At 35.9% G+C, this 57,671-nt stretch carries 50 protein-coding genes (2 of these 50 running past the window's edge); 27 read left to right on the top strand and 23 right to left on the bottom strand.

What is annotated here, in order from left to right:
* Positions 1–268: the beginning of a GTP cyclohydrolase I FolE gene (gene folE, locus ABJH90_RS01680; protein ID WP_348141835.1), read on the bottom strand. It extends 332 nt beyond the left edge of the window; only the first 268 of its 600 coding nucleotides appear in the window; its start codon is at positions 266–268; its stop codon lies off the left edge, out of view.
* A gap of 196 nt (positions 269–464) precedes the next feature.
* Between folE and ABJH90_RS01675 the strand changes: the two genes are divergently transcribed.
* From ABJH90_RS01675 to ABJH90_RS01665, 3 genes are all read left to right on the top strand, one after another.
* The gene (locus ABJH90_RS01675; protein ID WP_348141834.1) at positions 465–1,127 is read left to right on the top strand and encodes an ABC transporter ATP-binding protein; all 663 of its coding nucleotides are present in this window, start codon (positions 465–467) and stop codon (positions 1,125–1,127) included.
* Positions 1,128–1,199: 72 nt separating this feature from the next.
* Positions 1,200–1,964 carry a TIGR02757 family protein gene (locus ABJH90_RS01670; RefSeq protein ID WP_348142783.1) on the top strand — a complete coding sequence of 255 codons (765 nt, stop codon included), beginning with the start codon at positions 1,200–1,202 and terminating at the stop codon, positions 1,962–1,964.
* Positions 1,965–2,124: 160 nt separating this feature from the next.
* On the top strand, positions 2,125–2,520 hold the full coding sequence (locus ABJH90_RS01665; RefSeq protein WP_348141833.1) for a hypothetical protein: 396 nt from the start codon (positions 2,125–2,127) through the stop codon (positions 2,518–2,520).
* Between the two features lie 87 nt (positions 2,521–2,607).
* Here ABJH90_RS01665 and ABJH90_RS01660 read toward each other — a convergent pair whose 3' ends face one another.
* The gene (locus tag ABJH90_RS01660; protein ID WP_348141832.1) at positions 2,608–3,738 is read right to left on the bottom strand and encodes a Gfo/Idh/MocA family oxidoreductase; all 1,131 of its coding nucleotides are present in this window, start codon (positions 3,736–3,738) and stop codon (positions 2,608–2,610) included.
* Between the two features lie 150 nt (positions 3,739–3,888).
* Here ABJH90_RS01660 and ABJH90_RS01655 point away from each other — a divergent pair, with 150 nt between their 5' ends.
* The 8 genes from ABJH90_RS01655 to ABJH90_RS01620 all read left to right on the top strand — a co-directional run bounded on the left by ABJH90_RS01655 (position 3,889) and on the right by ABJH90_RS01620 (position 14,366).
* Entirely contained in the window at positions 3,889–5,376 is a 1,488-nt protein-coding gene (locus ABJH90_RS01655; protein ID WP_348141831.1) for a carboxypeptidase, read from the top strand.
* A 219-nt stretch (positions 5,377–5,595) separates the two neighbouring features.
* Complete coding sequence (locus ABJH90_RS01650; RefSeq protein ID WP_348141830.1) at positions 5,596–6,456, top strand: hypothetical protein; 861 nt, start codon at positions 5,596–5,598, stop codon at positions 6,454–6,456.
* 163 nt (positions 6,457–6,619) lie between these two features.
* Entirely contained in the window at positions 6,620–7,312 is a 693-nt protein-coding gene (locus ABJH90_RS01645; protein ID WP_348141829.1) for an SGNH/GDSL hydrolase family protein, read from the top strand.
* A 313-nt stretch (positions 7,313–7,625) separates the two neighbouring features.
* Positions 7,626–8,924 (top strand): acyloxyacyl hydrolase, encoded by a 1,299-nt coding sequence (locus tag ABJH90_RS01640; protein WP_348141828.1) that lies wholly within the window; start codon positions 7,626–7,628, stop codon positions 8,922–8,924.
* A 68-nt stretch (positions 8,925–8,992) separates the two neighbouring features.
* Positions 8,993–10,000, top strand: coding sequence for a glycosyltransferase (locus ABJH90_RS01635; RefSeq protein WP_348141827.1), 1,008 nt, complete (start codon positions 8,993–8,995; stop codon positions 9,998–10,000).
* Between the two features lie 163 nt (positions 10,001–10,163).
* Positions 10,164–12,086 (top strand): BatA domain-containing protein, encoded by a 1,923-nt coding sequence (locus ABJH90_RS01630; RefSeq protein ID WP_348141826.1) that lies wholly within the window; start codon positions 10,164–10,166, stop codon positions 12,084–12,086.
* On the top strand, positions 12,083–13,336 hold the full coding sequence (locus tag ABJH90_RS01625; protein WP_348141825.1) for a dihydroorotase: 1,254 nt from the start codon (positions 12,083–12,085) through the stop codon (positions 13,334–13,336). The genes ABJH90_RS01630 and ABJH90_RS01625 overlap by 4 nt, the downstream gene beginning before the upstream one ends.
* Before the next feature lie 370 nt (positions 13,337–13,706).
* Positions 13,707–14,366, top strand: a complete 660-nt coding sequence (locus ABJH90_RS01620; RefSeq protein ID WP_348141824.1) for an alpha/beta fold hydrolase — start codon at positions 13,707–13,709, stop codon at positions 14,364–14,366.
* On the opposite strand, the gene ABJH90_RS01615 is transcribed toward ABJH90_RS01620, so the two are convergent.
* Both ABJH90_RS01615 and ABJH90_RS01610 read right to left on the bottom strand, forming a co-directional pair.
* Positions 14,363–14,857 carry a hydrolase gene (locus tag ABJH90_RS01615; RefSeq protein WP_348141823.1) on the bottom strand — a complete coding sequence of 165 codons (495 nt, stop codon included), beginning with the start codon at positions 14,855–14,857 and terminating at the stop codon, positions 14,363–14,365. The genes ABJH90_RS01620 and ABJH90_RS01615 overlap by 4 nt on opposite strands.
* A gap of 49 nt (positions 14,858–14,906) precedes the next feature.
* On the bottom strand, positions 14,907–15,671 hold the full coding sequence (locus tag ABJH90_RS01610; protein ID WP_348141822.1) for an MBL fold metallo-hydrolase: 765 nt from the start codon (positions 15,669–15,671) through the stop codon (positions 14,907–14,909).
* A gap of 85 nt (positions 15,672–15,756) precedes the next feature.
* On the opposite strand from ABJH90_RS01610, the gene ABJH90_RS01605 reads away from it, so the two are divergent.
* Positions 15,757–17,214, top strand: coding sequence for a TonB-dependent receptor (locus ABJH90_RS01605; RefSeq protein WP_348141821.1), 1,458 nt, complete (start codon positions 15,757–15,759; stop codon positions 17,212–17,214).
* 64 nt (positions 17,215–17,278) lie between these two features.
* Here the strand turns inward: ABJH90_RS01605 and bcp are convergent, their stop codons facing one another.
* Entirely contained in the window at positions 17,279–17,728 is a 450-nt protein-coding gene (bcp, locus tag ABJH90_RS01600; protein ID WP_348141820.1) for a thioredoxin-dependent thiol peroxidase, read from the bottom strand.
* 55 nt (positions 17,729–17,783) lie between these two features.
* Between bcp and nth the strand changes: the two genes are divergently transcribed.
* Positions 17,784–18,446 (top strand): endonuclease III, encoded by a 663-nt coding sequence (nth, locus tag ABJH90_RS01595; protein WP_348141819.1) that lies wholly within the window; start codon positions 17,784–17,786, stop codon positions 18,444–18,446.
* 232 nt (positions 18,447–18,678) lie between these two features.
* Here the strand turns inward: nth and ABJH90_RS01590 are convergent, their stop codons facing one another.
* Positions 18,679–19,260: a sigma-70 family RNA polymerase sigma factor gene (locus ABJH90_RS01590; RefSeq protein WP_348141818.1), complete on the bottom strand. Its 582-nt coding sequence runs from the start codon at positions 19,258–19,260 to the stop codon at positions 18,679–18,681.
* 575 nt (positions 19,261–19,835) lie between these two features.
* The gene (locus ABJH90_RS01585; RefSeq protein WP_348141817.1) at positions 19,836–20,417 is read right to left on the bottom strand and encodes a sigma-70 family RNA polymerase sigma factor; all 582 of its coding nucleotides are present in this window, start codon (positions 20,415–20,417) and stop codon (positions 19,836–19,838) included.
* A 245-nt stretch (positions 20,418–20,662) separates the two neighbouring features.
* On the opposite strand from ABJH90_RS01585, the gene uvrA reads away from it, so the two are divergent.
* Together uvrA and ABJH90_RS01575 are read left to right on the top strand one after the other, a co-directional pair.
* Complete coding sequence (gene uvrA / locus ABJH90_RS01580) at positions 20,663–23,443, top strand: excinuclease ABC subunit UvrA (protein WP_348141816.1); 2,781 nt, start codon at positions 20,663–20,665, stop codon at positions 23,441–23,443.
* A 183-nt stretch (positions 23,444–23,626) separates the two neighbouring features.
* Positions 23,627–24,847: a hypothetical protein gene (locus ABJH90_RS01575; protein WP_348141815.1), complete on the top strand. Its 1,221-nt coding sequence runs from the start codon at positions 23,627–23,629 to the stop codon at positions 24,845–24,847.
* A 127-nt stretch (positions 24,848–24,974) separates the two neighbouring features.
* Here the strand turns inward: ABJH90_RS01575 and ABJH90_RS01570 are convergent, their stop codons facing one another.
* From ABJH90_RS01570 to ABJH90_RS01555, 4 genes are read right to left on the bottom strand one after another with little or no spacing between them, the layout of a single operon-like run.
* Positions 24,975–26,438: a polysaccharide biosynthesis C-terminal domain-containing protein gene (locus tag ABJH90_RS01570; RefSeq protein WP_348141814.1), complete on the bottom strand. Its 1,464-nt coding sequence runs from the start codon at positions 26,436–26,438 to the stop codon at positions 24,975–24,977.
* Positions 26,438–27,715 (bottom strand): glycosyltransferase family 4 protein, encoded by a 1,278-nt coding sequence (locus ABJH90_RS01565; protein ID WP_348141813.1) that lies wholly within the window; start codon positions 27,713–27,715, stop codon positions 26,438–26,440. The genes ABJH90_RS01570 and ABJH90_RS01565 overlap by 1 nt, the downstream gene beginning before the upstream one ends.
* Complete coding sequence (locus tag ABJH90_RS01560) at positions 27,715–30,150, bottom strand: YfhO family protein (RefSeq protein WP_348141812.1); 2,436 nt, start codon at positions 30,148–30,150, stop codon at positions 27,715–27,717. Before ABJH90_RS01560 ends, ABJH90_RS01565 begins: the two co-directional genes overlap by 1 nt.
* A gap of 21 nt (positions 30,151–30,171) precedes the next feature.
* Positions 30,172–30,438, bottom strand: coding sequence for a DUF4834 family protein (locus ABJH90_RS01555; protein WP_348141811.1), 267 nt, complete (start codon positions 30,436–30,438; stop codon positions 30,172–30,174).
* 86 nt (positions 30,439–30,524) lie between these two features.
* Here ABJH90_RS01555 and ABJH90_RS01550 point away from each other — a divergent pair, with 86 nt between their 5' ends.
* Positions 30,525–31,625, top strand: coding sequence for a transporter (locus ABJH90_RS01550; RefSeq protein WP_348141810.1), 1,101 nt, complete (start codon positions 30,525–30,527; stop codon positions 31,623–31,625).
* A gap of 105 nt (positions 31,626–31,730) precedes the next feature.
* The gene (locus ABJH90_RS01545; RefSeq protein ID WP_348142781.1) at positions 31,731–32,849 is read left to right on the top strand and encodes a GTP cyclohydrolase; all 1,119 of its coding nucleotides are present in this window, start codon (positions 31,731–31,733) and stop codon (positions 32,847–32,849) included.
* A 51-nt stretch (positions 32,850–32,900) separates the two neighbouring features.
* On the opposite strand, the gene ABJH90_RS01540 is transcribed toward ABJH90_RS01545, so the two are convergent.
* The 3 genes from ABJH90_RS01540 to ABJH90_RS01530 form a co-directional block, all read right to left on the bottom strand.
* Complete coding sequence (locus tag ABJH90_RS01540; RefSeq protein WP_348141809.1) at positions 32,901–34,160, bottom strand: aminotransferase class I/II-fold pyridoxal phosphate-dependent enzyme; 1,260 nt, start codon at positions 34,158–34,160, stop codon at positions 32,901–32,903.
* A gap of 124 nt (positions 34,161–34,284) precedes the next feature.
* Positions 34,285–35,325, bottom strand: a complete 1,041-nt coding sequence (locus tag ABJH90_RS01535; protein WP_348141808.1) for a cysteine synthase family protein — start codon at positions 35,323–35,325, stop codon at positions 34,285–34,287.
* Between the two features lie 70 nt (positions 35,326–35,395).
* Positions 35,396–37,489, bottom strand: a complete 2,094-nt coding sequence (locus tag ABJH90_RS01530; RefSeq protein ID WP_348141807.1) for a S9 family peptidase — start codon at positions 37,487–37,489, stop codon at positions 35,396–35,398.
* A 111-nt stretch (positions 37,490–37,600) separates the two neighbouring features.
* On the opposite strand from ABJH90_RS01530, the gene ABJH90_RS01525 reads away from it, so the two are divergent.
* Both ABJH90_RS01525 and ABJH90_RS01520 read left to right on the top strand, forming a co-directional pair.
* Positions 37,601–37,927: a YbaB/EbfC family nucleoid-associated protein gene (locus tag ABJH90_RS01525; RefSeq protein WP_348141806.1), complete on the top strand. Its 327-nt coding sequence runs from the start codon at positions 37,601–37,603 to the stop codon at positions 37,925–37,927.
* 109 nt (positions 37,928–38,036) lie between these two features.
* The gene (locus ABJH90_RS01520; protein WP_348141805.1) at positions 38,037–38,360 is read left to right on the top strand and encodes a YegP family protein; all 324 of its coding nucleotides are present in this window, start codon (positions 38,037–38,039) and stop codon (positions 38,358–38,360) included.
* Here the strand turns inward: ABJH90_RS01520 and ABJH90_RS01515 are convergent.
* Both ABJH90_RS01515 and ABJH90_RS01510 read right to left on the bottom strand, forming a co-directional pair.
* On the bottom strand, positions 38,355–39,377 hold the full coding sequence (locus ABJH90_RS01515; RefSeq protein WP_348141804.1) for a GntG family PLP-dependent aldolase: 1,023 nt from the start codon (positions 39,375–39,377) through the stop codon (positions 38,355–38,357). The two genes, ABJH90_RS01520 and ABJH90_RS01515, sit on opposite strands and share 6 nt — an antisense overlap.
* A gap of 19 nt (positions 39,378–39,396) precedes the next feature.
* On the bottom strand, positions 39,397–41,799 hold the full coding sequence (locus ABJH90_RS01510; protein WP_348141803.1) for a zinc-dependent metalloprotease: 2,403 nt from the start codon (positions 41,797–41,799) through the stop codon (positions 39,397–39,399).
* Between the two features lie 85 nt (positions 41,800–41,884).
* Between ABJH90_RS01510 and prfB the strand changes: the two genes are divergently transcribed.
* The 4 genes from prfB (at position 41,885) to ABJH90_RS01490 (ending at position 46,978) form a co-directional block, all read left to right on the top strand.
* A protein-coding gene (prfB, locus tag ABJH90_RS01505) for a peptide chain release factor 2 (RefSeq protein ID WP_348141802.1) occupies positions 41,885–42,980 on the top strand; the annotation gives its coding sequence in 2 pieces (ribosomal slippage) (positions 41,885–41,947 and positions 41,949–42,980; 1,095 coding nt in all).
* Between the two features lie 49 nt (positions 42,981–43,029).
* A complete protein-coding gene (gene arsC, locus ABJH90_RS01500) occupies positions 43,030–43,377 on the top strand; it encodes an arsenate reductase (glutaredoxin) (protein ID WP_348141801.1) in 348 nt (115 codons plus the stop codon).
* 141 nt (positions 43,378–43,518) lie between these two features.
* On the top strand, positions 43,519–44,007 hold the full coding sequence (locus tag ABJH90_RS01495) for a hypothetical protein (RefSeq protein ID WP_348141800.1): 489 nt from the start codon (positions 43,519–43,521) through the stop codon (positions 44,005–44,007).
* 436 nt (positions 44,008–44,443) lie between these two features.
* Positions 44,444–46,978: an outer membrane beta-barrel protein gene (locus tag ABJH90_RS01490; protein WP_348141799.1), complete on the top strand. Its 2,535-nt coding sequence runs from the start codon at positions 44,444–44,446 to the stop codon at positions 46,976–46,978.
* 45 nt (positions 46,979–47,023) lie between these two features.
* Here ABJH90_RS01490 and ABJH90_RS01485 read toward each other — a convergent pair whose 3' ends face one another.
* Entirely contained in the window at positions 47,024–47,197 is a 174-nt protein-coding gene (locus ABJH90_RS01485; RefSeq protein ID WP_348141798.1) for a hypothetical protein, read from the bottom strand.
* Positions 47,198–47,349: 152 nt separating this feature from the next.
* Here ABJH90_RS01485 and fumC point away from each other — a divergent pair, with 152 nt between their 5' ends.
* On the top strand, positions 47,350–48,747 hold the full coding sequence (gene fumC, locus ABJH90_RS01480) for a class II fumarate hydratase (RefSeq protein ID WP_348141797.1): 1,398 nt from the start codon (positions 47,350–47,352) through the stop codon (positions 48,745–48,747).
* Between the two features lie 172 nt (positions 48,748–48,919).
* Here fumC and ABJH90_RS01475 read toward each other — a convergent pair whose 3' ends face one another.
* Positions 48,920–49,807 carry a hypothetical protein gene (locus tag ABJH90_RS01475; RefSeq protein WP_348141796.1) on the bottom strand — a complete coding sequence of 296 codons (888 nt, stop codon included), beginning with the start codon at positions 49,805–49,807 and terminating at the stop codon, positions 48,920–48,922.
* Positions 49,808–49,975: 168 nt separating this feature from the next.
* On the opposite strand from ABJH90_RS01475, the gene ABJH90_RS01470 reads away from it, so the two are divergent.
* Complete coding sequence (locus tag ABJH90_RS01470) at positions 49,976–50,437, top strand: GNAT family N-acetyltransferase (RefSeq protein ID WP_348141795.1); 462 nt, start codon at positions 49,976–49,978, stop codon at positions 50,435–50,437.
* Positions 50,438–50,495: 58 nt separating this feature from the next.
* Entirely contained in the window at positions 50,496–51,305 is an 810-nt protein-coding gene (locus ABJH90_RS01465) for an MBL fold metallo-hydrolase (RefSeq protein ID WP_348141794.1), read from the top strand.
* Positions 51,306–51,333: 28 nt separating this feature from the next.
* Here the strand turns inward: ABJH90_RS01465 and ettA are convergent, their stop codons facing one another.
* From ettA to ABJH90_RS01450, 3 genes are all read right to left on the bottom strand, one after another.
* Positions 51,334–53,025: an energy-dependent translational throttle protein EttA gene (gene ettA, locus ABJH90_RS01460; protein WP_348141793.1), complete on the bottom strand. Its 1,692-nt coding sequence runs from the start codon at positions 53,023–53,025 to the stop codon at positions 51,334–51,336.
* Positions 53,026–53,114: 89 nt separating this feature from the next.
* The gene (locus tag ABJH90_RS01455) at positions 53,115–53,297 is read right to left on the bottom strand and encodes a CAL67264 family membrane protein (protein WP_297702568.1); all 183 of its coding nucleotides are present in this window, start codon (positions 53,295–53,297) and stop codon (positions 53,115–53,117) included.
* Between the two features lie 71 nt (positions 53,298–53,368).
* Positions 53,369–54,352 (bottom strand): Gfo/Idh/MocA family oxidoreductase, encoded by a 984-nt coding sequence (locus ABJH90_RS01450; protein ID WP_348141792.1) that lies wholly within the window; start codon positions 54,350–54,352, stop codon positions 53,369–53,371.
* Positions 54,353–54,431: 79 nt separating this feature from the next.
* On the opposite strand from ABJH90_RS01450, the gene ABJH90_RS01445 reads away from it, so the two are divergent.
* Positions 54,432–56,060 carry a carboxyl transferase domain-containing protein gene (locus tag ABJH90_RS01445; RefSeq protein WP_348141791.1) on the top strand — a complete coding sequence of 543 codons (1,629 nt, stop codon included), beginning with the start codon at positions 54,432–54,434 and terminating at the stop codon, positions 56,058–56,060.
* Here ABJH90_RS01445 and ABJH90_RS01440 read toward each other — a convergent pair.
* Together ABJH90_RS01440 and ABJH90_RS01435 are read right to left on the bottom strand one after the other, a co-directional pair.
* Positions 56,057–57,403 carry a M24 family metallopeptidase gene (locus ABJH90_RS01440; RefSeq protein ID WP_348142778.1) on the bottom strand — a complete coding sequence of 449 codons (1,347 nt, stop codon included), beginning with the start codon at positions 57,401–57,403 and terminating at the stop codon, positions 56,057–56,059. The two genes, ABJH90_RS01445 and ABJH90_RS01440, sit on opposite strands and share 4 nt — an antisense overlap.
* 139 nt (positions 57,404–57,542) lie before the next feature.
* Positions 57,543–57,671 carry the 3' portion of an AMP-binding protein gene (locus ABJH90_RS01435; RefSeq protein WP_348141790.1) on the bottom strand. Its footprint extends 939 nt past the window's final position, so 129 of the gene's 1,068 nt are visible here — the last part of the coding sequence; the start codon falls outside the window, past its right edge; the stop codon is at positions 57,543–57,545.

Genomic DNA, 57,671 nt, shown 5'->3' with positions numbered 1-57,671 from the left:
GTTCACAGAGAGAATACAATTCAATATCCTTAACAATTACCATTTCGTTATAAGACTCATTAAACATTGCACTCTTTAGGATAGCGGCGGCATCCTGTTTATATCCCTGCGTTAAAAACAGCATTGCTTTAGCCGCTCGTTCAGGGGTTTTAATTAAACCTTCACGGCCAACTTCCTCCCCTATTTCGTTGATTATCCCAGAAAAACGTTCCGTAATTTCATTAGTAATCTCTATATTATATTCTTCCAGGTTGTGGTACGATGTCATAATAAAAAAAATAAACGACTTGATTTAAAAGTAATTCGAATTTAAAGGTTTCTACCTTAAAAATCCCAAGTTAATGTATTATTAATAAAATGAAAAAATCTATAGTTTCTACTGCGCTGTTGCCATCAGATTACCGGTCCATAACATTTTGAAGTGTTAAGGGTATTGTTTACTTTCATGCCCTAATTAATTATTGATGATTAAGGCCATAAATATTCAAAAATATTTTGGAAAACTTCAGGTTTTGAAAGGGGTAGATTTGAGCATAAAGGCAGGGGAAGTAGTTTCTATTGTAGGACCCTCAGGTGCAGGTAAGACAACATTATTACAAATTCTGGGTACACTGGATGCCCAGTCAAACAAAAATGAAAGTGAGCTAGCAATCAATGGCATTGATATTACTTCATTAAAAGATAAAACACTGGCTGCGTTTAGAAATAATCATATTGGATTTATTTTTCAATTTCACCAATTATTACCGGAATTTACGGCCATGGAAAACGTCTGCATTCCTGCATTTATAAAAAGAACAGGAAAAGCAGAAGCGGAATCTAGAGCAACGGAACTGCTGAATTTCCTTGGGCTTTCCAATCGCATGCACCACCGACCTAACGAATTATCCGGCGGTGAACAACAACGTGTTGCAGTTGCGAGGGCTTTGATAAACAATCCAAGCATAATACTTGCCGATGAGCCAAGTGGCAATCTCGATACCGAAAGTGCAGATAAACTGCATCAACTCTTTTTTCAATTACGTGATGAATTTGGGCAAACTTTTGTTATTGTCACTCATAATGAGGAATTAGCTGATATGGCAGACAGAAAGTTAACTATGATAGATGGACGAATCATAGACTAATATGGTAAGAGAAATTTGGGAATTCTTAAAAAACCCCGATTATCTGAATACCCTCATCAAAATGATACTTCCGTGACTTCTAATGAGCTAAGAGATTTTTTGGATGCAAAAGTAATCCAATACAATAATCCTCAATTTCTGGATTCAGATCCAATTAAGGTTCCGCATTTGTTCACTAAAAAAGAAGATGTTGAGATCAGTGGGTTTCTCACATCGACAATTGCATGGGGCAACCGAAAAAGTATTATTAAGAATGCGCTTTATTTAATGGATTTATTGGATAATGACCCTCATAATTTTGTTTTATACCATAAAGAGTCAGAATTAATTAAGCTTGAACCATTTGTTCACCGTACTTTCAATAACGTTGATTTGATATACTTTATTAAAGCTTTGAGAAATATATATGGACAACATGGAGGTTTAGAAACTATTTTTAGCCAAAATACTACTGACAAATCAACACAGCCCGCAATTTCTAAATTCAAACTAACTTTTTTTGAGTTAACACATCCAAAAAGAACAACAAAGCATATTTCTGATCCGGCTAAAGGTTCCGCAGCTAAACGTCTAAATATGTTTCTTAGGTGGATGGTTCGCGATAATGCCACCAAGGTAGATTTCGGGATCTGGAAATCCATCTCTCCTGCCCTTTTATCCTGCCCCCTGGATGTTCATACCGGAAATGTCGCCAGAAAACTTGGGTTATTACATCGGAAACTAAACGATTCAAAAGCTGTGAATGAACTTGATTCCTACCTTCGAAAAATGGACCCAATAGATCCAGTAAAATACGATTTTGCACTATTTGGATTAGGCGTATTTGAAAAGTTCTAGAATGTTTAATAATTAACTTGATTAACCCTATTTGTTATATTCTAATTTATAGGAGTATTTTCTCAAAATAGATTATGATTATTTCCTAAATTTATAGTATAAAGAAAACAAATACACCTTATTTCTGCCAAAACAACCTTGCCGCATTATTAGGGATCGTATGAGTAGTCTATATGCAATTGAGAAAGAAAAAAATTATCTGGCAATGACTATTTCCGGAGAATATTCTTATGCAGATTTTATAAAGTATCCTAAGATCATTAGAAATGAATGCCTAAAGGAAAAAAAATATAAAATTTTAGTAAATGTAATTCAGGTTGCTAAAACTGAGATACCTCTTGTTGAACTATTTTTTCTGGGCGAACACATTGCTAATGTTTTAAGAGATCATATTAAACTTGCATTGGTCTGGGATGGAGAAAAACACAATAGATTCTTACAAAAAGTGGCCACCAACAGACATGCATTGATACGCACTTTTGAATCTGATGATAATGCGAGAATATGGTTAATGCATGACAGAGAAGATGAACCATTTTTAGAGTTTAAATCCTAAGTCTTCACATTAGTTTTTATTCCAAATTAGTTCGGGTTAAATCCTCTGAATAACTGATTAAGGTTTATGAAATATAAATTAAATTTTCTACAGACCCATAGCACCCAATTTCAATTCAATTTTCGAATTTCCATTGGCTATAGATTCATAAATAGCTTCAACAATAATCATATCTCGTTTGCCCATTTCACCAGGAGCAACATTGGGGGTATCATTTAAAATATGTCTTGCAAAATCATCCATCTGCAGTTTTTGTTGGCGTTCATGCGGGAAACTCAAGTCGCCGCCGGAAGTTTTACCTGCCAGTGGACCATAGGAACTAGCAGGATTTAATTCAAACCAACCCTTATCACAAGAGGCATACATTCTATTTACATTCGTATTATGTGATGTCATGATATTACCAAAAGCTCCACTTGAAAATTCGAATTGTGCAGTGATAGTCTCATCGGTATCCTTAAAATAGTCCGGCCTCGAACTAAACTCCTGTGCGGTTACAGATATTGGGTTCTCTCCGGTTCCGTAAATTGTACTTTGAATCGCATAAACTCCCATGTTCATTAAGGCTCCTCCACCAGAAAGCGCCTTGTTTAATCGCCATTGATCAGGATTACCGCCAGATCTGTAGGCAGCTTCCGCTGATATATACTGCACATTTCCAAAAACCTTCTCATCAACCAATCGTTTTATTTCCTGGGTATAAGGTTCTGAGTGAAGACGGTAACCCACACTTAATTTAACATTTGCTTCATTACATGCTTCAATTATTGCATCGCATTCCTTAACACTTACAGCCATGGGTTTTTCGCATATAACATGTTTACCGGCTTTGGCAGCTCTTATTGAGAAATCTGCATGCATAGAATTGGGAAGTACAACGTAAACAATATCTATAGCATCATTAGATGAAATACTATCAAAATTCTCATAATTATAAACATTTGTGCGGGGAATATTATATTTATCCTGCCATATCTTTTCTTTTTCAGGGGTTCCGGTAACTATCCCTGCCAAATAGCAGAGTTCACAATCTACTAAAGAAGGTGCTAACTGATAAGTACTATAGCTTCCCAATCCTACCAATGCCACACCTAATTTCTTTTTGTCCTGTTTCTGCTCACCCATTGCACAAGCCCAGGGCATTCCGCTTATGAGGGCAGCGCCACCAATTCCTTTAGATAGTGTTTTATTAAAAGATCTTCTGGAAATACTCTTCATATTCACTGAATTAATTGTTACAAAACATTTTTTTCTAAGCTAAATTTAAATATAGTGAACAAATTTCTATTCTTTTTAATCTTAATATTTAGAACATTCAGATTTATCAGTCAAATTCCATATTTTAGGGCTTTATAAAACCATCCAAAAATGAAAAGACTTTTCATGTCCTCGCTTTTGATACTAAGCCTAAATATCTCATTATCTCAAAGTCGGAAATTACCAATTGATACATTAGTCACTTCACAGCACAATGTTACAGTTAACGGTACGGCATTTACATATACAGCAAAAACCGGTACACAACCGGTCTGGGACGAATTAGGAGAGCCAATTGCGTCGTTGCATTACACCTATTATACCCGAAACAATATAAAGGATCGGGCGAGTCGTCCTTTACTTATATCTTTTAACGGCGGGCCAGGGTCTGGCTCAGTTTGGATGCATTTAGCTTATACGGGGCCTCGGATTTTAAAGATTGACGACGAAGGCTACCCTGTTCAACCTTATGGTGTAAAGCAAAACCCTTTTTCTATATTAGATGTAACAGATATAGTCTATGTAAACCCTGCTAATACAGGATATTCCCGGACCATTCCCGAAAGTGGAAAAGAAGTAGACCGCAGTAAGTTTTTTGGTATTAATGCAGATATAAAATATCTGGCAGAATGGCTTAATACTTTTGTCACCCGCAATAACAGATGGAGCTCTCCTAAATATATAATTGGTGAAAGTTATGGCGGCACCAGGGTGATGGGTTTGGCACTTGCTCTACAAAACCAGCAGTGGATGTATTTAAATGGTGTTATCATGGTTTCGCCGGCGGATTATAAAGTAATTCGTGTTGGCGGCCCCGTTAGCAGTGCTTTAAATTTACCTTATTATACGGCAGCAGCCTGGTATCAAAAAGCTTTAAATAGTGACCTTCAGCAAAAAGATTTATTGGATATCTTACCAGAATCAGAGGCTTATACAATTAATACAGTAATCCCTGCAATCGCAAAAGGAGGATTTATTAGTGCCGCAGAGAAAAATACGGTTGCAGAAAAAATGGCATACTACTCAGGGCTCTCTAAAAAGGAAATATTAGATCATAATCTTGTAGTTCCAACTTCATATTTCTGGAAAGGATTATTAAGAGACCGCAGCGGTTATACCATTGGAAGGTTGGATAGCAGGTACTTAGGGCTGGATAAGCAAATTTCAGGTACTGAACCAGATTATAACTCCGAATTGACTTCCTGGTTACATAGCTTCACACCAGCTATAAATTATTACCTGCAAGAAGAACTTCAATTTAAGACAGACATTAAATATAATATGTTTGGTCCCGTACGTCCATGGGATAATAAAGATGATGATACAAGAGATAATTTAAGACAGGCCATGGCACAGAACCCTTATCTGCATGTATTGGTTCAATCTGGATATTATGATGGTGCCACCACTTATTTCAATGCCAAATATACCATGTGGCAGATAGACCCAAGTGGTAGAATGAGAGATCGCTTTGAATTTAAAGGTTATCGCAGTGGGCATATGATGTATCTGCGTAAAGAAGATTTAGAAAAAGCCAACTCCGACATTAGATTATTTATTGAAAAGACCATGGTAAAAGGAAAATCTGCCAAATATTAGATTTCAAAATGTATAATACTAAGTTCCTTTTGGCAATAGCAACTGAATTTTATTCCTTTTAACTGAAATTGAAATTAGATATCCTTCTGAATTAATCTTTGTTTATCGATAAATTTTACTTCTTAGTTTTCGATAAATGACTTATTCTACTACACTTTTATCACAACTTAAGCGTTAAAAGAACATATCGATGTGATTGTTAAACAAATATTTTAAGTTATGAAAAATTTGAGAGTATATAGTATGTTCCTGGTTTTCACCTTAGTTTTTGCAGCTTCCTGTGATAACTCTGATGATGGCACGGATGAAGCCAATAACCTGGCATTACCACTATATGAATCAATGGTTATAGATTTTAGTGATTTTACCGATGATTCGAACTCGGGAAAAAGTACATCACTGGCTTATGATAACAAAGCTCCAAATGGCAATTGGTTTTTTTCACGAATTGTTGTGGGAGTATGGAATTCAGCTCTTTTTACAACCTTGGCCGTTCCTGTGGCCTCCTTCAAATCTGCTTTTGCACATACCCCTGAGGAATTAGGAGATAATAAATGGCAGTGGACTTATAGTGTAGATGGATTTACAAGTGAATATACGGCACGTCTTACAGGACAGGTTACTGGTGAAGAAGTACTTTGGGAAATGTACATAACCAAAGTAGGAATTGGAGCTTTCGAAGAGTTCTTATGGTTTTCCGGAAGTTCTGCTATGGACGGAAATAGTGGATATTGGTTATTAAATGAAAGTGCAGAGAGACCAGAAGCACTGTTAAGAATTGACTGGGAGCGTTTAAATGACGACATTGGTAATATTCGATATACATGGGTCAGAGAACTGGATGAACAAGAGAATGACGATATGTTTAAAGACAGCTATCTTGAATACGGACTTCAGGATGGTGATTTGGATGCGTATTTTAACGCACACGCTTATGACAGTAACAAACAGGGTTTTAGCGATGTTAGAATTGAATGGAGCAGAGAAACATTTGTAGGAAGAGTAAGGGCATTTGATTATTTTGAAGATGAAGTTTGGCATTGTTGGGATGGCAATGGTGATGACGTACAATGTGAATAATTAAAATTTTTAATAATATTTAAAACCCTGCATCTAATTATATGCAGGGTTTTTTAATTCTTATTATCTCTAGAATTGCAATTACTAAGAGATATCTTAAATTTAAGTATTTATGTTTTCGACATTTTGTATCTTTTGAAACAATAAAATATTTCTGTCCATTATGATTTTAAATAAGCCAAAAAACCTTTTAGTCATCTGCTTTTTATTAATGGTTTCCTTTTTGAGTGCACAGGACTGGGCTCAACTTGGACACTTTGACACTGCTAATAAAGAATTACCCGATGTCAAAGCCAATGAAAACCGTGTGGTATTTATGGGAAACTCTATTACTATTGGATGGTCTCATCATCAACCGGAGTTCTTTGAAAGCAAATCCTATGTGAACAGAGGAATTAGTGGCCAGACAACCCCCCAAATGCTGGTGAGGTTTCGACAAGATGTGATTGATCTTAAACCTAAAGTAGTGGTTATTCTTGCGGGAACTAATGATATTGCGGGTAACACCGGGCCATCAACCTTGCAGATGATTGCAGACAATATAATGTCTATGGCAGAATTGGCAGACGCCAATGGCATAAAAGTAGTTTTATGCTCCGTATTGCCTGCTTATGATTATCCCTGGCGCAAAGGGCTTATGCCAAATGAAAAAATACCTGCGCTAAATAAAATAATAAAGAGTTATGCCAATAGTAAAGGCTTTGTCTACCTGGATTATTTTTCTTCAATGACCGATGGTAAAAATGGCCTAAGGGAAGATCTTGGCAGTGATGGGGTTCACCCTAATAAAAAAGGGTATGAACTAATGGCTCCTCTTGCCGAAAAAGCAATTGCCAAGGCTTTAAATGGACTTTGATTTAAAATTCGCAGGTAATTCTTAATCATATAAATAAAACACCAGACCACGCTTGATTAGTTATGAAGAAATAAATTTTTCACCTTCAAGTCTTGTAAATAATGCTATTGTAATGAAGACTCTGGTGGCTGCAAGAATTTCCGCTAATACCAAGCTGACAATTATTTGGGATGAATTTGTATAGCAATTATAACCATAAGAAATATGCTATACACTTTATTAGTACTTATACAAAATTAGTAAGTTCGCAGAAGAATTTTTTTTTAAGATTCTAAAACCAGTCAAAGCGCTCTATATTATTTAATACATATAATTGAATAACCACCAGTTATTATCATCTATCCTTTTTATTATATTCTTAATAAATTGTGATTTCAAAGGATTTGCACAGGATTCAGTAAAGGAATCCACAGATATTCCTTTTATAATGGGTGAATACTATTTAGGTAAGACTTTTAGTGCCAACAAAAATTTTCCAGAATTAGGAATTCAACAAGGGATACTTCTTGGAATTGGCAAAAAGCACATGGGTTTAGGGGCTGAATGGACAAGACAGTTAAATAAACCAATAACCGGTCTGGAATTTGCTTATACGGATTTTGGCAACAGTGAAAATGTTGGTCAGGCCTTATCTCTTCTTAGCTTTTTAGAATTAAGACTATTTCCTGGACATACCAATAGATGGAATTTCCAAGCCGGATTAGGTGGGTCGTACATGAATAGGCAGTATGACCCGCAATTAAACCCAAATAATAAAGCGGTTAGCACCAAATTAAAATGGTCATTTAGATCTTTTTTATACTATCGGCTTCTTACCAAAAATAACTTTAATTTGAAACTAGGTTTAGGCTATATTCATCATTCGAACGGACATACTAAATTACCAAATCAGGGTTTGAACTCTGTTGTGGCAAGTATTGCAGTACAAGTAGATAAACAGCTAAAATATTCAATTGAAGAACAGAAGGTAGTCTCTTTAGAAAAAGCCCGTACGTCACAATTATTTTGGGATGCCCGATTTGGTATTGGACAGAATGTGCTATCAACTATTTTTAATGACAAAAAAGAAGTCTGGACAATAAGCATTGGAGCTGGGAAAATAATTAATAGAACATTTAAATACGGGATTGGAGCTTATTATAGAGTTTATGAACATTACTATGATTATATTGTTAACAATGAGCAACTTGTACGAGATCTATATCCCTACTTCAGGGAACATCCCGTGTTATATGCATCTAATTTTGGAGTCTCGGGATCTGCCGAGTTGTTGTTAGGTCATGTAGGAGCGGACATCCATATGGGGATAAATTTTTATAAACCTTTTTATAAAGTAGACTGGCAATTAAATGATGGATATACCATTGAAAGGGAAGAAGGAGACGATATTATAGTTTTAGGAGAATTAGACAGCTATTACCGCTTAAAAAGAACTATTTCTACCAGGATAGGTCTTAAATGGTATTTCATAAATACCATAAAAAATCCTGAAAATAATTTCTATCTTGGGATTCATATCAATGCAAATTTAGGACAAGCCGATTTTACAGAACTTAGTTTGGGATTTGTGCATAGATTTAAGGAAATTAAACGCAGGAAACACTCTGACTAGACAAAATAATTTACCTTGAACTTGATATCCGGATAGTTTTGTGAGTGTTTTAAAATCATTATAACTTCTTGAAAGAACCTTTAGTTAGTATATTAATTCCTTTTAAAAATACTTCGGCTTTCCTGCCTGAGTGTATTGATTCTATTTTATCTCAGAGTTATAAAAACTGGGAGGTCATTGCCGTAGATGATCATTCGGATGATACTAGTCGTGCTATAGTTGAGCAATATTCATCAAGAGATCCCAGAATTAAAGTACATTCTAATAAAGGAGATGGTATAATTTCAGCACTCAGAACAGCTTACAGTTTTAGCAAAGGTGAATTGTTGACAAGAATGGATTCTGATGATATTATGAACTCCAATAAGCTGGAAATCATGGCTTCATCATTAGAAAAACATGGAAAAGGACATATCGCAGTAGGAGGCGTTCGTTATTTTTCACACCGTGGAATCAGCAGTGGTTACGAGCGATATGAAAAATGGTTGAACAAACTCACAGCCAAAGGAGAAAATTACTCTGAGATCTATAAGGAATGTGTAATCCCCTCCCCTTGCTGGATGGTCCACAAAATAGATCTAGAAGAATGTGGTGCTTTTGAACCCAATAGGTACCCGGAAGATTATGATCTTGCATTTCGATTTTATGAGCGGGGTTTGCAATGTATTCCGTGCAATGAGATATTACACCGATGGCGTGATTATGACAGCCGAACCTCAAGAACCAGCGAGCACTATGCCCAGAATTATTTTTTGCATTTAAAACTTCACTACTTTCTAAAGCTTCACCACGATCACAGGCGACCTTTAACTGTTTGGGGTGCCGGAGACAAAGGTAAAAGTACTGCCAGAGAGTTGTTAGAACAGGATATTCCTTTTTATTGGTTATGTGATAACCCAAAAAAAATAGGTAAAAAAATTTATGGACAGGAATTAAGGCATTTTAATTATCTAATTAAACTTAAAAACCCTCAAAGTATAATTACTGTTGCAAATGAAGTGGCTCAGGAAATGATCACAAATTTTTTTTCAAATTTGGGTCAATCCCCAATGGAAGATTATTTTTTCTTTTGTTAAAGAATAGATTCTTTTAACCAAGTATGACTAATTTATTTTGAGTAGACTCAGCATTCACATTGATTTCATTTTATCGTTCTACTCGTTTTCCTTCCCAATTTTGTCATAATTACTAGGCAATATCTTCTCAATACTTCATATATTTGTCAAATCATAATTGGGAATGCTGTTTAAATATCCGGAACTCCTTTGGGCCTTTTTTCTGCTTCTGATTCCCATATTAATTCACCTCTTTCAACTTCGAAGGTTTAAAAAAACTCCTTTTACCAACGTAAAGCTATTACAAAAAGTTGTTGCGCAATCTCGTAAAAGCAGCACGTTAAAAAAATGGCTGCTACTTATCTCCCGAGTATTATTACTTTCAGGTCTTATCCTGGCTTTTTCACAACCCTATTTCGCAAAGGAGTCGGCTTCATATGCCAAAGAAACAGTAATATACCTGGATAATTCCTTTAGCATGCAGGCCAAAACAGAGAATGGCACCCTCCTCCAGGATGCAGTTCAGAAGTTATTACAGGGTCTGCCAAAGGATAATACTTTTAGTCTTTTTACGAATGATAAAGTTTTTAGTAACATTACCTTGACGGATATTCGTAATGAGCTTTTGACCCTTCCCTATACCTATAATCAGTTAGAGCTTAAGGATATCCTTCTTAAAGGGAATAATTTCTTTAGCGAAGATGAAAAATCCATTAAATATTTGGTACTAGTATCCGATTTTCAAAACAGAACTGCAATCCTGGAATCTGATACTCCTGGAAACATCCAAACTTTTATGGTTCGCCTTAATGCGGAAAATCTTGCCAATACTGTTTTGGATTCGGCATATATAGCTGAGGTAAATGCAACTACAATAGACCTTTCTGTGAATTTAACTACAACAGATGCTTTGGAAACAATCCCTGTTTCTTTATATAACGATGATAAATTAATTGCTAAGACGGCAGCTACATTTGACAAGAACAGAAAATCTAATGTCGTATTCACGCTACCCTCCAACGAAGTTATTATAGGTAAAATTGAAATATCAGATATTGGATTGCCTTATGACAATCAATTGTTTTTTAATATTAACCAAAAGGACAAAATCAAAGTATTATCTGTAGGCGAGTCAGATAGTGAGTTTTTAAAAAGAATATTTACCGAAGATGTATTCATATTTGCTGATCTACAAATGGATAACCTTAATTACAGCATGCTGGAGTCGCAAAACCTAATAATTTTAAATGAATTAAAAACCATTCCTGTCTCACTCAAAAATATTTTAAACGATTATACTAAAAAAGGAGGTCATTTGATGATTATCCCTTCTTTTGATGCTAATATTGAAAGTTATAATAGTTTTATCGGAAATTATTATTCTACTTCATTTGTAAATAGAATTGATGAAGAACGCAACATAACGGGAATTAACTTTGATCATCCTCTTTATAAGAATGTATTTGCCCAAAGAGTAAGCAATTTTCAATATCCAAGGGTAAACAGCTATTTCAAAACCAGAACAAGGGCCCCAAAAATACTTTCATTACAGGATCAATCTGCTTTCCTTGTAGGTCTGGATGGCATATACTTGTTTACAGCTGCAATGATTAATACAAATTCTAATTTTAAGAATTCACCTCTTATTGTACCCACAATTTATAGTATTGGAGCAAATAGCCTTAAATCGCCCAAATTATATAATACTCTGGGAGAAATAACCACTATTGATGTTAAGACCGCAATGTCAAGGGATAATATTATAAAGGTTACTCAGAAAGAATATGAATTTATTCCCGAACAGCAGTCTTTTTCAAATAAAACTATATTAACCTTTAATTACAATCCTAATAAAGATGGCGTTTATGTAATTAGTGAAGAATCCAGACCAATTCAAAATATTAGTTTTAATTACCCCAGAACAGAAAGCCAGTCTATATATGCTGATTTTGAGATATTAAATAGTAATACCAACTTAAATAATTTAACGGAAGTCTTTGAAACCATGGAAAAAGACAACAGAGTAACTGAGCTATGGAAATGGTTTACTATTTTTGCTTTGCTTTTTATGCTGGCCGAAGTTCTTATTCAAAAAATATTTAAATGAACATACTTCTAAAATCTGCCACAATTGTTGATAAAACCAACAGTAAACTTCATTTAAAAAAACGCGATATTCTTATTCTTAATGGGATTATTGAAGAAATATCTACCTTGATTAAACCTGCCAGGAATATAAAAACGCTAAACTTCAAAAATTTGCATGTCTCTTCCGGTTGGTTTGATAGTAGTGTAAGTTTTGGTGAACCTGGATTTGAAGAACGTGAAACTATTAATAATGGGCTCAAGGTGGCTTCAAGAAGTGGTTATACAGATATTGTTCTTAACCCTAACACTTATCCACTGCCGGACAGCAGTGGCGCTATTGTTTTTCTGAAAAATGCTGCAAAAGGGCAGCCAACAAAATTACATCCTTTGGGGACTCTTACAGTACTTAGTGAAGGTATTGATCTTGCTGAGCTTTATGACATGCAGAATTCGGGTGCTGTTGGATTCTATGATTTTAAGAGATCTATTTCAAATTCCAATTTATTAAAGATAGCCCTGCAATACTCCCAGGATTTTAAGGGATTAGTTTATTCTTTTCCGATGGATAAGCAAATAATGAGTAAGGGTATTGTTAATGAAGGTGTTTCGTCTACAAGGGTTGGTTTAAAGGGAATTCCAGCAATGGCGGAAGAACTTCAAATTGCAAGGGACCTTTTTATTCTGGAATATACGGGTGGGTATCTCCATATCCCAACGATATCTACGGCTAAGTCAGTTAAGCTTTTAAGCGAAGCTAAAAGGAAGGGACTTAACGTAAGTTGCAGTGTTGCTGTGCATAATTTGTTATTTTCTGACAATGTTTTGGACAACTTTGATAGTAATTATAAGGTTTTACCTCCACTTCGAACGAGCAAAGATATAAGTGTTTTGAAACAAGGTCTTAAAGAAGGCATTATCGATTTTGTTACCTCAGATCATACACCAATTGATATTGAAGAAAAACGTGTAGAATTTGATAATGCTGCTTATGGCACAATAGGTCTTGAAAACGCGTTTGGTGTTTTAAATGAACTATTTGACACAGAAACAACCGTCTCCCTGTTATCTAAAGGAAGAGAACGCTTCGGATTAAGTCCGGTAACTATAAAAAAGGGGTCTTTGGCGAATCTTACTCTTTTTGATCCTGAGTCGGAATATATTTTTACCAAAGAAGATTGTTATTCTACTTCAAAGAACAGCATGTTTTTTGGTGAAAAAATGAAAGGTAAGGTATACGGAATAATAGCAAACAATCAAATAATCGTCTAAATAAATAATAATTTGATTAATAGCTAGTAAAATAAGGTTTTGGAAGAAGATTCAATAGCGAAAGGAAAAACAACGGCAATAATAGCATATTTTACTATTGTTGGATCCTTAATAGCAATAACTATGAATATGGAGCCAAAAAATGAATTTGCCAGATTCCATACAAGGCAAGCATTTGGTTTACATCTGGTTTTTATGGGCTGCGCCCTATTTTTAAGTCAGTGGTTTAATTTTTTTGTTTGGGTAGGCCTTTATATATTTTATTTTGTCCTTTGGATGTATGGACTATTGAGCGCCTTAAATAATAAAAAACAGCCTGTACCGATCTTTGGATCCTTATTTCAACATTGGTTTACATTTATTCAATAAAATGAAAACAGTTTCCTTATCCTTATATCATATAATTCGTCCATCCGTAATAGAAGATAGGTTGCCACCTGTTATCTTTCTCTTTCACGGTTACGGCAGCAACGAAGAAGATTTGTTTTCATTCGCCTCAGAATTACCTTCAGAATGTTTTATTATTTCTACACGAGGTCCATACCCTTTACCTCCCTTTGGTAATGCCTGGTATGACATTAACTTTGATGCAAAGCATGGAAAATGGAGTGATGAGGAACAAGCAATGGCATCCAGAAACAAAATTGTAAATTTTATTGAGGAAGCTTGTGAAGCTTATCAATTGGATAAAGACAATGTCACTTTGTTGGGCTTCAGCCAGGGTACAGTATTAAGCTATGCGGTTGCGCTTTCATTTCCGGATAAGGTTAAAAATGTAGTGGCCCTAAGCGGCTATATAGACGAGAATATCCTCGAGAAGAATTATACTCAAAAAGACTATAAAAATCTTAACATATACGCATCCCACGGTCAGGTAGACCAGGTAATCCCATCTGAATGGGCTCAAAAAGCCCCTATTCTTTTAAAAAAGCTCGGCATTAAACATAAATATGAGGAATTTCCTGTAGGTCATGGGGTTTCGGCCGAAAATTTTTATTCCTTTAGGAAATGGCTCGAAGAAAATATTTAATTACTCCGCGTATATAAAAGATGATCCATCATTGTAAAATCAACACCCATATCATCTTTTAATTCATATTTCAAAAATAGTTCTCCCCAATATTTACCATCCGAAAAATCGGCTATTATCCATTGATGATTCAGTATTTTTATCTTATTGATCTTAAAATCACTTTCCATACCCTCATATGGAATTAATGGATTATCTCCTTTCTGTTCATTGGTTTCCAATAACTTATCTGCAATATAGCGCGAAGGGTTTTCCATTCCAAGGTGATCATAATATGATAGTGCATCATCATTATTTTGCAATGAAAAGTATTGCATATCAAAAACCTGAAGTTGTAATTTTTGTACAGAATCCTGAAGTATGCTAACTTCAGACGCCAGCTTCTTAATCTTTAAATCCTTATTCTCCAGCATGGTATTGCTACTTACAAATAAGTAAAGCGATACTAAAGCGGCAAAAATGAACAGGTAAATAAATATTCTACTTTTCATAAAATTAAAGAATCAATTATCAAACTAATTAAAATTATTGTTTTGTAGCTCAAACCGAGACAACAAGATTGTCATATGCCAAATGTACATTTTTAGGTAATTTTTCTTCCACTTCATCATGAAAACCCAAATAATGACTAATATGAGAAAGATATGCAATATCAGGTTTAATTATATCAACTAATTCGAGAGCTTCTTCCAGGTTTAAGTGCGAATGATGTGGTTCTATACGTAATGCATTTACGGACAATACCTTAACTCCCTTTAGTTTATTTATTTCTTCATCAGAAATAGTCTTAACATCAGTAAGGTAGGCAAAGTCGCCTATTCTATATCCATAAACCCTTAACCGGTTATGAAATGCCTCAATTGGTATTGCCTGTAGGTCTCCGATTATGAAGGGTTCATTATTTTGTATCAGGTTAACCTTTAGCGCCGGAGCCCCGGGATACCTGTTCTCATCGGCAAATATATAGTCAAATCTCCTTTTTAATGAGAAGATTACATCTTCATGCGCATATACAGGAATATCACCCTGTCTAAAGAAAAAAGGGCGGATATCATCTATGCCCGATGTATGATCTGAATGTTCATGAGTAAAGAGAATACCATCTAATTTGGTTATTTTATGAGTTAACATCTGTTGCCTGAAATCAGGACCACAATCAATTACATAATTATAGTCTTTCCACGAAATCAGAACAGAAACTCGAAGTCTTTTATCCTTGGGGTTTTTACTTAAACAGACCGGATGATTACTGCCAATAACCGGTATTCCCTGCGATGTGCCAGTGCCTAAAAAAGTTATTTTCAACCTGTCATCTATTTATTTCAAATTTATAACTTATTTATTTAATAGATACCCCAATCTTATTAACTTTGCTGAAAGCAAACTATATATGGCTTCAGTGTTCAAAAAGGATCGGGCTTTTGAAAATATTCCGTCAATAAAGGCTAAGACTCTTAGAATAAATCTAAATCCCGATATCTATGGGACTTTTGCGGAAATAGGGGCCGGACAAGAAACCGCCAGGTGGTTTTTCAGATCAGGCGGCGCCTCAGGGACAATAGCTAAAGCGATGAGTGCCTATGACAAATCCTTTAGTGATGCCGTTTATGGAGCGGAAACTGCAGGAAGGTATGTTACTCAAAGCAGGCTAAAAAAGATGCTTTCTCATGAAATGCATCTTATGGAAGAGCGAATTAGCAGAGAGGAAAATCCGGATAAACTGTTTTTTACCTATGCAAATACAGTCGCAACTATAGACTTTTCAAAGCGATATAAAGGCCATGGCTGGGTAGGAATCCGTTTTCAACTAGATCCAACTCAAAAGGAATTTGACGAGATCGTATTGCATGTCAGATTTAAACAAAATGAAGCGCGTTTGCAGCAGGAGACCCTCGGAATAGTTGGAGTGAACCTCATTTATGGTGCTTTTTACAAGTTTAATAAACCCAGAAAATTATTAAAATATATCTATGATCATATAGACCGGGATACCCTGGAGATTGATATGGTAAATTTCTCAGGCCCAAATTTCAAAGACGTTGACAACAGACTTATGAGTCTTCAACTTATCAGAAATGATATGACCGATGCTGTCATGTTCGGACCCGACGGTAATAACCTTCTTCCTGCTACTATTCTTTACAAGAAAAATATCCTTGCCCTAAGAGGTAGTTTTAGACCAGTGACTAAAGTAAACCTGGATATGTTTGAAAAGTCTTATGAAATTTTTATACGGGATCCAGCGGTTGATGAAGATAATTCCATTGTGATATTTGAAATTACATTGTCGAATTTAAGAGCTTCTGGTGAAATAGATGAAAGTGATTTTATGGACAGGGCCGAACTATTGTGTTCATTAGGACATTCGGTAATGATATCCAAATTTCAGGAATATTTTAGATTGGTTGAATACTTCAACAATTATACCAAGGCAAAAATTGGTCTTACCATGGGAGTTAATAACCTGGTGGATATTTTTGATGAAAAATATTACAGACATCTAAGTGGTGGTATTTTGGAAGCATTTGGCAAGTTATTCTTTAAAGAACTCATTGTATATCTCTATCCGATGAAGAACCCGGAAACTGGTCAGATCATGACTAGTAATAACGTGAAGGTCCATCCGAGAATGAAAGAGTTGTACAAATTTTTTAAGTATAATGGAAAAGTAATGGATATTATAGACTACGATACTGAAATTATGGATATATTCTCCAGAGACGTATTGAAAAAAATTCAAAATGGAGAAGGTGGTTGGGAGGAAATGCTGCCGGAAGGTATTTCGGAAACAATAAAGAAAGAACACCTTTTTATGCGAACTTCCGATAAACTAGAAGAAAAAGCTTAACGCTAAATTCCATAAAAAAAGGGCCTAATGTTTTAGGCCTTTTTTTTGTACAAATAGTTTCAAATTAAAGAATCTGGGCAGCGTGATCTTTGGTTTTAACTTTGTCAATAACCTTTGTGACGAAACCGCTTTCGTCAATAATAAAAGTCTTTCTGTGTATACCATCGTATTCCCTGCCCATAAATTTTTTAGGTCCCCAAACTCCAAATGAATTAATTACGGTATGATCTTCATCTGCCAAAAGCGGAAATGGAAATTCATATTTATTCCTAAAACCAGCTTGTTTTTTTTGAGAATCTTCACTAACTCCTAGAAGTTCGTACCCTTTTGATTGCAGTTCTGCATAATTATCCCGAAGATTACAAGCTTCTGCGGTACATCCAGGGGTATTAGCCCTTGGATAAAAAAATACCACTAACTTCTTACCGGAATAATCCCTTAATTTTACCAAATTGCCATCCTGATCAGCAGATGAAAAATCAGGGACTTTGTCACCTTCTTTCAGTGTGTTCATAGTCTATTTTCAATTAAATTTGTGTTTATTTTTATCATTGTAAAATTAAACAATAATGACGAAATCGGAAAAAGTATCCTTTACAATAAAAAAACTGCAGGAATTATATCCTGATATACCAGTGCCGTTGCAACATAAAGATCCGTATACGTTGTTAATCGCGGTATTATTATCGGCCCAAAGTACAGATGTACGCGTAAACCAGATAACACCTAAATTATTTGTAAAAGCTGATAATCCTTACGATATGATTAAAATGTCTGTTGAGGAAATAAAAGAAATTATTAAGCCAGTAGGGCTTTCACCGATGAAATCGAAAGGAATCCATGGCCTATCCGAAATATTGATAGAAAAGTACGAGGGTAATGTTCCATCGGAAATCAGCTTATTGGAAGAATTACCGGCTGTAGGCCATAAAACTGCAAGTGTAGTGGTCTCTCAGGCATTTGGTATACCGGCTTTTCCCGTTGATACGCATATCCACCGTCTAATGTATCGCTGGGGTTTTTCCAGTGGTAAAAATGTGGTTCAAACCGAGAAAGATGCAAAAAGGTTATTTCCCAAAGAATTATGGAACAATTTACATCTTCAAATTATTTGGTATGGCCGTGAATATTCTCCGGCAAGAGGCTGGGATATAGACAAAGACTTAATAACCAAAACGATAGGGAGAAAAAAAGTATTAGAAGATTATTATAAAATAAAAAAAGCCCGCTAATTGCGGGCTATCTTGTCTTAATTCAAAATTGTTTCAAATTTGAATGTCTTGTACCTCGCTATTCTTAAGGACCTGGAATAATTCAGTAAGAACTGGATTGTCTCAGGACTGGTTTTGGCCAGTTTACAAGCATTTTGTTCTTCAGAGTAAATTTTTTCCATATTATTATAGTATTGTTATGTACTAATAACGCAACTAAAATGGAAATATTGCTTGGATGTATTGCGAGCCCTTAATTTGTTAAAACAATATTGTGTCTTTCTATTATCTTTCTGAGATTTATTAGTGCATATCGCATTCTTCCCAGGGCCGTATTTATGCTAACTCCGGTATTTTCAGAAATCTCCTTAAAGCTCATGTCCTTGTATATTCGCATAAGCAGAACCTCTCTTTGATCATCGGGTAATTCTTCAATCAAAGATCCAAGATCACTATCTATCTGATCCTTAATAATCTGCTTTTCTGCATTAAGTTTATCATCGCCTATAACGGAGAAAATATTAAAATCATCACTTCCTTCAAACTTAGGCATACGCTTGTTCTTTCTAAAGTGATCAATAATAAGGTTATGTGAAATTCTCATTACCCATGGCAAGAACTTTCCCTCTTCACTATAAGATCCTTTTTTTAAGGTTTTAATTACCTTGATAAAGGTATCCTGAAAAATATCCTCAGTTATATCCCTATCCAGTACCTTGGAATAAATAAAACTACTTATACGTTGATTATGTCTGTTTATAAGAACTTCAAGTGCTTTTTCGTCGCCGCTGATATAGTCTCTTACTAATTCTGAATCATCAATTTCAAATTCCATAATTGGCAGTGTTTTTTTGGTTAATATAAAGGAGCTTCTTTTTGATGGCCCTTTGGTTAATAGTTTAAATATATAGTAGCTATGATTTCATAATTACAATTTAAAAGTATTGAAATAGCGAGGTCTGAGAAAAACTATGTTGTCAAACCCCTGATTTTTGATGTCAAAGAGCGATTTGGCAGTTATAGACACAATAAATCCATAATAAATTAGTTGCCATCTGATTTTCCGGAAGCATAGAAATATTCCCGGTTTAATTAGAATTAATTAAATAAGCGACTTCAGTAACTACCAGAAACTAAAAATCCCCTTGACGTATTATCAAAGGGATCAATGTATATCCTAATAATATAGGGTTATGGTTAATTCAAATTATTCTCAAATGTAAGTCCTTTATGATTTACAATATTTAATGCCTTGGAATACTGAAGTAATAACTTTATACTCTCTGGCTTTGCTTTTACAAGCTTACATTTGTTCTGCTGTTTAGGGTAAATCTGTTCCATATATAATATTGTTATGTCTAAATAACGCCACTATAGTGGAACCATTTGTTTTAGTCGTTATAAAACCTATTAATTCGTCAAAACAATATTGTTCTTTTCTATGATCTTTCTTAGGTTAATTAAGGCATAACGCATTCGTCCTAAGGCAGTATTAATACTTACCCCTGTATTTTCAGATATTTCTTTAAAACTCATATCCTTATATATACGCATTACCAGGACTTCTTTTTGGTCATCAGGTAGTTCTTCTATTAATAATGTAAGATCGCTGTCTATCTGGTCCTTAATTAACTGTCTCTCTGCATCCAGTTTATTATCCCCCAAGACGGAAAAAATGTTAAAATCCTCACTGCCTTCAAATTTAGGCATTCGCTTATTCCTTCTAAAATGGTCAATGATCAGATTATGAGCTATTCGCATAACCCAAGGTAAAAACTTACCTTCTTCATTATAGGCGCCTCTTTTTAAGGTCCTTATTACCTTTATAAAGGTATCCTGAAAGATATCTTCAGCAATAGCCCTGTCCTGTACCTTAGAATAAATAAAACTGGTAAGACGTTGATTGTGCTTGTTTATTAGGATTTCCAGGGATTTTTCATCCCCGCTAATGTAATTCTGAACTAAAATTGAGTCCGCGACTTGTAGTTGCATACTAATTACTTTTTTGGTTAAACTTAGGGGCCTTTCTTTAGGGAAAGGACTTTAGTTATTCAGGTTAATGCTCAAAAAAGTAATTTTCGCGTATAGGCCGATTTTTTAGTGATTACGCCTCAAATATAGAAAAAAAATATTTTCTCCGGTTAATAATGTTGTGATATTGCGGAATTTTGATGTAAAAGGCGGCCTATTGGTGTTTGAATTCAACATATCGTATCTTTGCCGACCTAATGGAAGAAATGTCTGCAATAACCGAGGTAAATCCAAAGGAAAACATTATAATCAAAGGGGCTAAACTGCATAATCTTAAAAATATTGATGTAGTAATCCCCAGAAACAAATTAGTTGTTATTACGGGACTTTCGGGTTCAGGTAAGTCCAGTCTGGCTTTTGATACACTCTACGCCGAGGGACAACGTCGCTATGTAGAAAGCCTTTCCTCATATGCCAGGCAATTCCTTGGTAAATTAGATAAGCCTAAAGTAGACTATATAAAAGGGATAGCTCCGGCAATAGCTATTGAACAAAAGGTGAATTCCACGAATCCACGATCCACAGTGGGTACAACAACGGAAATCTATGATTATTTGAAGCTCCTTTATGCCAGAATTGGTAAGACTTATTCACCAATTTCCGGTAATGAAGTTAAAAAGCATAACGTAACAGATGTAATAAATCATGTAAAATCTTTTGAAGAAGGTACCAAGCTCTTATTATTGGCTCCAATTGTTATTTCCAAAGACAGAGATCCGGTAAAATCTATACAATTGCTTTCCAAACAGGGATATGCAAGGATAAAACATAATGGCACAGTCATCAGGATTGATGAATCGTTAAAAGATATTGGTTATAATTTTGAATTAGTTGTAGATCGAATTATTAAGAAAAATGATGAGGATTTTCTAAATCGATTAGCCAACGCAGTGGATACTGCTTTTTTTGAAGGTAAAGGATACTGTTATATTGAAGAAATCGCTAATGGCACAGTAACCCGATTTAGCAACAAGTTTGAAATGGACGGAATGGTCTTTATGGAACCTAACGCACATCTCTTCAGTTTCAATAATCCTTACGGGGCTTGTCCAAAGTGTGAAGGATACGGTGATGTAATTGGCATAGATGAAGATCTTGTAATACCTAATTCTGGGTTGTCTGTATTTGAAAATGCCATATTTCCATGGCGCGGTGAGAGCATGAGCTGGTATAAAGATCAATTAGTGAATTCGGCCTATAAGTTTAATTTCCCTATCCATAAACCATGGTATCAACTTAATGAGGAGCAAAAACTATTGGTCTGGCAAGGCAACGAGCATTTTATAGGAATAGATAAATTCTTCCGGCAATTAGAAGAAAAGAGTTATAAGATTCAAAATAGGGTAATGCTCTCCAGATATAGAGGTAAAACTAGATGCAACTCCTGTAAAGGGAAGCGCCTTAGAATGGAGACCAATTATGTTAAGGTTGATAACAAATCTATTTCAGATCTTGTGGAATTATCAATTGAAAACTTAATCATATTTTTTGACAAACTTTCATTAAGTGAATACGACTCGCAAATCGCAAAAAGATTATTAGCAGAAATCAAAACCAGGCTAAGTTATTTAGATAAGGTTGGATTGCGCTATTTAACAATCAACAGAAAATCAAATACGCTATCGGGTGGAGAAAGTCAGCGAATAAACCTGGCAACATCTCTAGGCAGTAGTCTGGTTGGCTCTATGTATATCCTTGATGAGCCCAGTATTGGCTTACATCCGAGAGATACAGAGAATCTTATAATGGTTTTAAAATCTCTAAGAGATTTAGGTAATACTGTTATTGTTGTTGAACATGATGAAGATATAATGCTTGCGGCAGATGAGGTTATTGACATTGGTCCTGAAGCTGGTACACATGGAGGCGAAGTGGTGGCCCACGGGCCTATGGATGCAATCCTGAAATCGTCCTCACTTACGGCAAGTTACCTTAATGGAACCATGGAAATTGAAATTCCCAAAAAACGCCGAACCTCTAATTACTTTATTGAAATAAAGGGAGCCAGGGAAAACAATTTAAAGAATATTGATGTCACATTCCCCCTCAATATGCTTACAGTAATTACGGGTGTTTCAGGAAGTGGGAAAAGTACGTTGGTAAAAAAATTGCTTTACCCAATACTGCTGAAAGAAGTTGGTGGATATGGAGAAAAGGCAGGCCAATATACCGAAATGTCGGGAAAGTTTCAGTCTGTAAAAAACGTTGAGTTCGTAGATCAAAACCCAATAGGAAGATCTTCTCGTTCAAATCCGGTAACTTATATAAAAGCTTATGATGATATCAGGGCATTGTTTGCCTCACAGAAATTGAGTAAACTAAGAGGTTACCAAGCCAAACATTTCTCTTTTAACGTAGATGGAGGTAGGTGTGAAAAGTGCAAGGGAGAAGGTGAGATTACGGTAGAAATGCAGTTTATGGCTGATGTTCATTTAGAATGCGATACCTGTGGCGGAAGGCGTTTCAAGAAAGAAGTTCTGGAAGTAAAATTTGAAAATGCCAATATTGATGATATATTGAACATGACCATAGATGATGCCATTGTATTCTTTGAAACTAATTTAAAAACTAAAATAGTTGGTAAATTAAGACCACTGCAAGAGGTAGGTCTGGGCTATGTTACCCTAGGCCAATCTTCTTCTACCCTATCCGGTGGGGAGGCACAGAGGATTAAACTGGCGTCATTCCTTGTAAAAGGTACAACTAAAGAGAAGGCTTTATTCATTTTTGATGAACCTACTACAGGGCTTCACTTTCATGACATTAAAAAGCTTTTAAAATCTTTTGACGCTTTAATAGCCAGGGGCCATTCTGTTGTTGTTATAGAGCATAATATTGAATTTATTAAATGTGCAGATTATGTTATAGATCTTGGACCCGATGGAGGCGATAATGGTGGTGAGCTTATTGCTTTCGGTACTCCGGAAGAAGTTGCCTCAAAAACTAAATCTCATACTGCACGTTACCTTCGTGAAAAGCTGCTTTAGCTCCAATTGATTAAATCTTTTTCTTTCTCAAATAAATAGGTTATAGTTCAATTCTTTGATTACAGTTATTTTTAATTATCTGATTTACAATACTTTAAAGCTATATAAACATTTCTGGCACGCTGTTTGGTATTAATTTGGTGAATGTAAATAGTTGCATTCGGAAATTTAAAACCTTAGCTCATGAGAAATTTAATATTCATTTTTACGGCGCTTATTTTTGGTACTGCGAGTACCATGGCAGCCACAGTGGAAGATAAGGTTGCAATACGCAATGCTTATAAATACAACAATTCCTTCATCTTTGTTGAAAATGGCATTACGTTTTCCGTTTATCCGGATGGAGAATTCGATTTTTATATTGACAACCGCGTTAATGTTGGAGCCAATGTGAACTTCGGAAGTACCAATATTACATTCAATTCAGGATATGATTATAATTCATATGTTCAATATGATGATTATGGTGCAGTTATTCAAGTTCAAAATGTACCTGTCTATTATGATTATTATGGACGTGTTAATCGAATTGGTGGTATTAATGTATGGTACCGAAATGGAAGAGTGAGACGAGTTGGTGGAATGCATGTCTATTATAATAACAGAGGGTATTATAGTCATTATACAGGATATGTAAATGTATATAACCAATATTATTCATACAGGCCCTATTACGGTTATTTCGTAAGACCTGCAGCTGCTTACTGTCTGGTATACAATAACCCATACAGAAGATATTACAACCCTGTGCGATATACTTATTACAGACCATATCGATATAATCACAGGAGAGCCTATGCCAGTGTGGGTCATTATTATGATCATCATAAAAATTACAACAGGCGCAGCAAGGTGTACAGGAATGATAAACGTGTAGTTGCCAGAGAAAATAATTCTCGAAGAGGCGATGGTTACAGAACCGGTAATTCAGTAAGAAATACTACAGCTGTAACTCAAAGAGGTAATAGGACCAGTACTAAAAGAACTATAAACAGTACAGCTGTGAACAGATCTAATAGAACAGCTGTTAATAGTACAAAAAGAACTATTGCCAATACTGGTAGAAATATTGAACGTACTTCAATTAGAAATGGAGCTAAAAGATCTCCGCGGTCTGCAACAAGCAGAACTGTAACAAAAAAGGAAGTTGCGGTAACTCCAAGAAGTAAAACAGTTCAACGCAACAATAGTAATTATAAAAGACCGGAAAGATCAGCAACGAAAAGCCGGACTGTTAGCACTAAGACAGTGACAAAACGATCAGTTGCGTCTAAGCCTTCTGGCAGAAGTTCGGGAAGAACAGGAATTAAGAGGACAAGTACAGCTAATAAAACAGCGCATAGAAGTCCTTCCAGGAGTTCTGGTAAAAGCAATAATACAAGAAGCAGAAGTACAAAATTATAATAAAATAGTTTTAGGTTGGTTAGTTGTTAAACTCCGCAGTAGATTAGTCTCTGCGGGGTTTTTTGTTGGAATTATGTCCGAATAAATTCAAATACTTAAAACTAAGATTCCTTTAAAAAATAACTGCTTACTTTCCTTTCCTTCCTAAAAATCCTGAAAGAACACCAAAGACATCTTCAGATATTTTAAATCTGTATAAGATTCCAACATACGCGCCGGTAATAAGTACACTTTTTAAAACAATGTTGATTAATGGATTAAAAGTAAATTTCACGAAATAGAAAATAGCCACCATTAAAACCAGGAGACCCGCAATTTTTGCAGTTTCACTCGTAAAGGGCATTATATTAAATTTCCGTTTAACGTATATCAGTTTAATTGTATTGTAAATACATATAGCCATAAATGTTGCAAAAGCCGCACCATTTAATCCATAGACGGGAATAAGTAGCCAATTGAAAAGTATGGTAAAAACTGCCAAAAGAACACCCATAAACAACAGAGCCCGGTAATAGTCAGAATTGAAGAGTATTGCATTATTATTACCAATTAGAGCATCAAAAAGTTTAGTGAATCCAATTAATAGAACAATGAAATATCCTCCGCGATATGCTTTTGGTAGCAGAGAATAAAGATCATTAAGATTTAGCAGAATCAGAATAAAAATAAGACCAGATACAATGAACAAGGTTAAAGAGCTTTTTTGATATAATCTTTTCAGCCCGGCTAGATCATTCCTATTAAGTATTTCAGCGGTCATCGGATAGGTAATCTGGTGCATGGCTCTTGAAGGCACTGCAATTACGGTTGCAATAAAAATAGCTACCGTATAATATGCAACATTTTGAATAGCAATAAACTGATTGATCATAAAACGATCTATCTCCAAAAGGATTACCGCGGTAGATCCGCCCAGAATTATAAGAATACTGTAATTAACCATAGAATTAGTATTCTCTGGCCAATTGAACTGCAATTTTGGCCTTCTTAGACTAAAGGCATATAGTTTCATTAGCATAGTTCTTAGGAGGTAAAGACCTACCAATGCCTTTAAAAAAAACACTACATTTATTAACTCCATGTACAAAAGGATTAAGAGTAAGCTGACCCCTACTCTAACAAACACTTCTTTCATGAAATTCCCAAAAACCGATTTCATTTGAACTTTGGACCAGGCATAAAATATTTCAAAATAAGCCATGGCCATTCCTATTAAGAAAATATACCAGACATAATCTTTTACAATAACATTCTTTCTGGCCAGGAAGTTACCTATTGCTTCATTTGCAAAGTAACTTACTCCAAGAAGGGGAATGATAATAATCAAAGGAAGCAGTATCACTAGGGTGAGAAAACCATCAGCCGATTTCGAATCACTGAAATTACTGTAATATTTTACAAGAGTATTGGGTACACCAAACGCCATCAATGGCATTAGAATTGCTGAGGAGGAAAGAATTACTCCTACAAGTCCATAATACTCATCAGTGAGAAAGCGGGTATAAAGGAAAAGTGTATTGATAGCTCCTATCGCAAATCCAAGATAAGTGATAGTAGTATTCTTTAACGATTGTTTAAAAATTATTCCCATTACAACAGTTCAGCCAACTTTTTGGTAAGCGTTCTTCTGTTATATTCTTTAATATTTACTGAAGATACCATTAAATTGCCTTCCTGATAAAGATGAAACCAATTTAAAATTAAAGCTTTAAGATCTGCTACAGAATTATAATTACAAACGACACCGGAGTTGGTACTTTTTACAATTTCCCCACCTTCCCAATGTTCAGGCCCTATGGCTAAAATTGGCCTTTTGGCTGCAAGATATTCAAACAGTTTTCCCGGAATAATACCTCGCGTATGCGGTGAATCAATCTCTGCTAAAAGTAATAACTGTGAACTCCGCTGATAATTCACTGCTTCCTCATGGGTGACATATTCTTTAATCCTTGTATAGAGCTTTAGCCCGTTATCATTTATGCAATTTAAAACATCCTGTCCAACCACCCCAATTAGATTTAATTGAAAGACATTTCGAAAAGCCTCGTTTTCACTAATGATCTCAGACAGTACTTTCCAAAGGTTTTCCGGATTTCTTCCGGTAAGCAGTGAACCAATGTGTGAAAGCGTAAATTTTTTATCCAAGGCACTAAAGGGCAGCTCGCTTTCCGGAATATCATAGCCATTGGTAATTACATAGACTGGATTCGTGGTAATTGATTCAAATTCAACTTTAGTAGTATTACTGGTAACCAAAAGCTTATCGCATCCATTTGCAACTTCTTTTTCCAATAGACTATGTTTCCTTTGGGAAGCTTTTGTAAGCCTTAGTTTAGTATGGTAACCTATAGAGGTCCATGGATCCCGGAAATCTGCAAGCCATTTAACATCCAGATTCTTTTTTAGCTCCAAACCAATTAAATGAAGGCTATGAGGAGGGCCAGTTGTAATTATGGTGTCTATTCCCTCTTTTTTTATTATGCCCGTTAAAACGCGGACTGAAGGCTTTACCCAGTACTTTCTGGCATCCGGAATAAACATATTGCCCCTTATCCACAGTAAAAATTTTTCTAATAACGAAGGATTGTCATCACTTATGACCCCCGAGCTTATTTGTTTGGTTTTCTTTTTACTTAAAAATCCTGCATATAAATAAGGTTCGAAGATCTTATTTTTATAAATAGTAACATTTTTAGGAATTTCTTTAGTAAGACTACTATCCGTAATAGGATACTTTGGGTTCTTAGGAATATAAATTATAGGCTGTATGTCAAATTCAGGTAGATACTTTACAAATTTCAGCCATCGCTGAACCCCCGGTCCCCCGGCAGGGGGCCAATAATAACTGATGATAAGGACCTTATGCATTATCCCTCCTTCTTTTTGCGCAATCGAAATATTGAAAATAAGCCTCCCCCTAAAAACATTATAATCATTAAAATGGAACTTGCTAAAGTAATTTTTCCACCGGTTTCAATTACTTCTGGTTCAAACTTAAACTCCACTTTATGATTGCCTTTCGGGATATTCAATGCTCTTAATACGTAATTGACTTTAAAATGATCTACCAATTTGCCATCAATATAAGCCTTCCAATCTCTGGGATAGTGCATTTCTGAAAATACTGCAAGTCCTTCATTTGAATTGTTTGTGATATATGTTAAATGATTAGGCTTATATTCCTTGAGGTTAATGTAAGCCAAAGAATCTTTTGGAAAATTAAATTGATCTATTTGAGAAAAATCAGAGGTGTTAACAACGGCTTCATTAAGAATGTCCAAACTATCCAGTGCCTTAATTTCTTCATCAGCACTTTGTACCTCCATAAGTCTTGTAATAAACCAGGCATTACCATTGACTTCGGGGTTTGTAATTGCATAATTCCTACCTTCTTCATCTTTTTGAATAATATACTTTACGTTAAGCATATTTAGGACTCGCAAATTATTTCTATAAATATGGAAATCAAATAAATCCTGCATCCCTGCGGGTTTTGCAGCATGATAGCCTCCAATGGACTGATGAAAATAGGATGTTCTGGCGCCGTTAAGTCCTTCTGAAGGGTCATAAACCCTGAATACTCCGCTGTCTTCGGCAATCTGCTTGTCCATTGGCAATTGCTGAAACGGTTGATTCATTCTTTTTTGCCTGTCAAAATCTTTCTTATTCACATATCTAAGATCAACACCTACCAGGTCAAAAAGCACCAGCAAAGAGAGGGTCAAAATCACCAAATTTTCCTTAAGTCTCCCTTTTAGATAGAGCCAAATAGCCAGACCTGCTAACAGCACATATATTAAAGATCGTATGGTATCATTAACATAAACGGCCTCCCTGTCTCGCTTTATCATGGTCATAACCTCATCGCCAAAATATTTCTGATATGTGCTATCATTTAAGCCCGTAAAATCAAAAACACCTTTTATTATAAAAAGGGTAATACCGAGTCCGATAACAATAATTAAACTCGTTTTTAAAGCCGTTATTTTTTTACTATTTGCTATTGAGGGCTTGAATATTTGTACTAAGGCCAATACCGCGAGGATGGGTGCACAGAGTTCTAAGATTACCTGTATAGAAGAAACCGCCCGGAATTTGTTATAAAGTGGAAAATAGTCAATCATAAAATCGGTAAGAAGACCAAAGTTCTTTCCCCAGGATAAAAAGAGTGAAAGTAAAGTTCCCGCTAATAACCACCATTTTAAACGTCCTTTCACTAAAAACAGCCCCAGGACAAAAAGAAAAATTATAATTGCACCAATATAAGCCGGTGCCGCTACCCCCGGTTGATTTCCCCAATACAATGGAAGAGCACTACTGAATTCCAGAGCCTTTGTTCGGGGTAATCCTTGTTCTGTTAGATATTCATAAGCTTTGGAATTAGTGCCGAGGTCTTCATTATTGCTACCTCCAAAAAGTCTGGGAACAAATAAATCCAGAGATTCAACTATTCCATAGCTGTACTGAGTTATGTATTCTTTATCCAGTCCCTCCAAATTTTCTCTGGCAGAGCCGTCCGGGTTTATCGTAAGTTCCGACTTCCCTCTTGTGCTCCAATCTGCATATTCTTTGGTTGCCATAAGGGATGTCGCATTAGCCGCAATCCCTAAAACAACTGCCCCAATAAGCAGTCCTACTGAAATGAAAAAGTGTTTTAGTTCCTTTTTTTTAATGGCATCAACCAAATATGCAACTCCTAGCACAAGAACAAGTAGCATAAAATAATAGGTCATCTGAAAATGATTTGCTCCTATTTCCAATGCCATAGCTACTGAGGTAAGGATAAATCCCCAGATGTACTTTTTTCTAAAAGTAAGTAGAATACCACTTAACAGAATTGGTAAATATCCTAATGCATGTGCCTTCGCATTGTGCCCTACCCCAAGAATTATAATTAGATAGGTGGAAAAACCAAAAGCTAATGCGCCGAAGATCGCTAATCGATAATCTACCTTTAAGCAGCATAGTAATATATAGAACCCAACAAAATACAAGAATAAATAATCTGCCGGACGAGGAAGGAATCGGATAGTCCTATCAAGTTGTCTTACATAATCATGCGGATAATAAGCTCCTAATTGATAGGTTGGCATGCCTCCAAAAGCACTATTAGTCCAATAGGGCTCCTCATTAGAATTTTTCCGAAAATCATTTTGCTCCTTAGCCATTCCGGTATATTGAATAATATCGGATTGGATAATAGTTTTACCCTGAAGTACGGGATAGAAATATGCCAAAGAGGCAACAATAAAAAAAACAAGCGCAAAAAAATGGATAAATAAAGCCTTTGTACCTCTATTCATTGGTTGCTTTAGTGGTAATGGTTATTCAATTTCTTCAAAGTCTATAAACTCCCCTAATTGTTCGGAATCCTTATTCTTTCGTACCGTTTTTTTATCGATACTAATCTCTCCTTCATTAGTATTCTCCTCTTGATTTTGATAGCCTTGAAATTGTTCAAATTTTCCTTTAAAATGTTTTTCTGTCCTTCGCGCAGCATAGCCAAATATTCTCGGACCAAACCATTTAGCAAATAGTTTGAGCATATAGTATACCAGTAGAATTATTAAAATTGTTCTTAAAAAACCCATAATGTCTGTATTCTATATATCAAAAATACAATTCCAACGTTGTATTAACATTACAAAATTCATAAAATAATAATAAAATATACCTGATGTTTCGAGTTATTGAGCTAAATATTCTTAAAAATGCCCTTTTTTTATTGGCATTGTTGACCCCTTTATTAGGTATCTGCCAATATACAGATGTAATTAATTCTAATCGACCAGGTTTATCTGTAAGTGCCTATGCAGTGGGAAAAGGAGTCCCTCAGCTAGAATTGGGATTTTCGTATGAAAAACGGGACCACTCAGATCTGAATTATGATTCAAATATATACGGCCTGGATTTTTCAGTTCGCTATGGCTTGTTATTAGAGAATCTGGAGTTAAATTGGGAAGGGACTTACCAAAATCAGATTATCACATACGACTCCCTGGGGTTTCAAGAATCAAGAACAAATTTTTCAAGAAACCGTCTTGGGGCAAAGTATTTGATCTTTGATCCCTTTAAAGATCCGGAAAGTAACAAACCAAACTTGTACAGTTGGAGAGCCAATAACAAATTTCAATTTAAAAATTTAATCCCGGCAGTCTCTGTATATGCAGGTGCCAATTTTGTTATAGGCGACAACCCATTTTATCCTGCAGACCCTACTTTTTCTCCCAGGGTAATGCTTGCAACTCAGAGTAGACTTACACCCAGATTTGTTTTGATCTCCAATATTTCCTATGATAGAATTGCCACTGATGACCCGGAATTGGGCTATACACTTTCGTTATCCCACGCACTTAGAAATCCTAAATGGAGTGTATTTTTAGAGAACCAGGGCGTTAGCAGTGATCGTTATGCCGATGTATTGTTAAGAGGTGGTGGAGCGTATTTGGTGAATGAAAATTTTCAGGTTGATGCAAATCTTGGTGGCAGCTTCAAGAATTCTCCAAGCAGACTTTTTGTTTCAGTTGGAGCATCATATAGAGTAGATTTACATAAGGACGTCCTGATCCCAATAGAAGATCAGAAGGCTGGTCAAAATGGTGGGGCAATTAAGAAGAATTCTATGCGGAAAAATAAAAAGACTAAAAAAGCTAAAGGGCGGAATAAAGGAAAAGGGGCCGAAGATATAGATTTGGGGCCATCAAAAAAAGATCTAAAAAAGCAGAGAAAAAAAGACAAAAAAAAGAAAACTTCTGACAACGGAGTAATTGACTTCTAAGAAACACTCTTCGATGGGCTGTTTGTGTTTTGTAATAGTGAAAATTGTCTTAAAAATTGATTCCTTCACCAAATATCTCTTATCTTGACCATACAATTATATAGTATGGTAAGGCTCGAAGAAGCTACTACAAAATCGGATTTAAAAAAGTTTATAAAATTTCCTTTTTCCCTTTATAAAAATTCTCCATATTGGGTCCCTCCCCTTATTTCAGATGAACTAGAATCATTTGACAAACAAAAAAACCCCAACTTTAATAATGCAGAAGCCAGGTTTTTTCTTGCCTATAAGAAAAGTGAATTGGTAGGAAGAGTTGCCGCTATTATTAATCGGATAGAGGTAAATGAACAACAAATCTCAAAAATGCGTTTTGGCTGGTTTGATTTTATTGATGACCTGGAGGTTTCAAAAGCATTGCTCGAAAAAGTAGCAGAAATTGGTAAAAACAATAACCTTGATTTTATGGAAGGTCCTGTAGGGTTTTCACATCTGGATAAAGTGGGCGTATTAGTTGAAGGTTTTGATAGTATGGGAACAATGATTACCTGGTACAATCATCCTTATTATAAAAACCATTATGATCACCATGGCTTTATAAAGGAAAAGGAATATATGGAAAATAAATTTCCTGCCAGCAACACCAAGCCTGAACACTTTATTAGAATTCAGGCATTAATAAAAAAGAGGTATGGTTTAAGGGAAATGAATTTTACGAAATCCGCAGATATTATGCCCTGGGCAGATCAGATGTTTGATTTGTTTAATGAGACATATGCAAAGTTATCTTCATTTGTTCCTTTAACTGAAGAGCAAAAAGCATATTTTAAGAATAAATATATTGGTTTAGTTAATCCTGAGTATATAAAGTTTGTAATTGATAGTAATAACAGACTTATAGCATTTGCTATAGTAATGCCTTCATATGGCCCAGCATTGCAAAAATCCAATGGCAGATTGTTTCCACTTGGTTTCCTGTTTCTTTTAAATGCCAAAAAAAATAGCAGAGATGTTATTTTTTACCTGATTGGAGTTCATCCCGAGTATCAGAATAAAGGGGTAACCGCAATAATTATGAACGAATATCACAAAGTTTTTCAGGCAAAAAAAATAAGGAATTGTTACAGAACTCCCGAATTAGAAGAAAATGTGGCCATCCGTCAATTATGGAAGCATTTTGATCCGGAAATTTATAAACGCCGAAGAACCTATAGAAAAGAGTTATAGAAACTTTATATAAAATACTTCAGATACTTTAGGCCTTGCCTTTAAGATAGGTTATTCTCCCATAGCGGCTGCCACAGCAGCAGATAATCTCTTATATGTGCCATTCTGCAAGCGATCTCTTATCGCCGAAAATGCATCCAATGTTACTGCAACATCTTCCAAAGTATGAGTTGTTGTAGGTATCATTCTCAACAAAATCATTCCCTTAGGAATTACCGGATATACGACTATTGAACAAAATATACCATAATTCTCTCTTAAATCCTTGACCAAAGCCATTGCCTCAGGAATACTGCCATTAAGATAAACAGGTGTAACGCAACTTGTGGTCGTCCCAATATCAAAGCCCCTTTCTTTAAGTCCATTTTGCAAGGCATTTACATTTTCCCATAGTTTCTCTCTCAATTCAGGCTTTGAGCGAAGCATATCAAGGCGTTTTAATGCTCCTTTCACATAGATCATCGGAAGTGATTTTGCAAACATTTGAGAGCGCAAGTTATATTTCAAATAATCAATAATTTCCTTATCGGCAGCCAAGAACGCGCCAATTCCTGCCATAGATTTTGCAAATGTTGCAAAATATACATCAATATCGTCCTGAATACCTTGCTCTTCTCCAGCTCCGGCTCCAGTTTTGCCCAGTGTCCCAAAACCGTGGGCATCATCTACCAATAACCTGAAATTATATTCTTTTTTTAGTGCAACAATTTCTTTAAGCTTACCCTGTTCCCCACGCATTCCAAAAACACCTTCAGAGATCACTAGAATTCCACCACCGGTTTGTTCTGCCATTTTAGTAGCGCGCTCCAAATTCTTTTTTAAGCTTTCTATATCGTTATGCACAAATGTAAATCGTTTGCCCATATGCAAACGAACTCCATCTATTATGCAGGCATGGGAATCCACGTCATAAACAATAATATCATCTTTAGAAACAAGGGCATCAATTGTAGATAAAATGCCCTGATAACCAAAATTAAGCAGATAAGAAGATTCTTTATTGACAAAATCAGCTAATTCGTTCTCTAATTGCTCATGAAAATCTGTATGTCCACTCATCATTCGTGCGCCCATGGGATATGCAGCTCCATATTCAGTAGCAGTTTCCCCATCTACCTTTTTAATTTCAGGTAAATTAGCCATTCCCAGGTAATCATTAATACTCCAGGTAATAACTTCTTTTCCCTGAAATTTCATACGGTTTGAAATAGGGCCTTCCAATTTTGGAAAAACAAAATACCCTTCTGCCTGGGATGCCCATTTACCCAAAGGTCCTTTATTCTCAATGATTCTAGCAAATAAATCTTTCATCTGGCCTCGTTTGGTTAGTCCACAAAATTATGGAATTTTGATCACGATTCATAAATTATTTTAATTGGCAAAAAAAAAGGCAACAGTGGGTTACTGTTGCCTTCAATATCGTATTCTAAATTGTTTATTTCACATATTGAACTTGCTGCTCTTCTTCAACATTTTTACTGTCAAAAAAGCCCTGGTCACTCATCCACTGATCATTGTATATCTTACTCATATATCTGGAACCATGATCAGGAAATATAACAACTACATTGCTATCTTTAGTGAATTCGCCCTGGGCACTTAATTGTTTAACTGCCTGCATAACGGCTCCACTAGTATATCCGACAAAAATGCCTTCAGTACAGGAAATTTCCCTTGCGGTGTGAGCACTTTCCTCATCTGTAACTTTGATAAATTCGTCAATAACCTTAAAATCAGTGGCATCAGGAATCAAGTTTTTGCCTAGACCTTCTATTCTATAGGGATAAATTTCATCATTATCGAATTCCCCGGTTTCATGAAACTTCTTCAAAACAGATCCATAAGCATCAACTCCTATAATCCTAATATTCGGGTTTTGCTCCTTTAAAAATCGGGCAGTACCCGAAATAGTACCACCTGTACCACTACAGGCTATCAAATGAGTAATATTACCATTTGTTTGTTCCCATATTTCAGGACCGGTGGTTTTATAATGTGCTAGTATATTTAGTGCATTATAATATTGATTAATATAGACAGATCCCTTAATTTCTTCATGCAGGCGTTTTGCAACCTGATAATATGATCTGGGATCATCCGCACTTACGTGAGCAGGACAAACATATACTTTTGCACCCATAGAACGGAGCATATCAATTTTGTCCTTCGAAGACTTGGAACTAACAGCCAGTACGCATTCGTAGCCTTTTATAATACTCACCATCGCAATACTAAAACCTGTATTCCCGGAAGTAGTCTCAATAATTGTATTACCTGGCTCAAGAACGCCGTTTTTTTCTGCCTCATCAATAATATATGAGGCTATTCTATCTTTAGAGGAGTGCCCCGGATTGAAGGCTTCAATCTTTGCGTAAAAATTGCCTGTTAGCGGTGAAGTAATCTGGTTTAGCTTAACGAGTGGAGTGTTCCCTATTAAATCAAGGATCGAGTTATGAGCATTTATCTTATTATCCATAAAGAAAGGTTAGTTAAATATTTCTTTTTTAATAGATTCTAATCTGGCGACAAAATTACTATATTTTTTTTTATTCACCCGTTTTACCTTCTAAATCTATTAGAAAACTATATTCTTTAGCAGTTTCCTTCAATGCCTCAAATCTTCCGGAGGCTCCCCCATGCCCGGCATCCATATCGGTATAAAGAAAGAGTTCATTCTTATCTGTTTTAAAAGCTCTGAGTTTTGCGACCCATTTAGTTGGTTCCCAATATTGAACCTGAGAATCATGTAATCCAGTGGTTACAAGCATATTAGGGTAATCTTGTGCGACAACATTATCATATGGCGAGTAAGATTTCATATAGTCATAGTACTCTTTCTTATTTGGATCACCCCATTCATCAAATTCTCCGGTAGTTAAGGGGATTGAATCATCCAGCATCGTTGTAATAACATCTACAAAAGGAACCGCCGCTATCACCCCCTTATAAAGACCAGGAGCCATATTAACGATTGCACCCATAAGCAAACCACCGGCAGAACCGCCATAAGCATATAAATGCTCTTTACTGGTATATTTTTTTTCAATCAAAAATTTGGAACAATCAATAAAATCTGTGAAAGTATTTTTTTTGTTCAGGAGTTTTCCTTCTTCATACCAAGGCCTGCCAAGATATTCTCCACCCCGCACATGTGCAATAGCATAAACAAAACCTCTGTCTAAAAGGCTTAACCTAACAGTTGAAAAATAAGGATCTGAGGTACTGCCGTATGAACCATAGGCATATTGTAAAAGCGGACTATTTCCGTCTAATTTGGTGTCTTTGTGATAAATCAAAGAGATAGGTACTTTTGCACCATCGCGTGCTGTTGCCCATATTCGTTCCGAACGATAATTCTCTTTTTTAAATTTACCTCCTAATACTTCTTGTTCTTTTTTAATTTCCTTCACCTTAGTACTCATATTGAAATCAATTATGGCATATGGCGAAGTCATTGAATTAAATACATAACGAAAAATATCCGTATCAAAATCAGGGTTTGTATAAGGATATGCAACATAAGTTTCATTATCAAATGGAATATAATAGCTGTCAGAATCATCCCATTTTGTAATCTTTAGTTTATTAAGGCCATTATCGCGTTCTGTGAGGACATAGTAATCCTTGAATATTTCAATATCCTGAAGGAGAATATCGGGCCTGTGTGAAATAAATTCTTCCCAATTTTCAGAAGATGTATTTTTCTCATCAGCCTTCATTAATTTGAAATTGGTAGCTTCATCTTTATTTGTGAGAATATAAAAATTGTTTTCAAAATGATAAATAGAATACTCCAAGCCTCTTTCTCTTTCCGAGAATAATTTAAAAGCCCCATTGGGGTTGTCAGCATTAAGTATTTGAAATTCAGATGTTAACGTACTATATGAAGCAATGATTATATATTTCTTGGATTTTGATTTGTAGACAAACGTATTGAAGGTATCATCCTGCTCATGAAATATTAATTCATCTTCCTCACTTGGATGGCCCAGAACATGCTTGTATATCTTGTCAGATCTCAAAGTAACCGGATCTTTCTTTGTGTAAAATAATGTTTTATTGTCATTCGCCCAGACTGCACTTCCGGTAGTATTATCTATCTTATCAGGATAAATTTCACCCGTTTCAAGGTTTTTTATCTGAATGTGGTATTGTCTTCTGCTTATTGTATCCGTACCAAATGCTGCGAGTTTGTTATTCGGACTAACAGTAACACCTCTAAGGTCATAATATTCATGCCCCTCTGCAAGTTCATTACAATTGAAAATTATTTCTTCAACCGATTCAAGGTTGCCTATTTTTCGGGAATAGATTGGGTATTCCTTCGCAATTTCATACCTTGTTATGTACCAATAACCATTTAGTTTGTACGGCAAGGAAGAATCATCTTCCTTTATTCGTCCTTTCATTTCCTCAAACAATTCCTCCTGGAAAGATTTGGTATGATTGGTAAGGGCGTTGTAATAATTATTTTCTTCTTCCAAATAAGCCAGTACCTCCTTGTTGTCCCTTTGGTTTAGCCACAAATAGTCATCTACGCGTATATCGTCATGCTTTTCTAATTTGACAGGTATTCTTTTAGCCGTGGGGGCGTTCATTACTTCCATATTTTGATTTTGATTCTGGCATGAAACGGCCATGATAAGAATAATTAATAAAACGATTCTCCTTTTAAGAAAGTATATCACTAAAACTAATTTTAAAGGGCACAATTTAGTAATTTTGATTTTAGCAACACTAAATAGAACAATATGTTTGGAGACTTAATGGGAATGATGGGAAAACTAAAAGAAACCCAGGAAAAGGTAAAAGCCACTAAAGAAAAATTAAATTCAGTTATACTTGAAGAAAAATCGTCCGACAACCTTCTTTCCGTAACCATCACGGCTAATAGAACTTTAAAGGCCATTGCTATAAATGATCATCTCCTAAAGGACAAGGAACAATTGGAGGATTATCTGGTCCTTACCCTAAACAAGGCTATAGAAAAAGCGACTGAAATAAATGAAGCAGAATTAGCCGCAGTAGCTAAAGAAGGAATGCCTGATATTCCAGGTATGGATTCCTTTTTCAAATAAATATATATTGACATTATCAAAAATTGTCAACGTAAATAAGCTTCTCCGAATAGTTAATTAAGTATGAAAGTTGGTTGATTTTTAATACATTTAAGAAAAAACTCACTTTATGATAAAGATTAATAAGGAGGAAAACAACACCTATAATTTCTCTCTAAACACCCCCAGTGGTAATGCGCTGTTTTATAGTGTTGGGTTTTCAAGTAAAGAAGAGATTAAGAATGTTGTTAGTGGTTTGAATCTGCTCGATAAACAACAATATATTTTTGAGCGTAAGACCGACCATGCTGGAAATTTCCTTTTTAACCTAAAGGATAAAAAGGGGCAGCTCATAGGCAATAGCCAGCTTTATGGGTCAGAGGCAGGAATGGAGAACGGCATAAAAAACCTTAAAAAAAGAATAGCTGCCCTAAACAAGCCTGAAAACTTATAGCGTTTTTAAAGTTTTTAGTAAAGTTTCGTGCATATGATCAGTGTAGTCCATATGAGTTACCATGCGTAATTTACCATTTCCCATACCAATTATAGAAATGTCTTTTTTGTGAAGTTTTAGAATAAAATCCTCTACGCTTAAATACTCTTCATCTATTTCAAAGATTATAATATTGGTCTCTAAAGGCTCCACTTTCTTAGTAAATGGTAAGCTTTTAAGTAGTGTACCAATTTCTTTTGCTTTTTTATGATCGTCTGCAAGACGGTCAATTTGGTTATCCAGCGCATAAATGCCAGCCGCAGCCATAAAACCAGCCTGTCGCATACCCCCACCCAATATTTTTCTAATGCGCAAGGCTCTATCTATCAAATCTTTATCACCTACTAAAACGGAACCCACCGGGCATCCCAGTCCCTTACTAAGGCAAACACTAATGGTGTCAAATAATTCCCCATACTGCTTTGCAGTTTCCCCTTTTTCAATCAAAGCATTCCATATCCTGGCCCCATCCATATGATACGCCAGACCATGCTTTTGACAAACTTCTTTAATACGAACCAGTTCAGAAAAATTCCAACACGCTCCTCCACCTTTATTGGTAGTGTTTTCTGCGCAAACTAAAGAAGTCAAAGGGCTATGGTAAAAATCAGGCGGGTTTATCGCCTCTTCAACCTGTTGAGAGGTCATCATACCTCGATGACCATCAATTAATTTACAGGAAACACCACTATTAAAACTTACTCCCCCACCCTCATAATTATAGACATGGGCATACTTATCACAAATCAATTGATCCCCTGGTTTGGTGTGAAGTTTTATTGCAGTTTGATTTGTCATTGTGCCACTGGGGAAAAACAATGCAGCTTCCCTGCTAAACAAATTAGCTACCTTTTCTTCCAGCCTGTTAACTGTTGGATCAGCCTTAAAAACATCATCACCTACATCTGCAGACATCATGGCATCTAACATGCCGGGTGAAGGTTTGGTAACCGTATCACTAATTAAATTTATTTTCATAGACCTTTTAATGTATCATCTAATTCATACAATCCATACCAATTGGAGATCCGTCTGGTATTTTAGAAACTTCTATAACCTTGAATTTATCGGGTTCGCTATAAAAGTAATTAACCCTTCTTATCATTTCCATGGCATCTACGTTATTCTTGCTAGATTGTAAAGATGTTTTAATTGATTTAAGCTTGTGATTTGCTATGGCGTTTACCTGGGGATGTACACCTTTATGGCCTGCCAGATTCATAATATGAAAAAGTACGCGGTAATTAATTGATTTCTGGACCTCATTGAAATATGGATCTTTCAGGGTTTTTTCAATCGTATTTTGAACTAGCTGACTAAGAACATATTCCAGTCCAATTTGCTGGGTATCTAAACTTTTTTGCTGTATTAATCTCGACGCTCTTTCAGGATGTAACAATAAGGCTAAGGTCATATCTGAGGCTGTTTCAGGGGCAGAGAGCGCATCAAAAGTAACTCCTGTCCTACCAACAATAGACTCACGGTTTCTAGGGTAACCGATGGCTCTTGGTGGAAATAATGATAATTTTTCCTTTGGGATGGCTATCACATTCGCATCCAATGTTTCCAACAGCACCTTAAGTGCCTTAATCTGCGAACTTTTATCAAGGATTTCAACTGTTTTCTGACCATCGCCTTTAACAGCATAGTTATAGTCGAGCCCACCAATCAATTTAGCCACAGCTTCTGTCTGATATCTGTGAAAAAAATAAAGGGGAGCAAAAACATCTTCCAAAACTGAATTTGGTTCATTTTTACGAATGTTGTCTATAGAAAAGTTTCCAATAGCAATTTCCCTGACATTCAAAACGTTTTGCAGTTCTGCACTGGCACTCTTTCCGTTATCCCATAAATGCGCCAAGGTATGTGCTCCACCAAAAGGCCGGGCATCCTGATCGGATATAAAGCGAAGTCCTTTGACGGCGGCCTCTGCCAGTATCTTATTCAGAGCTTGCTTTTCGTCAGTTCCCTTTGCAAATTCTGAATAGGAGTAGGCAACAGTAGTTTTGTCCCATTCCCCAATTCCGGTGTCATAAGCCTCTGAAAAATCTATTTCCCCATTTACAATTTTAAACTGAGGATGCGGATAATCCATTACCGAAGCTCTTTGATTCGTACTTGCGGCAAAATTATGTGTAAACCCAAGTGTATGACCAATTTCGTGAGCAGACAATTGCCTTATTCGTGCCAAAGCCAATTCAAGCATCACATTATAATTATCATCCCTTTCTTCAAAAGGTTTATTCGTCAAGGCCTGCGCTATTAAAAAATCCTGCCTGATCCTTAAACTACCCAAACTTACGTGTCCTTTAATTATCTCACCCGTCCTGGGGTCTGTAATACTACTGCCATAACTCCAACCTCTTGTAGAACGGTGCACCCATTGAATAACATTATATCTTACATCTAAAGGATCAGCATCATCTGGCAATATTTTTAACTGAAACGCATCTTTATAGCCTATTGCTTCAAAAGCCTGGTTCCACCATATGCCGCCTTCTAATAAGGCCGTTCTTACAGGTTCGGGGGTACCGTTGTCCAAATAATATATAATAGGTTCTACGGCCTCACTCTCTTCAGCCTCTGGATTCTTTTTAGACAAACGGTGTCTGGTAATAAATCGCTTGAGAATAGGTTCCTGCACAGGTGTGGCATAATCATAATATGAAAACGGGTACGAACCACTTCTGGGATCAAAAACCCTTTCTTTATAGTTTGCATCAGGCAGCTCAATAAATGAATGGTGTTGCGCCACGGTTACCAAATTTGGGTTGGGAGAAACTGATCTGATAAAATTACCCTTGGAATCGCCTTTAAAGGTAAGTGTGACATCAAACTCAACATTTTTTGGAAATGCCCTTGTTCTCTCGAGTGCCATGGCGCTTTTACTCTTATCAAGAGTGTAAGATCCCTGCTCTTTTTGCTTAAGCCTTTTTGCCACCCCATGAGCATCCTGAATTAAAAAATCGCTGATATCAATAATATATTTACCTGTAGACTCTTCCACTATTTTAAAACCGAAAAGCACCGATTTGGCGAAAGCCTGATCCACAGATTTTTTTTCCAGGTCATTGTTGGTAATTGCCCTGTATTTTAAGTTTGGTTGAACAAGGAGCAGTTTATTTCCTGTCTTCTTAAAATATACAACTTGCTCATTTCCAAGTTGTCCCCTGTCTAAACCTATATCGTTACTTCCAATTCCACTACTTAAGGAATACACATAAAGAAAAGGCTTTTCAAGTTCATCAATCTCCAGGTAAATCTTATCACTGCTTCCATCATAATAGAAATCATAAAACCCTTCATGCTTTTGAAAGGCTTTACTCTTTTCGGTAAATTGTGCATTTATTAAAGAACAATAAAAAAGAGATAGAAAAAAAGTATAAAAATAATTTTTCATCATGGTGTTGGTTGAATTTTTAAATTTATACAAAATTGATTGCACAACCATACTTTAGCTTTATTTTTGATGAAAATTCAATTTAATGACAACATCAGATCAACATAAAGATCTTATAGAACGCCTTGGCGCGTTGAGGAGGTATCTTTGACATTGATGCCAAACTAATAGAAATAGAAAACGAAGAAGAAAAAACTCTGGCTCCTGACTTTTGGGACGATCCCCAATCTGCACAGAAACAAATGAAACTTGTACAATCCAAAAAAAAATGGGTTACCGATTTCAAAGCCGCAGAGGATTTCGTAAATGACCTGGAAATCCTTTTGGAATTTGCAAAGGAAGGGGAAGTATCTGATGAGGAGGTAACACATCAATACAATACTTCACTAGAGGCCATAGAAAATCTAGAATTCAGAAACATGCTTTCTGAAGAAGGAGATGAAATGACTGCAGTTCTTCAAATTACTGCAGGTGCAGGAGGAACGGAAAGTTGTGACTGGGCCGCCATGCTTATGAGAATGTACATGATGTGGAGTGAAAAAAATGGTTTCAGGATAAAGGAACTCAATTATCAGGAAGGTGATGTGGCAGGTATTAAGACTGTTACTTTAGAAATTGATGGTGAATTTGCATTTGGTTGGTTGAAAGGAGAAAATGGCGTTCACAGGCTTGTGCGCATCTCTCCATTTGATAGTAATGCCAAGAGGCATACCTCTTTTGCTTCTGTATATGTTTACCCCTTGGTTGATGACAGCATTGAAATAGAAATAAATCCATCGGATATTGAAATTACTACTTCCAGGTCTAGCGGAGCAGGCGGACAGAATGTGAACAAAGTGGAAACAAAAGTACAGTTAGTGCATAAGCCTACTGGCATTCAAATTTCATGTTCTGATTCCAGGTCGCAACACGATAATAGAGCTACAGCACTTAAGATGTTAAAATCTCAGCTTTATGAGATTGAATTGCGCAAGAAACAGGAAGCCCGAAGCGAAATAGAATCTTCAAAAATGAAGATAGAATGGGGCTCGCAGATCAGGAATTATGTAATGCACCCTTACAAATTGGTCAAAGACGTTCGCACAGGAAGAGAAACGGGTAATGTGGACGCTGTAATGGATGGGCAAATTGATGAATTTCTAAAGGCTTATCTAATGACCATGGGGCAAAAGGAAGTTTAGTTGAATCTTTTATGATTATGAAACATTAGAAAACAATAATTCGCCAACAATGATAAAAATATATCACAATTCCAGATGCCGCAAATCCCGGGAGGGTCTGGCAATAGTTGAATCTTCCGGAAAAGATTTTGAAATCATCAACTATCTTGAGGAAGTTCCCTCAAAGCAGGAGTTGAGCAAAGTCTTAGACTATTTGTCTTTAAGTCCTCTTCAATTGGTACGTAAAAATGAAACAATATGGAAAGAAAAGTTTAAAGGAAAAATTCTATCTGATGAAGAGATTATTGATGCCATGATAAAATACCCCAAATTAATTGAACGTCCAATAGTAATAAAAGGAGATAAAGCTGTTATTGGCAGACCCTCCGCAAGTATAATAGAATTGTTAGGGCAGTAGGGGAAATTTTCAAGCCCCATTTCTACATTATGGTAAGTTTTGATTTATATTGTAATTTTGTTTAAGGTCATAGCGGTTTTAACTTTCATTTAACCGCTTAAGAATAATCCTTGGCTTAATTTTACTAAATATTGAAAAAGAATGAAGTTCAACATTAAATATATCGGCTTAGTGTTTTTATTCGTACTATTTGTAATTCCAGAAGCAACTGCTCAATATGGTTATAATAATGGCTATAATAGGAATTCCAGACGAAATAGTCCAATCCCCCGCATGGAGGAACCTCAAAGTAAACCTGAAAATCTTACTGCCGAAGAAATAGTAGGTAGAGAAATGCCAAAAATCATAGAGGCCTTAGAACTAAATGACTTTGAGCAAGCTGTGGTTTCTTCTATCCTTACCAAGTATGTGCAACAAAGCATTGAACTTCAAATTTTAAAATTGCCTGCAGATAAAACTAGAGAAGCATCTGAAAAAATACGGGAAAATCAAAAAGAGGAGTTAAAGGCAGGTCTTCCGGAAGATAAATTCAACCAACTGGTCGAACTACAAAAGCAAGGGTATAATAAGATAAAAAAACAAAAGAAAAAGAAAAAGAAAAACAAAGATAAAAAGAATTCTGAGGGTTAAGGAATTTAGGCATCAACAAGTAAACTATAAAGGCCCTTGTACAAGTCTAGACTAAAATGAAAATATCTGAGTTATGTTAATTCCCGATCGGCGTTGTCAAATGAAAAAAAAAGAGCTACAATACTTACAATTTAATTTAAAAGAAAAGCTCTAACCAACTAATATTTGTAGGCATCTTATTCCTTTTGATGCTTAATATTAAACTACACCGTTAGAAGTATTCTCAAAATACCATACGCCAATTACCTAATCATTCCATCGAAGAACATTTGCGCTGATTTAAAACCTAAGCCTGCTGTTCACTGCACTCCTTATGTCGTTCAAAGAAGATTGTTTCTTGTTTTGCCATATTAATCACAACTTTGAACTAAGAAAATTAAATTCTATAGGTTGATTTATAATGGAGATATATCAATTTTTGAGAATAATTAAAAATATGAAAAGAAAAAACGGGCAAAACATGCGTAATTACCATATGGTAATACCAATTGCCCTAATCTGTTTATTTATCCATTTATCTTTACATTCTCAAAGACCAGATCCAATTAATATTACAGGAACTGTTATCGATTCGGATGCAGGTGAGCCCCTGGAATACGCTACCCTAGTTCTTCAGTCAATACGAAATCCCGAACGTGTTACAGGTGGATTAACTGATGCTAATGGTCAGTTTAATGTGGAAACTTTCCCTGGACAATACAATGTGCGAATAGAACATATTTCCTATAAAACATATGACCTAAAAACTCAAAACTTTCGCGTATCAACTGATCTGGGAACCATAGAGCTACAAATAGATGTGGAGCAATTGGAAGAAGTAGAAGTAATTGGGGAAAGGACTACAATAGAACTTCGTCTCGATAAGAAAATATACAATGTAGGCCAGGATCTTACGGTAAGAGGTGGATCCGTGACAGATGTTTTGGACAATATCCCTTCCGTAACTGTAGATGTCGAGGGAAATATTAGCTTAAGAGGAAATGAAAGTGTAAGGATCCTGATAAATGGGAAGCCTTCTGCCCTATCTGGAATTAATCCAGAAACATTACAACAATTACCGGCAGAAACCATTGAAAAAGTAGAAGTGATAACAAACCCTTCAGCGCGCTATGATGCCGAGGGTACTGGCGGTATCATTAATATAATACTCAAACAGGGAAAAAATTCTGGCTTAAACGGATCTGTCAATCTATTTGCCGGTTACCCTGATAATTATGGAGGTGCCCTCAGCTTAAATCTAAGACGTAAGAAATTCAATTTCTTTATTAATACAACTTATCGTTACAGAAATGCTCCGGGTAATGCATTGTATGAACAGGAAAACTTCAATCCGGATGGAACTACAGCTAGTTTTCAAGATGAAATACGGGAATACCAAAGAGAAAGGAACGGATTCAATAACAATTTTGGTTTTGAATTATTCATAAACCCGACCATGAGTATTACAAATTCATTTGTCTACAGGTCCTCAAACGGCGACAACACAGTGGATATTGATTTTTTTAATTTTGACGCCAACGGGAATCCCACTGTACAAAGAAATAGATTTACGGCCGAAGGTGAAGATGAAAACGACATACAGTATTCGTTTAATTTTTTGAAAAAATTCGATGATAAAGGCCATGAAATGGTAATTGATTATCAATATTCAACTGGCTCTGAAATTGAAAACTCGATTATTAACGAAATTGTAATTGGCGAAAATGATGAACTTCCCACAGAACAAACTATTAATGATGAAGCACAAATAAACCAGCTTATTCAAATGGAATATGTGCTTCCATTTAGCAAGGACAAGCAATCACAATTTGAATTGGGTTACAGGGGTACTTTTAATACATTTGATACAGATTTTAAATTCGGAATATTAGAGGAAGGAAATTTAATCAGTGATCCCAATTTTAGCAACCGGCTTATATATACAGAAAATATAAATGCCGCATACGTTCAGTTAGGTAGAAAGTTTAAGAAGTTTAATATTCTGGGAGGCTTGCGAATGGAGGCCTCTGATATCGGAATTGAATTGGTCACTACAAATGAAATAAATAATAAAAACTATGTAGATTGGTTTCCTTCTATTTTTATTGGTTATGATTTTTCTGAATTGGATAAGATAAATATTAGTTATAGCAGAAGATTGAGAAGGCCCCGGTCGCGTTTTATCAATCCTTTTCCCTCGAGATCGAGCAATACAAATTTGTTTCTGGGTAATCCGGATTTAAATCCAACTTATTCCAATGTTTTTGATATTGAGTACCTAAAACGATGGGATAAGGTAACCTTAACTGCTTCAGCGTATTACAATTATTCTACAGGTGTATTTCAATTTATAACACTGGAGACAGGAGATTTTGTTGAAATTGAAAACCCGGATGACCCTGACAAGCCCGTTTTTGTTCCTGTACAAGTTAGAACTCCTATAAATCTTGCAACAGACACTCGTTATGGAATGGAATTTACAACCATCTACGTTCCTAAAAGAAATTGGCGCTTTACATTAAATTTTAATGTTTTTAATCAGCAATTACGAGGAGACTATACTTATACCAATTCTCAGCAAGAGGAAATAACTCAAATTTTTGATGCAGATAACCTGGCTTGGTTCAGCAGGTTTAGTGCAAAAATTCCGCTTCCAGGTAAAATAGATTTTCAGGCGAATCTATTTTATAGGGGGCCAACGGAAAATGCACAAAGCAAGAGAAAAGGTATTTTGAGTACTAATTTGGCTTTTAGTAAAGACATAATTAAAGACAAGGCTACACTTTCGCTCAATGTAAGTGATCTTTTAAACAGCAGAAAAAGAAGAAGTGAAACCCGTACGGATAATGTATTTACCTATAGTGAATTTCAATGGCGGGAAAGACAAATTACATTGTCCTTTTTATATCGCTTCAATCAAAAAAAGAACCAAAGAAATGGGAACAGAAGAAGAAATGGTAATGGAGATGATTTTGAATTTGAAGGATCTTAAAATCAAATACAACTAAAATATAAAGAAGCCAGACGGCTTCTTTTTTTATTCGCTACGTTGGGCTCTTTTCGCTTCACGTTTTTCTTTCCATATTTCTATAAGATTGCCCCCCAGCCAATATGGAACGATAAATAATAATAATAACATCATTAACCAAAAACCTATGGTAATAACGGTGAAAAAGGCTAAAAGCCCCAAATATTGATCAAATTCGAACATACTATTATTCTTTGGAACACAAAGATACTTTGAAAATGGTAATTTCAACAAGTCAAAGGTAAAAAAAAATTTGAGTTACCTTAAATTTCAAAATACATCAATCAAAATATGCATTCGTATATTATCTTTGTTGATATAAAAACTACACTATTATGAGCTTCCGAATTGAAAAAGACACCATGGGTGAGGTAAAGGTCCCATCCGATAAATACTGGGGTGCGCAAACTGAACGATCACGTAATAATTTTAAAATTGGTCCTCCGGCTTCTATGCCATTAGATGTGATTCTGGGATTTGCCTATTTGAAGAAGGCCGCGGCATATACAAATTGTGAATTAGGGGTTTTATCAATAGAAAAAAGAGATCTTATTGCCCAAGTTTGTGATGAAATACTCGCAGGAGATCACAATAACCAATTTCCTCTTGTTATATGGCAAACCGGTTCCGGTACACAAAGCAATATGAATGTAAATGAAGTTATTGCCAATAGAGCACATGAATTGGCTGGTAAAGTGATTGGTGAAGGAGAGAAAACAATTCAACCAAATGATGATGTTAACAAATCGCAGTCATCAAATGATACATTTCCGACGGGAATGCATATTGCAATTTATAAAAAGATTGTTGAGGTTACTATTCCCGGATTAAGACAATTACGCAATACCCTCAATGAAAAAGCAGAGCTATTTAGCAATGTGGTTAAAATTGGTCGCACGCACTTAATGGATGCGACTCCTTTAACACTTGGACAGGAATTTTCGGGTTATGTTTCTCAAATAGATCACGGGATAAGGGCACTAGAAAATACTTTAGACCATTTAAGTGAATTGGCATTAGGCGGCACTGCAGTGGGTACCGGATTAAACACGCCTAAAGGCTACGACGTTTTAGTAGCCAAATATATTTCTGAATTTACCGGACTTAAGTTTAAAACAGCTCCTAATAAGTTTGAAGCCCTTGCATCACATGATGCGTTGGTTGAAAGCCATGGCGCATTAAAACAATTAGCTGTTTCCCTGAATAAAATTGCTAATGATATAAGAATGATGGCATCAGGTCCAAGATCCGGAATTGGTGAGATCATAATTCCTGCCAATGAACCGGGAAGTTCTATAATGCCAGGTAAGGTTAACCCAACCCAATGTGAAGCGCTTACCATGGTTTGCGCACAAGTTATGGGCAATGATGTTGCAGTCACTATAGGAGGTACGCAGGGACATTATGAGTTAAATGTTTTTAAACCCTTAATGGCCGCTAATGTTTTGCAATCTGCTCAGCTTTTAGGAGATGCTGCAATTAGTTTTGATATAAATTGTGCGGTAGGCATAGAACCTAATCACGAGGTCATAAAAGAATTATTGAACAATTCATTAATGCTGGTAACAGCATTAAATACAAAAATTGGATATTACAAAGCTGCAGAAATAGCTAATACAGCACATAAAAATGGGACAACCTTAAAGGAAGAAGCTGTTAATCTGGGATATGTCACCAAAGAAGAATATGATGAGTGGGTTAAACCTGAGGAGATGGTAGGTGGTCTAAAATAGAATTCTCGTTCCAAACTTGGGTGATTGAATTTATAATTATCATAGGAAGACATATGCAGTAACTCCTGAGGATTTGCCTTCAACACCAGCTATTTGTATTGAATACAGAATTATTTCAATAAAAAAGGGCCAACCTAAAGATTGACCCTTTTTTATTAATGGATAGTGTTTATTACTTCAATATGAACTTAGATGTTCCTAGTAATTTAAGTTTGTCATCATAAACATTTACCATGTAATTTCCTTTTTGGAAATCACCAGATGGTTTGTTTATAAAATCACATACATCCAAATCATTATTTTCGTAGTAGAAATCGGTTTCCTTGCTATAAGATACAGAGGCACCGTCTTCACTAGATTTAGACATTCCTCCTCCTAATACATTACCTTGAGGATCTAAAACCTCAACAAGGAATTGTCTATCTCCTGCTTCGGCTATTACGTTATCAGCAACAGTAAAACAGATTTTAAATTTGTCCGTACTTTTAGCTCTGGAAGTAGATACTAATTTACCATTATTACGCTCTCTTACAGCATCAACTGTAAAAGAAGATAAATTTAAAGCGGAACCTTTTTCAACAGCATCGGCCAACTGAGTATTTTGCACTACCAATGAATCGTTAAACACAGTTTGTTTTTCCAATTCAACAAAAGTACTGTCTCTTTGCATTGCTATAAAAGTATTAGACTTGGTCAAAGAATCTACCTGACGCAGTAATTGCTCTCTTTCTTCCTTAAGAACGCTAACCTGTCTTCTGTATCTTGAAAGGGAAGCAATATCAGATTTCATAGTCTTAACAGAGTCAATATACTTTGCAATTCTATCCCTAGCAGATACCAATTCTTCATTTGTAGCATTGCTTTCCAAGATTGCTTTGTCATATTCAGACTTCAAGCTATTCAAATCTTCCACTACAAGATCCTTTTCCTGAGTAAGAGCTACTGCGGTCTTTTTCTTATCCTGATAAAGACTAACAGTGTAAATTATAGTACCTAATAGGACTACAGCTAATAAACCAGCTATTACTTTTAATCCGTTGTTACTTTTTGTTTCAGTCATGATGTAAATGTTAATTAAGCTTTTTTACTTTTTAAAAGTGTTTGTTTGTATAAGTCTATATACGGTATAGATTTGCTTTTAGATTTTTCTTTTAAAAAAATAATTAAATAATTTTAACAAGTATAACCTTATATTAACTTTAGTTATCCTAAAATTAGAATCCCAATAATGTCTTTGAAAATAATCCCTTTTAGACCGAGCCTTGCCAAATACTTCAGAGATCTGAATTTATCTTGGCTTGAGAAGCACTTTTATGTTGAACCTAAAGATGCTGAATTACTGGAAAATTGCAAAAGTAGCATCATTGACGAAGGTGGATATATTTTTTTTGCGGAGATAGACTCAGAAATTGTGGGCTGTTATTCGTTGATTAGGTTAGACAATTCCATATATGAACTAGGTAAAATGGCTGTTGATGGGGCTTATCAAGGGCAAAAAATTGGACAGAAACTTATGGCGCATGGAATTGCTTTTGCCCAAAGTCAAAATTGGAAAGAATTACTTCTGTATTCAAATACTATCCTGGAACCTGCCATTTATATCTATAAAAAGTTTGGATTTAGGGAAGTAGTAATGGAAAAGGATACTCCTTATGAAAGAAGCAATATAAAAATGCAGCTTGTTTTATAATAACCAATTATTGAATATCTTTAATTTAAACACAGCGATATTAACTTAAGTCCTTATCATGAAGAACGTCATAATTCCCATTATAGTTATTTGCACTTTATTTATAACCGGATGTAAAGAAAAGTCAAAAACAGGACCCAATCTTAATTCAGAACCTCAATATGGTGAACAAGTACCGCCGCCGCCTGAACCTCAATCCGAAATTAAAATAATTCCTGTTGAACACGCCACCACAGTCCTTGAGTGGGGAGATGTTACCATTTATGTAGACCCAGTTGGGGGGGCTGAGGTATTTAAAAACCAAAGGCAACCCGATTTAATTCTGATCACAGACGTACATGGAGATCATTTAAACGTGGAAACACTAGAGGAATTAAATACATCCAATGCAAAGATTATGGTTCCACAGGCCGTAGCAGATAAAATCCCATCAAAGTTTACACCTCAGTTAGATGTTTTAAATAATGGAGATTCAAAAGAACGATTTGGTATTACCGTTGAAGCCATCCCTATGTATAATTTGAGGGAAGAAGCTAAGGCATTTCACGAAAAAGGAAGGGGAAATGGCTATATTTTGAATCTTGACAGTCAACGTCTTTATTTCTCTGGAGATACAGAAGACATCCCTGAAATGCGCTCATTAAAAAAAATAGACAAGGCGTTTATTTGTATGAACCTGCCTTATACTATGACCGAAGAAAGCGCCGCAGATGCCGTACTTGAATTTAAACCACAAGAAGTTTATCCTTATCATTATCGAGGCAGACCGGATGTGAGTGATGTAAATAAATTTAAAGAATTGGTAAATAAGGGCAATCCAGAAATCAGTGTGATACAGCTGGACTGGTATCCCAATGATGATTTTTAAAAAAGTGCGCTAAAAAAACAGTGCGATTTTACCGGATTAACTTCTTGTATTTTATTCTTTTAGGCATAATATCTGCACCTAAACGTTTCTTTTTATTTTCTTCGTACTCTGTGAAAGAACCTTCGAAGAAATATACTTGTGAATCCCCTTCAAAGGAGAGAATATGCGTACAAATACGATCCAAAAACCAACGATCGTGAGAAATTACAACGGCACAGCCGGCAAAATTCTCCAATCCTTCCTCCAATGCACGTAGCGTGTTTACATCAAGGTCATTTGTAGGCTCATCCAATAATAAAACATTGCCTTCCTCTTTTAAAGTCATTGCAAGATGTAATCGATTGCGCTCACCTCCGGAGAGCATATTTACTTTTTTATTCTGCTCACTCCCGGAAAAATTAAACCGGCTTAAATACGCTCTGGAATTAACCTGTCTTCCTCCCATCATTACCAATTCCTGACTGTCGCTAAAGTTTTCCCAGATAGACTTATCTTTCTGAATATTTGAATGACTTTGATCTACATAGGCTATTTTGGCCGTCTCACCCACAATAAATTCACCTTTGTCTGGAGCTATCTCACCCATGATCATTTTAAAAATAGTAGTTTTACCAGCACCATTAGGTCCTATTACTCCAACTATTCCAGCCTGTGGTAATTTAAAATTTAAATCTTCGTAAAGTAATTTATCCCCAAAAGCTTTACTTACATTTTTAGCTTCAATAACATTGGTTCCCAACCGGGGTCCATTTGGAATATAGATCTCCAACTTTTCATCAAGTTGTTTTTGATCCTGACTTAACAATTTATCATAATTTTTGAGTCGGGCTTTTTGCTTAGCCTGCCTGCCCTTAGCACCCTGGCGTACCCAATCTAATTCCCGTTCGAGCGTTTTCTGACGTTTAGAAGCCTGTTTACTTTCTTGTGCAAGACGTTTGGATTTTTGATCCAGCCAGCTACTGTAATTTCCCTTCCATGGAATACCTTCTCCCCTATCTAACTCCAGAATCCAGCCCGCAACATTATCCAGGAAATAACGGTCATGAGTTACCGCAATAACAGTTCCTTTATACTGTGCCAGATGGTGTTCCAACCAATGAACAGATTCAGCATCCAAATGGTTAGTTGGCTCATCGAGCAATAATATTTCCGGTTCCTGTAAAAGCAGCCTGCACAAGGCCACCCGCCTTCTCTCACCGCCCGAGAGCACAGAAATTTTCATATCTGCTTCAGGAGTCCTCAGAGCATCCATAGCAATTTCAAGTTTGGTGTCTAGTTCCCAGGCGTTTGAAGCGTCAATTTTATCCTGCAGATCGGCTTGCTTGTCCATTAATTTCTGCATTTTATCCGCATCTTCATATACTTCAGGCAGCCCAAACATGTCATTAATCTTATTGTATTCATCGAGGATGGCAACAGTTTCTGAGACGCCCTCCTTAACGATTTCCAGTACTGTCTTATTTTCATCAAGTAAGGGTTCTTGTTCCAAATAGCCAACCTTATAACCCGGCGAAAACACCACATCTCCCTGATAATTCTTGTCTGCACCAGCTATTATCCTCAATAAGGTAGACTTCCCCGAACCATTAAGGCCGAGTATTCCTATTTTGGCCCCATAAAAGAAGCTCAAATAAATATTTTTAAGAACCGGAGTATTGGCATTTTTGTAGGTTTTAGTAACCCCGGACATAGAGAAAATTACCTTCTTATCGTCAGCCATAAACTTAATATGTTTTTTGAATAATAAAAATAAATCAAGAAGTCATAAACCTATTGATAAATAAAGAAATATATGGGGTGTAAAAGGGTTCAAACCCTCCCTTTTAATGCATTAAATACCCACGCTATGGCAAAGAAACCAATTCCTACGGAGGCAAACCCCCATCCGGCCACATCATCGTAACGAAATGCGCCAAGGGCAATTAATCCGAAGCCGACAAAAATCATTATAAAAGTAGCCCAGGCAAGGACTGTATTCTTGTTCATTCCCATGTTAGTTAGTTTAGTTGGACTTCAAATATCGGAAATTTTATAAGAATTTTTCAAAGTAAATGCTTAAACTTTTATTCTTCAAAGGGAAAGACAACCCCTGTTTGTTTCCTAATTTCATCCATAATTCTGATTAAATCAGAGGTATGTTTCAAGGACCAGGAGTCACTTTCTATCTTACCATTCCTTAAACATTGATGAACTTCTTCTATTTCATACTCATAGCCTTTTCCTCTGGTAGGTAATTGAACTCTTTCTACTTTATCGTTTTTCTCAACAGAATACTCCTGTGCTTCGTGCCATCGAGGGGCTAAATACAGAGTTCCCTCAGAACCGGAAATCTCTGCCTTCATTTCTGAATTAGAGGTAAGTCCGCTGTACAATATGGCCTGAGCATTTGAATACTCAAAAATCATAGAGGTTTGGATATCTACTCCGGTTTTATAAATTTTAGAAGAAGCCAGTATTTTTTCAGGATACCCTAAAATAAGATATGCTAAAAAAATAGGATAAATCCCAATATCCAATAGGGATCCCCCGGCCAATGAAGGATTTAGAAGTCTGCCATTTTCATCCCTGTCAAGAGCATAAAAAGCAAAATCTGCATTTAAATATCCTATGTTGCCAATAATACCCCCGTCAACCAATTCTTTTACTTTTTTAATTGCAGGGTTAAACCTGCTCCATAAAGCTTCCATCAAAAAAACCTTATTTTTTCTGGCGGAAGCAATCATTCTTTCCACCTCTCCACTATTTATTCCCATAGGTTTTTCGCAAAGTACATTTCGCCCTGCGTTCATGGCCATAATACTCAATTCTGCATGAGAAGTATGTGGTGTGGCAATGTAAACTACGTCTACCTCGGAACAATTAAATAATTCCTGATAGCTCCCAAACGCATATTTGGCATTGTTTAATTCACCAAATCGACTGGCTTTTTGTATATCTCTCGAGGCAACCGCAGTAAGCACACCATCAGGTACCAGTTTTAAATCATCCACAAATTTTTGAGCTATATTGCCCAATCCCACTATTCCCCAACGAATTTTTTCTTTCATATCTTACTGTTGAATTTTGTTAAAGTTAATCAATATTACTCCTTATCTTTAACCCTGTTAAAGAAATTGAATATAGAGAATGGATATCAACTTCAATAAGAACGAAGATCGAAATAAATTACTTGTAACCGAGCTAAAGAAAAGGCTTACCAAGGTAAAATTAGGTGGCGGTAAAAGCCGCATTGAAAAGCAGCATGAATTAGGGAAAATGTCTGCAAGAGAGCGCATAGATTACTTATTGGATGACAAAAGTAATTCGATAGAAATTGGCGTATTTGCGGGAGATAATATGTATGAGGAACATGGCGGTTGCCCATCAGGAGGTGTTGTAGTCAAAATAGGTTATGTTAAGAGTAAACAATGTATTGTTGTTGCAAATGATGCTACAGTAAAAGCTGGTGCCTGGTTCCCGATTACGGCCAAAAAGAATCTTAGAGCTCAGGAAATTGCTATAGAAAATCGAATTCCAATTATTTATTTGGTAGATAGTGCAGGGGTTTATCTCCCGATGCAAGATGAAATTTTTCCCGACAAGGAGCATTTTGGACGCATTTTTAGAAACAATGCGATAATGAGCAGTATGGGCATAGTACAAATAGCTGCTATTATGGGGAGTTGTGTAGCAGGGGGTGCATATTTACCTATAATGAGTGATGAAGCTCTGATTGTGGATAAGACCGGTAGTATATTTTTAGCTGGCAGCTATTTGGTTAAAGCGGCCATAGGGGAGGAAATTGATAATGAAACTCTCGGCGGAGCTGTAACGCACAGTGAAATAAGCGGGGTAACCGATTATAAGGCAAAAGATGATAAAGATGCCCTTGATACAATTAAAAACCTGATTGATAAGATAGGGATTCCCAATACCGCAGGATTTAATAAAATTAAGTCTATAAAACCTGCGGAAAAACAGGAAGAAATTTATGGAATTTTACCTGGATCCAGGACAGAGCAATACGATATGCTTGAAATAATTAAGCGTCTTGTAGACCACTCGGAGTTTCAACAATACAAAGAAGGGTTTGGTAAAACAATCCTGACTGGTTATGCGCGCATTGATGGCTGGGCAGTGGGTATTGTGGCAAATCAACGAAAAGTTGTAAAGACAAAGAAAGGCGAAATGCGATTTGGAGGAGTTATTTATTCTGATTCTGCAGATAAAGCCACTAGATTTATTGCAAATTGTAATCAGAAAAAAATACCTCTTGTTTTCCTTCAGGACGTGACAGGGTTTATGGTGGGTAGCAAAAGTGAACACGGGGGTATTATAAAAGACGGGGCTAAAATGGTAAATGCGGTAAGTAATTCCGTTGTGCCAAAATTTACCGTGATTATTGGCAATAGTTATGGAGCCGGAAATTATGCCATGTGTGGAAAAGCCTATGATCCCAGGCTTATTGTTGCCTGGCCCAGTGCCGAGCTTGCTGTAATGAGTGGGAATTCTGCGGCAAAAGTATTGCTGCAGATAGAAAAGGCCTCTTTAAAAAAGAAAGGAGAAAAAATAACTCCTGAAAAAGAAGCCCAACTCTTTGATGAAATTAAGAAAAGATATGACAGACAAATATCCCCATATTACGCGGCAGCACATTTATGGACAGATGCTATTATAGATCCATTAGAAACACGCAAATGGATTTCCATGGGTATAGAAGCGGCAAACCATGCCCCTATAGAAAAAGCATTTAATATGGGTGTTTTACAAGTTTAGTTACCTAAATGTTTGGTTATTCTGGGTATCAGTAATAAGTCTGTTTGCCGTCCATTCACATACCGAAAACCTTCTTCCCCATAGAAACCTGCTTCTTCCAGCATGATCCGAATATCCCTATTCCATTCCGGAATGTTAATAGTAGTATTCAATTCAATCGCATAAACTGTATTAGGATTAAGGGGATAATTCTCTCCGTCGTCTTTCATAACACCTCCCTGGGAATCCCACATCCCAATAGTTGTTCCTGCAGAATGACCATAGGATCCTAATGGATGTGTATAAATGGCAGGTTTAAGTCCGGCCTCTTTGGCCTGATTTAAGGCGATTCTTAATATTTCATTCCCTGTACGGCCTCTTATCATGTTCTTTGTAAGATAGTCCTGTACGCTGTTCCCATCTTTCAATCCTTCCCTTAAAAAAATAGGTGCTTCCTTTTCTCCTGGTTTCAAAACATAGGCCAATTCCTGACAATCCGTATTTAATCTTAAATAGGTAATCCCAAAATCACAGTGTAATAGATCACCCGGTACAATCACCATTTGGTCTGGTCTCCCAGAAAAAGAATAGAGATGCCCAACCAATTCCTCATTTGTTCTTTGAACATCCACTGTTGGATGGAACCAGGTCTCAAGACCCAGATCTGTAACTTTTTGCCTCATCCACCATTCCACCTCGGTTGTTGTTGTTATCCCGGGGGTAATCACTTTTTCGGAAAATGCCTCTTCAATAATATTATGAGTTATGGAGACCAACTGATTGTAAATTACCATTTCCCTTTCAGTTCTTGTCTCAATCCATCTAACACCAAGTTGTTCAGCAGAAACTACTCTTGAAGCATATTTCTTTGGTAAGTACTGTAAGAATTCCTCATAATCTGTCTTATCAAGACCATCTGCAATATTATGATCCTTTGAATAATTCAACCCTATTTTTTTTGGATTCCGTTCTTCTATCAATTGAACTAATCGTTGCCATTGATCAGGTTCTTTTTCTTTGTCCCATGCCGATGAGATGTTTTTTCCCACATTATATCGGGCTACGGCCAGTTTTTCGATTGTGTTCCCGGTTTTATCTCTATAAAATAATAGAATGGTTCTCCTTCTGGCATTTAGCCATGTAGAGGGCAGCATGGTTTTTAATACCGGATCTTCATTGTATTCCCGGGAAATAAGGATCCACATGTCCAAATCTGATTGGTCCATAAGTTCAGGTAGTAGTACATCAAACCGTTCATTTAAAATTTCATCAATTACTTGTGCCCGTTCTTCTTCAGATAAAATTTGTTGGCAGAATAACTGATAACTAAGTGAAAATAATAGGAGTGTTAGGAAACTTTTCATAAAATGCGTAGACCTCATTAATTTATAATTGGTTTTAATTTTAAAATACGTATTAAAATACAAATCATTTATATTCTATAGTATTACCTGCTTATCCTGATGATAACTACAATTAGGATTCTCAGATATTTGAATAATATCAGCTTTTTATCAAAGACAAACTTTTTTCCCTGATAATCTTACCATTCGTTGTATTTATAAAAGCTGTGACGTAAAATATTTCTTTTGGCAACTCAAATTTCTCCAAATCAGCTTTGGAAATTATTTC

This window comes from Eudoraea sp. (assembly GCF_039969275.1).
GTDB lineage: Bacteria > Bacteroidota > Bacteroidia > Flavobacteriales > Flavobacteriaceae > Eudoraea.
The sequence above is the reverse complement of the archived record's forward strand: the minus strand, read 5'-3'. Positions and strand labels throughout refer to the sequence as shown.

Excerpts from the sequence above, each read along its gene's own strand:
- ABJH90_RS01485 (WP_348141798.1), bottom strand. The coding sequence starts at position 47,197 with ATGTTCGAATTTGATCAATATTTGGGGCTTTTAGCCTTTTTCACCGTT.
- ettA (WP_348141793.1), bottom strand. The coding sequence starts at position 53,025 with ATGGCTGACGATAAGAAGGTAATTTTCTCTATGTCCGGGGTTACTAAA.
- ABJH90_RS01450 (WP_348141792.1), bottom strand. The coding sequence starts at position 54,352 with ATGAAAGAAAAAATTCGTTGGGGAATAGTGGGATTGGGCAATATAGCT.
- ABJH90_RS01590 (WP_348141818.1), bottom strand. The coding sequence starts at position 19,260 with ATGGAATTTGAAATTGATGATTCAGAATTAGTAAGAGACTATATCAGC.
- ABJH90_RS01490 (WP_348141799.1), top strand. The coding sequence starts at position 44,444 with ATGAAAAGAAAAAACGGGCAAAACATGCGTAATTACCATATGGTAATA.
- ABJH90_RS01510 (WP_348141803.1), bottom strand. The coding sequence starts at position 41,799 with ATGAAAAATTATTTTTATACTTTTTTTCTATCTCTTTTTTATTGTTCT.
- ABJH90_RS01540 (WP_348141809.1), bottom strand. The coding sequence starts at position 34,160 with ATGAAAGATTTATTTGCTAGAATCATTGAGAATAAAGGACCTTTGGGT.
- ABJH90_RS01555 (WP_348141811.1), bottom strand. The coding sequence starts at position 30,438 with ATGGGTTTTTTAAGAACAATTTTAATAATTCTACTGGTATACTATATG.
- ABJH90_RS01545 (WP_348142781.1), top strand. The coding sequence starts at position 31,731 with ATGGTAAGGCTCGAAGAAGCTACTACAAAATCGGATTTAAAAAAGTTT.
- ABJH90_RS01550 (WP_348141810.1), top strand. The coding sequence starts at position 30,525 with ATGTTTCGAGTTATTGAGCTAAATATTCTTAAAAATGCCCTTTTTTTA.
- ABJH90_RS01585 (WP_348141817.1), bottom strand. The coding sequence starts at position 20,417 with ATGCAACTACAAGTCGCGGACTCAATTTTAGTTCAGAATTACATTAGC.
- bcp (WP_348141820.1), bottom strand. The coding sequence starts at position 17,728 with ATGAACACACTGAAAGAAGGTGACAAAGTCCCTGATTTTTCATCTGCT.
- ABJH90_RS01630 (WP_348141826.1), top strand. The coding sequence starts at position 10,164 with ATGCTGTTTAAATATCCGGAACTCCTTTGGGCCTTTTTTCTGCTTCTG.
- ABJH90_RS01470 (WP_348141795.1), top strand. The coding sequence starts at position 49,976 with ATGTCTTTGAAAATAATCCCTTTTAGACCGAGCCTTGCCAAATACTTC.
- ABJH90_RS01675 (WP_348141834.1), top strand. The coding sequence starts at position 465 with ATGATTAAGGCCATAAATATTCAAAAATATTTTGGAAAACTTCAGGTT.
- ABJH90_RS01605 (WP_348141821.1), top strand. The coding sequence starts at position 15,757 with ATGGCTTCAGTGTTCAAAAAGGATCGGGCTTTTGAAAATATTCCGTCA.
- ABJH90_RS01665 (WP_348141833.1), top strand. The coding sequence starts at position 2,125 with ATGAGTAGTCTATATGCAATTGAGAAAGAAAAAAATTATCTGGCAATG.
- ABJH90_RS01475 (WP_348141796.1), bottom strand. The coding sequence starts at position 49,807 with ATGACTGAAACAAAAAGTAACAACGGATTAAAAGTAATAGCTGGTTTA.
- ABJH90_RS01525 (WP_348141806.1), top strand. The coding sequence starts at position 37,601 with ATGTTTGGAGACTTAATGGGAATGATGGGAAAACTAAAAGAAACCCAG.
- ABJH90_RS01660 (WP_348141832.1), bottom strand. The coding sequence starts at position 3,738 with ATGAAGAGTATTTCCAGAAGATCTTTTAATAAAACACTATCTAAAGGA.
- ABJH90_RS01570 (WP_348141814.1), bottom strand. The coding sequence starts at position 26,438 with ATGGGAATAATTTTTAAACAATCGTTAAAGAATACTACTATCACTTAT.
- ABJH90_RS01615 (WP_348141823.1), bottom strand. The coding sequence starts at position 14,857 with ATGAAAAGTAGAATATTTATTTACCTGTTCATTTTTGCCGCTTTAGTA.
- ABJH90_RS01495 (WP_348141800.1), top strand. The coding sequence starts at position 43,519 with ATGAAGTTCAACATTAAATATATCGGCTTAGTGTTTTTATTCGTACTA.
- uvrA (WP_348141816.1), top strand. The coding sequence starts at position 20,663 with ATGTCTGCAATAACCGAGGTAAATCCAAAGGAAAACATTATAATCAAA.
- ABJH90_RS01575 (WP_348141815.1), top strand. The coding sequence starts at position 23,627 with ATGAGAAATTTAATATTCATTTTTACGGCGCTTATTTTTGGTACTGCG.
- fumC (WP_348141797.1), top strand. The coding sequence starts at position 47,350 with ATGAGCTTCCGAATTGAAAAAGACACCATGGGTGAGGTAAAGGTCCCA.
- ABJH90_RS01625 (WP_348141825.1), top strand. The coding sequence starts at position 12,083 with ATGAACATACTTCTAAAATCTGCCACAATTGTTGATAAAACCAACAGT.
- ABJH90_RS01620 (WP_348141824.1), top strand. The coding sequence starts at position 13,707 with ATGAAAACAGTTTCCTTATCCTTATATCATATAATTCGTCCATCCGTA.
- ABJH90_RS01520 (WP_348141805.1), top strand. The coding sequence starts at position 38,037 with ATGATAAAGATTAATAAGGAGGAAAACAACACCTATAATTTCTCTCTA.
- ABJH90_RS01655 (WP_348141831.1), top strand. The coding sequence starts at position 3,889 with ATGAAAAGACTTTTCATGTCCTCGCTTTTGATACTAAGCCTAAATATC.
- ABJH90_RS01530 (WP_348141807.1), bottom strand. The coding sequence starts at position 37,489 with ATGGCCGTTTCATGCCAGAATCAAAATCAAAATATGGAAGTAATGAAC.
- ABJH90_RS01535 (WP_348141808.1), bottom strand. The coding sequence starts at position 35,325 with ATGGATAATAAGATAAATGCTCATAACTCGATCCTTGATTTAATAGGG.
- ABJH90_RS01565 (WP_348141813.1), bottom strand. The coding sequence starts at position 27,715 with ATGCATAAGGTCCTTATCATCAGTTATTATTGGCCCCCTGCCGGGGGA.
- ABJH90_RS01645 (WP_348141829.1), top strand. The coding sequence starts at position 6,620 with ATGATTTTAAATAAGCCAAAAAACCTTTTAGTCATCTGCTTTTTATTA.
- ABJH90_RS01560 (WP_348141812.1), bottom strand. The coding sequence starts at position 30,150 with ATGAATAGAGGTACAAAGGCTTTATTTATCCATTTTTTTGCGCTTGTT.
- ABJH90_RS01445 (WP_348141791.1), top strand. The coding sequence starts at position 54,432 with ATGGATATCAACTTCAATAAGAACGAAGATCGAAATAAATTACTTGTA.
- ABJH90_RS01650 (WP_348141830.1), top strand. The coding sequence starts at position 5,596 with ATGAAAAATTTGAGAGTATATAGTATGTTCCTGGTTTTCACCTTAGTT.
- ABJH90_RS01465 (WP_348141794.1), top strand. The coding sequence starts at position 50,496 with ATGAAGAACGTCATAATTCCCATTATAGTTATTTGCACTTTATTTATA.
- ABJH90_RS01440 (WP_348142778.1), bottom strand. The coding sequence starts at position 57,403 with ATGAAAAGTTTCCTAACACTCCTATTATTTTCACTTAGTTATCAGTTA.
- arsC (WP_348141801.1), top strand. The coding sequence starts at position 43,030 with ATGATAAAAATATATCACAATTCCAGATGCCGCAAATCCCGGGAGGGT.
- ABJH90_RS01455 (WP_297702568.1), bottom strand. The coding sequence starts at position 53,297 with ATGGGAATGAACAAGAATACAGTCCTTGCCTGGGCTACTTTTATAATG.
- nth (WP_348141819.1), top strand. The coding sequence starts at position 17,784 with ATGACGAAATCGGAAAAAGTATCCTTTACAATAAAAAAACTGCAGGAA.
- ABJH90_RS01515 (WP_348141804.1), bottom strand. The coding sequence starts at position 39,377 with ATGAAAATAAATTTAATTAGTGATACGGTTACCAAACCTTCACCCGGC.